This window comes from Microbacterium testaceum, assembly GCF_001476285.1.
Taxonomy (GTDB): domain Bacteria; phylum Actinomycetota; class Actinomycetes; order Actinomycetales; family Microbacteriaceae; genus Microbacterium; species Microbacterium testaceum_B.
The window spans coordinates 1-56,660 of record NZ_LDRU01000009.1 but is presented as its reverse complement, the minus strand read 5'-3'; the positions used below and the strand labels follow the sequence as shown (position 1 = coordinate 56,660).

53 protein-coding genes are annotated in these 56,660 nt (G+C 70.6%); 28 read left to right on the top strand and 25 right to left on the bottom strand.

What is annotated here, in order from left to right; all coding sequences use genetic code 11:
• The first annotated feature begins 132 nt into the window (after positions 1 to 132).
• On the top strand, positions 133 to 2,964 hold the full coding sequence (locus NS283_RS02415; protein WP_058595299.1) for an ATP-binding protein: 2,832 nt from the start codon (positions 133 to 135) through the stop codon (positions 2,962 to 2,964).
• Between the two features lie 11 nt (positions 2,965 to 2,975).
• Here the strand turns inward: NS283_RS02415 and NS283_RS02410 are convergent, their stop codons facing one another.
• The 4 genes from NS283_RS02410 to menC form a co-directional block, all read right to left on the bottom strand.
• Positions 2,976 to 3,779, bottom strand: a complete 804-nt coding sequence (locus tag NS283_RS02410; protein ID WP_058595288.1) for an ABC transporter permease — start codon at positions 3,777 to 3,779, stop codon at positions 2,976 to 2,978.
• The gene (locus NS283_RS02405) at positions 3,776 to 4,786 is read right to left on the bottom strand and encodes an ATP-binding cassette domain-containing protein (RefSeq protein ID WP_058595287.1); all 1,011 of its coding nucleotides are present in this window, start codon (positions 4,784 to 4,786) and stop codon (positions 3,776 to 3,778) included. Before NS283_RS02405 ends, NS283_RS02410 begins: the two co-directional genes overlap by 4 nt.
• A gap of 152 nt (positions 4,787 to 4,938) precedes the next feature.
• Positions 4,939 to 6,327 carry a glycine--tRNA ligase gene (locus NS283_RS02400; protein WP_058595286.1) on the bottom strand — a complete coding sequence of 463 codons (1,389 nt, stop codon included), beginning with the start codon at positions 6,325 to 6,327 and terminating at the stop codon, positions 4,939 to 4,941.
• A 136-nt stretch (positions 6,328 to 6,463) separates the two neighbouring features.
• Positions 6,464 to 7,597: an o-succinylbenzoate synthase gene (menC, locus tag NS283_RS02395; RefSeq protein WP_058595285.1), complete on the bottom strand. Its 1,134-nt coding sequence runs from the start codon at positions 7,595 to 7,597 to the stop codon at positions 6,464 to 6,466.
• A gap of 263 nt (positions 7,598 to 7,860) precedes the next feature.
• On the opposite strand from menC, the gene NS283_RS02390 reads away from it, so the two are divergent.
• Together NS283_RS02390 and NS283_RS02385 are read left to right on the top strand one after the other, a co-directional pair.
• Positions 7,861 to 8,673 (top strand): SDR family oxidoreductase, encoded by an 813-nt coding sequence (locus NS283_RS02390; RefSeq protein WP_058595284.1) that lies wholly within the window; start codon positions 7,861 to 7,863, stop codon positions 8,671 to 8,673.
• Between the two features lie 5 nt (positions 8,674 to 8,678).
• Complete coding sequence (locus NS283_RS02385; protein ID WP_058595283.1) at positions 8,679 to 8,888, top strand: hypothetical protein; 210 nt, start codon at positions 8,679 to 8,681, stop codon at positions 8,886 to 8,888.
• A gap of 3 nt (positions 8,889 to 8,891) precedes the next feature.
• On the opposite strand, the gene NS283_RS02380 is transcribed toward NS283_RS02385, so the two are convergent.
• On the bottom strand, positions 8,892 to 9,578 hold the full coding sequence (locus tag NS283_RS02380) for a GNAT family N-acetyltransferase (RefSeq protein ID WP_058595282.1): 687 nt from the start codon (positions 9,576 to 9,578) through the stop codon (positions 8,892 to 8,894).
• A gap of 256 nt (positions 9,579 to 9,834) precedes the next feature.
• Here NS283_RS02380 and NS283_RS02375 point away from each other — a divergent pair, with 256 nt between their 5' ends.
• Positions 9,835 to 10,239 carry a hypothetical protein gene (locus tag NS283_RS02375; RefSeq protein WP_058595281.1) on the top strand — a complete coding sequence of 135 codons (405 nt, stop codon included), beginning with the start codon at positions 9,835 to 9,837 and terminating at the stop codon, positions 10,237 to 10,239.
• Positions 10,240 to 10,243: 4 nt separating this feature from the next.
• On the opposite strand, the gene NS283_RS02370 is transcribed toward NS283_RS02375, so the two are convergent.
• On the bottom strand, positions 10,244 to 11,572 hold the full coding sequence (locus NS283_RS02370) for an MFS transporter (RefSeq protein WP_058595280.1): 1,329 nt from the start codon (positions 11,570 to 11,572) through the stop codon (positions 10,244 to 10,246).
• A 75-nt stretch (positions 11,573 to 11,647) separates the two neighbouring features.
• Positions 11,648 to 12,220 (bottom strand): TetR family transcriptional regulator, encoded by a 573-nt coding sequence (locus tag NS283_RS02365; RefSeq protein ID WP_058595279.1) that lies wholly within the window; start codon positions 12,218 to 12,220, stop codon positions 11,648 to 11,650.
• A gap of 81 nt (positions 12,221 to 12,301) precedes the next feature.
• On the opposite strand from NS283_RS02365, the gene NS283_RS02360 reads away from it, so the two are divergent.
• Both NS283_RS02360 and purU read left to right on the top strand, forming a co-directional pair.
• Positions 12,302 to 13,420: a zinc-binding alcohol dehydrogenase family protein gene (locus NS283_RS02360; protein WP_058595278.1), complete on the top strand. Its 1,119-nt coding sequence runs from the start codon at positions 12,302 to 12,304 to the stop codon at positions 13,418 to 13,420.
• A gap of 62 nt (positions 13,421 to 13,482) precedes the next feature.
• Complete coding sequence (gene purU, locus NS283_RS02355) at positions 13,483 to 14,364, top strand: formyltetrahydrofolate deformylase (RefSeq protein ID WP_058595298.1); 882 nt, start codon at positions 13,483 to 13,485, stop codon at positions 14,362 to 14,364.
• Positions 14,365 to 14,410: 46 nt separating this feature from the next.
• On the opposite strand, the gene NS283_RS02350 is transcribed toward purU, so the two are convergent.
• The 9 genes from NS283_RS02350 to NS283_RS02310 form a co-directional block, all read right to left on the bottom strand.
• Complete coding sequence (locus tag NS283_RS02350) at positions 14,411 to 15,292, bottom strand: FHA domain-containing protein (protein ID WP_058595277.1); 882 nt, start codon at positions 15,290 to 15,292, stop codon at positions 14,411 to 14,413.
• Positions 15,293 to 15,306: 14 nt separating this feature from the next.
• Positions 15,307 to 15,582 (bottom strand): hypothetical protein, encoded by a 276-nt coding sequence (locus NS283_RS02345; protein ID WP_058595276.1) that lies wholly within the window; start codon positions 15,580 to 15,582, stop codon positions 15,307 to 15,309.
• A gap of 97 nt (positions 15,583 to 15,679) precedes the next feature.
• Positions 15,680 to 16,435, bottom strand: a complete 756-nt coding sequence (locus tag NS283_RS02340) for a FadR/GntR family transcriptional regulator (protein ID WP_058595275.1) — start codon at positions 16,433 to 16,435, stop codon at positions 15,680 to 15,682.
• Positions 16,436 to 16,454: 19 nt separating this feature from the next.
• Positions 16,455 to 17,606: a mandelate racemase/muconate lactonizing enzyme family protein gene (locus tag NS283_RS02335; protein WP_058595274.1), complete on the bottom strand. Its 1,152-nt coding sequence runs from the start codon at positions 17,604 to 17,606 to the stop codon at positions 16,455 to 16,457.
• A gap of 31 nt (positions 17,607 to 17,637) precedes the next feature.
• A complete protein-coding gene (locus NS283_RS02330; RefSeq protein ID WP_241490352.1) occupies positions 17,638 to 18,591 on the bottom strand; it encodes a carbohydrate ABC transporter permease in 954 nt (317 codons plus the stop codon).
• Positions 18,578 to 19,453 carry a carbohydrate ABC transporter permease gene (locus tag NS283_RS02325; RefSeq protein WP_058595296.1) on the bottom strand — a complete coding sequence of 292 codons (876 nt, stop codon included), beginning with the start codon at positions 19,451 to 19,453 and terminating at the stop codon, positions 18,578 to 18,580. Before NS283_RS02325 ends, NS283_RS02330 begins: the two co-directional genes overlap by 14 nt.
• Before the next feature lie 76 nt (positions 19,454 to 19,529).
• The gene (locus tag NS283_RS02320; protein WP_058595273.1) at positions 19,530 to 20,903 is read right to left on the bottom strand and encodes an ABC transporter substrate-binding protein; all 1,374 of its coding nucleotides are present in this window, start codon (positions 20,901 to 20,903) and stop codon (positions 19,530 to 19,532) included.
• 241 nt (positions 20,904 to 21,144) lie between these two features.
• Positions 21,145 to 22,107, bottom strand: coding sequence for a serine hydrolase (locus NS283_RS02315; RefSeq protein ID WP_058595272.1), 963 nt, complete (start codon positions 22,105 to 22,107; stop codon positions 21,145 to 21,147).
• 48 nt (positions 22,108 to 22,155) lie between these two features.
• A complete protein-coding gene (locus NS283_RS02310; RefSeq protein ID WP_058595271.1) occupies positions 22,156 to 24,132 on the bottom strand; it encodes a M13 family metallopeptidase in 1,977 nt (658 codons plus the stop codon).
• A gap of 187 nt (positions 24,133 to 24,319) precedes the next feature.
• Here NS283_RS02310 and NS283_RS02305 point away from each other — a divergent pair, with 187 nt between their 5' ends.
• Entirely contained in the window at positions 24,320 to 25,648 is a 1,329-nt protein-coding gene (locus tag NS283_RS02305; protein WP_058595270.1) for an MATE family efflux transporter, read from the top strand.
• A gap of 130 nt (positions 25,649 to 25,778) precedes the next feature.
• Here the strand turns inward: NS283_RS02305 and NS283_RS02300 are convergent, their stop codons facing one another.
• Positions 25,779 to 27,023, bottom strand: coding sequence for an acyl-CoA dehydrogenase family protein (locus NS283_RS02300; protein WP_081317210.1), 1,245 nt, complete (start codon positions 27,021 to 27,023; stop codon positions 25,779 to 25,781).
• 208 nt (positions 27,024 to 27,231) lie between these two features.
• Entirely contained in the window at positions 27,232 to 27,855 is a 624-nt protein-coding gene (locus NS283_RS02295) for a TrmH family RNA methyltransferase (protein ID WP_058595294.1), read from the bottom strand.
• Positions 27,856 to 27,991: 136 nt separating this feature from the next.
• On the opposite strand from NS283_RS02295, the gene NS283_RS02290 reads away from it, so the two are divergent.
• The 3 genes from NS283_RS02290 to NS283_RS02280 all read left to right on the top strand — a co-directional run bounded on the left by NS283_RS02290 (position 27,992) and on the right by NS283_RS02280 (position 30,887).
• Positions 27,992 to 29,269 carry an Nramp family divalent metal transporter gene (locus NS283_RS02290; RefSeq protein ID WP_058595269.1) on the top strand — a complete coding sequence of 426 codons (1,278 nt, stop codon included), beginning with the start codon at positions 27,992 to 27,994 and terminating at the stop codon, positions 29,267 to 29,269.
• Positions 29,270 to 29,279: 10 nt separating this feature from the next.
• Positions 29,280 to 29,915: a metal-dependent transcriptional regulator gene (locus NS283_RS02285; RefSeq protein WP_058595268.1), complete on the top strand. Its 636-nt coding sequence runs from the start codon at positions 29,280 to 29,282 to the stop codon at positions 29,913 to 29,915.
• Between the two features lie 549 nt (positions 29,916 to 30,464).
• Positions 30,465 to 30,887 carry a hypothetical protein gene (locus NS283_RS02280; RefSeq protein WP_058595267.1) on the top strand — a complete coding sequence of 141 codons (423 nt, stop codon included), beginning with the start codon at positions 30,465 to 30,467 and terminating at the stop codon, positions 30,885 to 30,887.
• A gap of 48 nt (positions 30,888 to 30,935) precedes the next feature.
• Here NS283_RS02280 and NS283_RS02275 read toward each other — a convergent pair whose 3' ends face one another.
• The gene (locus NS283_RS02275; RefSeq protein ID WP_058595266.1) at positions 30,936 to 33,377 is read right to left on the bottom strand and encodes an HAD-IC family P-type ATPase; all 2,442 of its coding nucleotides are present in this window, start codon (positions 33,375 to 33,377) and stop codon (positions 30,936 to 30,938) included.
• A 52-nt stretch (positions 33,378 to 33,429) separates the two neighbouring features.
• Entirely contained in the window at positions 33,430 to 34,377 is a 948-nt protein-coding gene (locus NS283_RS02270) for an SDR family NAD(P)-dependent oxidoreductase (protein WP_058595265.1), read from the bottom strand.
• Positions 34,378 to 34,569: 192 nt separating this feature from the next.
• On the opposite strand from NS283_RS02270, the gene NS283_RS02265 reads away from it, so the two are divergent.
• From NS283_RS02265 to NS283_RS02240, 7 genes are all read left to right on the top strand, one after another.
• Positions 34,570 to 34,740, top strand: coding sequence for a CsbD family protein (locus tag NS283_RS02265; RefSeq protein ID WP_058595264.1), 171 nt, complete (start codon positions 34,570 to 34,572; stop codon positions 34,738 to 34,740).
• A 90-nt stretch (positions 34,741 to 34,830) separates the two neighbouring features.
• A complete protein-coding gene (locus NS283_RS02260) occupies positions 34,831 to 35,661 on the top strand; it encodes an HAD-IIA family hydrolase (protein ID WP_058595263.1) in 831 nt (276 codons plus the stop codon).
• 33 nt (positions 35,662 to 35,694) lie between these two features.
• Positions 35,695 to 35,850 carry a hypothetical protein gene (locus NS283_RS19155; protein ID WP_241490354.1) on the top strand — a complete coding sequence of 52 codons (156 nt, stop codon included), beginning with the start codon at positions 35,695 to 35,697 and terminating at the stop codon, positions 35,848 to 35,850.
• Positions 35,851 to 35,879: 29 nt separating this feature from the next.
• The gene (locus NS283_RS02255; protein ID WP_241492171.1) at positions 35,880 to 36,914 is read left to right on the top strand and encodes a LacI family DNA-binding transcriptional regulator; all 1,035 of its coding nucleotides are present in this window, start codon (positions 35,880 to 35,882) and stop codon (positions 36,912 to 36,914) included.
• 104 nt (positions 36,915 to 37,018) lie between these two features.
• On the top strand, positions 37,019 to 38,347 hold the full coding sequence (locus NS283_RS02250) for an MFS transporter (protein WP_058595261.1): 1,329 nt from the start codon (positions 37,019 to 37,021) through the stop codon (positions 38,345 to 38,347).
• Positions 38,348 to 38,362: 15 nt separating this feature from the next.
• Entirely contained in the window at positions 38,363 to 39,139 is a 777-nt protein-coding gene (locus NS283_RS02245; protein ID WP_058595260.1) for an alpha/beta hydrolase family protein, read from the top strand.
• A complete protein-coding gene (locus NS283_RS02240) occupies positions 39,136 to 40,320 on the top strand; it encodes a GDSL-type esterase/lipase family protein (RefSeq protein ID WP_058595259.1) in 1,185 nt (394 codons plus the stop codon). Before NS283_RS02245 ends, NS283_RS02240 begins: the two co-directional genes overlap by 4 nt.
• 4 nt (positions 40,321 to 40,324) lie before the next feature.
• Here NS283_RS02240 and pyrE read toward each other — a convergent pair whose 3' ends face one another.
• On the bottom strand, positions 40,325 to 40,903 hold the full coding sequence (pyrE, locus tag NS283_RS02235; RefSeq protein ID WP_058595258.1) for an orotate phosphoribosyltransferase: 579 nt from the start codon (positions 40,901 to 40,903) through the stop codon (positions 40,325 to 40,327).
• Between the two features lie 270 nt (positions 40,904 to 41,173).
• On the opposite strand from pyrE, the gene NS283_RS02225 reads away from it, so the two are divergent.
• The 3 genes from NS283_RS02225 (at position 41,174) to NS283_RS02215 (ending at position 44,095) form a co-directional block, all read left to right on the top strand.
• Entirely contained in the window at positions 41,174 to 42,019 is an 846-nt protein-coding gene (locus tag NS283_RS02225; RefSeq protein ID WP_058595256.1) for an exodeoxyribonuclease III, read from the top strand.
• A 409-nt stretch (positions 42,020 to 42,428) separates the two neighbouring features.
• Positions 42,429 to 42,857 (top strand): YciI family protein, encoded by a 429-nt coding sequence (locus NS283_RS02220; protein WP_058595255.1) that lies wholly within the window; start codon positions 42,429 to 42,431, stop codon positions 42,855 to 42,857.
• Positions 42,854 to 44,095 (top strand): RNA polymerase sigma factor, encoded by a 1,242-nt coding sequence (locus tag NS283_RS02215; RefSeq protein ID WP_058595254.1) that lies wholly within the window; start codon positions 42,854 to 42,856, stop codon positions 44,093 to 44,095. Before NS283_RS02220 ends, NS283_RS02215 begins: the two co-directional genes overlap by 4 nt.
• A 76-nt stretch (positions 44,096 to 44,171) precedes the next feature.
• Here NS283_RS02215 and NS283_RS02210 read toward each other — a convergent pair whose 3' ends face one another.
• Positions 44,172 to 44,744, bottom strand: coding sequence for an NADPH-dependent FMN reductase (locus NS283_RS02210; protein WP_058595253.1), 573 nt, complete (start codon positions 44,742 to 44,744; stop codon positions 44,172 to 44,174).
• A 142-nt stretch (positions 44,745 to 44,886) separates the two neighbouring features.
• Here NS283_RS02210 and NS283_RS02205 point away from each other — a divergent pair, with 142 nt between their 5' ends.
• The 5 genes from NS283_RS02205 to NS283_RS02185 all read left to right on the top strand — a co-directional run bounded on the left by NS283_RS02205 (position 44,887) and on the right by NS283_RS02185 (position 50,236).
• A complete protein-coding gene (locus tag NS283_RS02205) occupies positions 44,887 to 46,170 on the top strand; it encodes a sensor histidine kinase (protein WP_058595252.1) in 1,284 nt (427 codons plus the stop codon).
• Entirely contained in the window at positions 46,163 to 46,831 is a 669-nt protein-coding gene (locus NS283_RS02200; RefSeq protein ID WP_058595251.1) for a response regulator, read from the top strand. The genes NS283_RS02205 and NS283_RS02200 overlap by 8 nt, the downstream gene beginning before the upstream one ends.
• Positions 46,832 to 46,970: 139 nt before the next feature.
• Complete coding sequence (locus NS283_RS02195) at positions 46,971 to 47,855, top strand: ABC transporter ATP-binding protein (protein ID WP_058595293.1); 885 nt, start codon at positions 46,971 to 46,973, stop codon at positions 47,853 to 47,855.
• Positions 47,852 to 48,970: an ABC transporter permease gene (locus NS283_RS02190; protein ID WP_058595250.1), complete on the top strand. Its 1,119-nt coding sequence runs from the start codon at positions 47,852 to 47,854 to the stop codon at positions 48,968 to 48,970. Before NS283_RS02195 ends, NS283_RS02190 begins: the two co-directional genes overlap by 4 nt.
• A 108-nt stretch (positions 48,971 to 49,078) precedes the next feature.
• Positions 49,079 to 50,236: a hypothetical protein gene (locus tag NS283_RS02185; RefSeq protein ID WP_058595249.1), complete on the top strand. Its 1,158-nt coding sequence runs from the start codon at positions 49,079 to 49,081 to the stop codon at positions 50,234 to 50,236.
• Positions 50,237 to 50,243: 7 nt separating this feature from the next.
• On the opposite strand, the gene NS283_RS02180 is transcribed toward NS283_RS02185, so the two are convergent.
• From NS283_RS02180 to NS283_RS02170, 3 genes are all read right to left on the bottom strand, one after another.
• Positions 50,244 to 50,624 (bottom strand): VOC family protein, encoded by a 381-nt coding sequence (locus tag NS283_RS02180; protein ID WP_058595248.1) that lies wholly within the window; start codon positions 50,622 to 50,624, stop codon positions 50,244 to 50,246.
• Positions 50,625 to 50,638: 14 nt separating this feature from the next.
• Positions 50,639 to 51,316: a hypothetical protein gene (locus tag NS283_RS18550; RefSeq protein ID WP_058595247.1), complete on the bottom strand. Its 678-nt coding sequence runs from the start codon at positions 51,314 to 51,316 to the stop codon at positions 50,639 to 50,641.
• Between the two features lie 128 nt (positions 51,317 to 51,444).
• Positions 51,445 to 53,217 (bottom strand): glycoside hydrolase family 15 protein, encoded by a 1,773-nt coding sequence (locus tag NS283_RS02170; RefSeq protein ID WP_206542531.1) that lies wholly within the window; start codon positions 53,215 to 53,217, stop codon positions 51,445 to 51,447.
• A gap of 113 nt (positions 53,218 to 53,330) precedes the next feature.
• On the opposite strand from NS283_RS02170, the gene NS283_RS02165 reads away from it, so the two are divergent.
• The 3 genes from NS283_RS02165 to NS283_RS02155 all read left to right on the top strand — a co-directional run bounded on the left by NS283_RS02165 (position 53,331) and on the right by NS283_RS02155 (position 56,490).
• Positions 53,331 to 54,692 carry a glucose-6-phosphate dehydrogenase gene (locus tag NS283_RS02165; RefSeq protein ID WP_058595245.1) on the top strand — a complete coding sequence of 454 codons (1,362 nt, stop codon included), beginning with the start codon at positions 53,331 to 53,333 and terminating at the stop codon, positions 54,690 to 54,692.
• 387 nt (positions 54,693 to 55,079) lie between these two features.
• Positions 55,080 to 55,664, top strand: a complete 585-nt coding sequence (locus tag NS283_RS02160; RefSeq protein WP_058595244.1) for a nitroreductase family protein — start codon at positions 55,080 to 55,082, stop codon at positions 55,662 to 55,664.
• Between the two features lie 193 nt (positions 55,665 to 55,857).
• On the top strand, positions 55,858 to 56,490 hold the full coding sequence (locus tag NS283_RS02155) for a YdcF family protein (protein WP_153001400.1): 633 nt from the start codon (positions 55,858 to 55,860) through the stop codon (positions 56,488 to 56,490).
• Positions 56,491 to 56,660 lie beyond the last annotated feature (170 nt).

Sequence of the window (56,660 nt, the reverse complement as noted above, 5' to 3'; positions counted from 1 at the left end):
CGCCGGATTCGGACGGATGCATCGGATTCGGACCGAATGCCCCATTTCTTCCGAATCCGGTGACGGTCTCCGAATCCGCGGGGGCGCACGCGCTCGTGGGGCGACGCCGGGCGGCCACCTAGAGTGAATCCCGTGCGGGTGCGGTTCTTCGGCGGGTTGAGCGTTGCCACGGATGACGGGGATGCCGTCGTGCCCGGGCGCGGCCAGCAGTCGCTGCTCCTCCGCCTCGCGGTGGATGCCGGCACCACCGTGAGCGCCCGCGCCCTGGTCGAAGATCTCTGGCCCCTCGACGTCCCCGACGACCCCCGGGCGGCCCTGCAGTCGCTCGTGTCGCGCCTGCGCCGCGCGCTCCCCGCGGGCTCGGTGTCGTCCACGCCCGGCGGTTACCGCCTCGACGTGGACCGCCGCGACGTCGACATCACGCTCTTCCAGGACCTGGTGGCCGAGGCCCGTGAGACCGACGACGGCGCCCGCGCCCGCGAAGCGCTGGCACTGTGGACCGGCGACGTCTGGACACCGGGCGAGGGCTTCGACTGGCTCGTCCGCGACCTCCTCGAAGATCGCGCCCACGCCGAGCGCCTCGCCGCGGCGGCCCCCGCACCCGCGGCTCCGCCCGTGCTCCCCGCCCCGGTCACGACCCTGATCGGCCGCGGCGACGAGCTCGACGCCATCCGCGCACGTCTCACCACGGACCGGCTCGTCACGATCGTCGGCCCGGGCGGAGCGGGCAAGACCACGCTCGCCGTCGAGACCGCCCGCGGACTCGCCGGTGCGATCGTCGTCGAGCTCGCCCCGGCCGCGGCGGGAGAGGTCTGGACGGCGATCGCCGGTGCCGTCGGACGCGGCATGCGCGTGCGCGACACGACCGGCGCGACCTCGACCTCGGCCGAGCGTGTCGCCGAGGCGGTCGCCGGACGCGAGGTGCTGCTCGTGCTCGACAACTGCGAGCACGTGACGGGCGAAGCGGCGGACGCCGCGCTGACCCTCCTCGGAATGAGCGAGGGTGTGCGCGTCCTCGCGACGAGCCGTGAGCCCCTCGGCATCCCGGGCGAAGCCTTCGTCGACCTCGGCCCTCTGCCGCCCGCCGATGCGGACGCCCTGTTCGCCCGCCGCGTGCGATCCGCGCGCGGGAGCGAACCGACGCCGGACGAGCACGAGACCGCCGCCCGGATCGTGCGCCGCCTCGACGGGCTCCCCCTGGCCATCGAGCTCGCCGCCGCGCGCACGCGCACCCTCACCCTCGCCGAGATCGACGCGGGCCTCGACGACCGCTTCGCCCTGTTGTCGCGCGGACCGCGGCTCAGCTCGGAGCGACACCGCACCCTCCGGGCGCTCATCGACTGGAGCTGGGACACCCTCACCGACCCCGAGCGGGTCGCCCTGCGCGCCGCGGCCGTCTTCCCCGACGGCATCGGCGCCTCGGACGCCCGCGCCGTCGCCACGGCCTTCGGGGTGGATGCCGACACTCTCGACGCCCTCGTCGACCGCTCGCTCCTCACCCGGCGCGACGGACGATTCCGGATGCTCGAGACCGTGCGCGAGTACGGGCTCGACCGGCTGCGCACCGACGGCGAGGAGGAGCGGTACCGCCGCACCGCCGCCGACGTGCTCACGGTTCTCGCCGCGCGGTGGGAGCAGGACGTGCGTGGGCCGGGGCTCCCTGCTGCCCTCGCCTGGTTCGACGCGAACGACGAGAACCTGACCGCGGCGCTCCGCGCCGTCGCCCGGGCGGGAGACCGTCGAGCGGGAGCAAGACTGCTGCGCAGCCTGCTCTGGCCGTGGGCGATCCGCGAGCGCAGCGACGACCTGCGGCGCGCGGTCGCCGACGTCGCCGATCCCACGACCCCTCTCGACGACGAACCGACCATCGTGGTCGAGGCGGTCGCGCTGTTCTCGGCCACCTTCCCCGAACCCGGCGGCACGACCGGCCTGTCGCCCAAGGTCTTCCTGGCCCGCCGCCTCGAGCTCGAGGAAGCCGCTCACCGACACCCCTCGGAGGTCACGGCGCTGATCCCGCCGCTGCTGCGTCTCGCGGGCTCGGTGCTCGCCGTGGGGGACGGCGACGCCGCCCGCACCTGGCACGTCGACGTGACCGACGCCGAGCTGCACGCCGCACCGCCGTGGTCGCGGGCGATCCTGCACACGCTGCACGCCGGGGCCGCGCAGAACGCCGGAGACGCCGCCACGCTCGGCGTCGAGAGCGGCCGCGCGCTCGAGATGTTCACCGCGATCGGCGACCCGTGGGGCACCGGCTTCGCGAGTCAGCTGCGCGCGGAGTGGCTCATCCTCGAGGGCCGCCTCGACGAGGCGCTCCTCGTCACCGACCGCTCGAGCGACGCGATCCGCGGCCTCACCTCCGTCTCGGACTTCCTGCAGCAGCGCGCCCAAGCCGTCGGCATCCTGCTCCGTCTCGGACGGGACGACGAGGCGCGCGCCCGTGTGGAGGAGATCGAGCGGCTCGCCGACGCCGACGGCTCGGTGCGCTCCGTCGCCCAAGCGGCCATGACCGTGGCCCATGTCGCGGTCGCCGCCGGCGACGGAGCCGAAGCCCTTCGCGCGGTCGAACGCATCACGCTCGAACCCGGCTTCCCGGATCAATTCGTGGCGTGGCGCGACGCGCAACGCGCGCAGGCACTGCTGCTGCTCGATCGGCACGACGAGGCCCGCGACGCGCTCCGCTCAGCGCTCGAGCGCGCGATCAGGTCACGGGACTTCCCGATCGTCGCGACGGTCCTCCTCGCGATCGCCGGGTGGAACGCCGCGACGGGGCGTCGCTCCCGCGCCGAAGAGGCCCTCGCCCGCGCCGCCGCCGTGCGCGGGGCCGCCGACGTCCGCGACCCCTTCTTCGTGTGGACGCGGGAGCGCTTGGCCGAGCTGCCCGAGGCTCCCACGACGGAGGGCCCCGGCATCCGGACGCCCCTGTCGGACGTGGATGCCGAGGCCCTCGCGGCCCTGCTCGACTGAAGCCCGCTCGGCTAGGCCTTGCGCATGTAGGCGCGCACCGTGAGCGGAGCGAACACCGCGACGATGACCGCCGCACCGATGAGCGAGATGAGCGCGTCGGAGCCGACCGTGCCGCTGTTGACGAGGTCGCGCACCGCGGTCACGAGGTGCGACACGGGGTTGACGTTGACGAACCACTGCAGCCACGAGGGCATCGTGTCGGCGGGGACGAACGCGTTGGACAGGAATGTCAGGGGGAACAGGATGATCATCGAGATGCCCTGCACGCTCGAGGCGCTGCGGGCGATGACCCCGAAGAACGCGAAGATCCAGCTGATCGCCCACGAGCACGTGATGACGAGGAGTCCCGCCGCGACGACGGCCCACAGGCCCCCCTCGGGCCGGAAGCCCATGACGAACCCCATCGCGAACGTGAGCGTCGTCGCGATCGCGTAGCGGACCGTGTCGGCCAGCAGCGCCCCCGACAGGGGCGCGATGCGCGCGATCGGGAGGGAGCGGAACCGGTCGAACACGCCCTTGTCCATGTCTTCGCGCAGCTGCGTGCCGGTCACGACCGAGGTCGTGATGACCGTCTGCACGAGGATGCCGGGGATGATGATCGGCAGGTAGTTCTGCACGTCGCCCGCGATCGCGCCGCCGAAGATGTACGTGAACATCAGCGTGAAAAGGATCGGCTGCAGCGTCACGTCGATGAGCTGCTCGGGCGTCCGCCGGATCTTCAGCAGACCGCGGCCCGCCATGGTGAGGGTGTTCTGGACGGTCTGCGCGAGGCTCGCGGTGCGCGGGAGGTCGCGTTCGAGGGTGAGGGCGCTCATGAGCGGACTCCTTCCAGGGCGTCGGCGTTCTCGTGCGCCGGGCGGTCGTCGGTGGGCACGCCGGTGCCGGTGAGGGTGAGGAAGACCTCGTCGAGGGTGGGCTGCTGCACACTGAACTCGCTCAGGTGCACGCCCTCCTCGCGGAAGGCCACCAGCAGGTCGGTGACCTGATCGGGGTCGGACATCGGCACCGTGAGGCGCGCCGCCTCCGGGGAGACGATGGCCGTGGCATCCAGGACACGTCCGACCGTCGCGCGGGCGACGTCGAGATCGGAGCCGGGCTGCAGACGCAGCACGAGCGACGCCTGCCCGACCGAGGCCTTGAGCTCGAGCGCCGTGCCCTCGGCGACGACGCGTCCGCGGTCGATGACGGCGATGCGGTCGGCGAGCTGGTCGGCCTCGTCGAGGTACTGGGTGGTGAGCACGACGGTGGAGCCGGATGCCACGAGCCGGCGGATCGTGTCCCACATCTGTCCGCGGGTGCGGGGATCCAGGCCCGTGGTCGGCTCGTCGAGGAAGATGAGCGGCGGCTGGGCGATGAGGGATGCCGCGAGGTCGAGCCGGCGACGCATACCGCCGGAGAACTTCGCGAGGGGACGGGATGCCGCCTCGGTGAGGCCGAACTCCTCGAGGAGTTCGCTCGCCTTTCGACGGGCGTCGCCCCGGGAGAGGCCGAGGAGGCGCCCGAAGATCATGAGGTTCTCGGTGGCCGAGAGCTTCTCGTCGACCGAGGCGAACTGCCCGGTCAGGCCGATGAGCTGACGCACGACGTGCGGCTCTCGGGCGACGTCGTGGCCGAAGATCTCGGCCCGGCCGCCGTCGGGACGCAGCAGCGTGGTCAGCATGCTGATGGTGGTGGTCTTGCCGGCGCCGTTGGGGCCGAGCACACCGTAGACCGTGCCGGCTTCGACGACGAGATCGACGCCGTCGACGGCCCGGTTGGAGCCGAACGTCTTGACGAGCCCTTCGGCTCGGACCGCGGGAGAGCGGGTGGATGAAGTGGTCATGACGACAGGATGCGCCGGGCGCACTGTCGTGCTCCTGTCACCGCGACGGGGGCGCTGTCACGGCGCTGTCAGGCGGGGTCGCGCCCCCGTGAAACGACGAACCGGATGCCACGACCGCGAGGTCATGGCATCCGGTTGCTCGAGCGAGGGCGTCAGGCTCCGCGCAGCCGTTCGGCGAGGTAGCCGTGGAGCGCGTCGAGGCCGATGCGCTCCTGGCCCATCGTGTCGCGGTCGCGCACGGTCACGGCGTTGTCGTCGAGCGAGTCGAAGTCCACCGTGACGCAGTACGGGGTGCCGATCTCATCCTGGCGGCGGTAGCGGCGGCCGATGGCACCGGCGTCGTCGAAGTCGATGTTCCAGCCGGCCGCGCGCAGCGTGTCGGCGACCTCGCGGGCCAGCGGCGACAGGCGCTCGTTGCGCGAGAGCGGCAGCACGGCGACCTTGACGGGCGCGAGGCGCGGGTCGAGCTTCAGCACCGTGCGGGTGTCGGTGCCGCCCTTGGCGTTGGGCACCTCTTCTTCGCGGTACGCGTCGACGAGGAACGCCATCATCGCGCGCGTCAGACCGAACGAGGGCTCGATGACATAGGGCGTGTACTTCTCGCCCGAGGCCTGGTCGAAGAAGGTGAGCGACTGGCCCGACGCCTCGGAGTGGCTCTTGAGGTCGTAGTCGGTGCGGTTGGCGACGCCCATGAGCTCGCCCCACTCCTTGCCCGGGAAGCCGAAGCGGTACTCGACGTCGATGGTGCCGGCGGAGTAGTGCGCGCGGTCGTCTTCGGGCACGTCGAAGCGCTTCATGTTGTCGGCGTCGATACCGAGGTCGATGAACCAGTTCCAGCACGCCTCGACCCAGTGCTCGAACCACTCGTTCGCCTCGGCGGGCGGGGTGAAGTACTCGATCTCCATCTGCTCGAACTCGCGCGTGCGGAAGATGAAGTTCCCGGGCGTGATTTCGTTGCGGAACGCCTTGCCGACCTGGCCGACGCCGAACGGGGGCTTGCGACGGGATGCCGTGAGCACGTTCGAGAAGTTCACGAAGATGCCCTGCGCGGTCTCGGGACGCAGGAAGTACAGGCCCGACTCGTCGTCGACGACGCCGAGATACGTCTTGACCAGGCCCGAGAACGACTTCGGCTCGGTGTACTGGCCCTTCGTGCCGCAGTTCGGGCACGGGACGTCGGCGAGGCCGTTCTCGGCCTTACGGCCCTTGCGGGCCTCGAAGTCCTCGATGAGGTTGTCGGCGCGGAAGCGCTTGTGGCAGTGCAGGCACTCCACCAGCGGGTCGGTGAAGGTCGCGACGTGGCCGGACGCCTCCCACACCCGCTTGGGCAGGATGATGCTCGAGTCGAGGCCCACCATGTCGCCGCGCCCGCGGACGAACGTCTGCCACCACTGGCGACGGATGTTCTCTTTCAGCTCGGTGCCGAGGGGGCCGTAGTCCCACGCCGAGCGCGAACCGCCGTAGATCTCACCGGCCTGGAACACGAACCCGCGGTGGCGGGCGAGGGCGATGACCTTGTCGAGGCGGGACTGTTCGGCCACGGTGGCTCCAATGGTCGGGAAAGCTGTGGGATGCCGCGGATGACGCGGACCCCCAGTTTACCGAAGCGGCCCGTCGCCGCCGGGCTCGTGCGCCGGGTCCGTGCGCCGGGTCCGCGCCCCGGGTCCGTGCGGCGGTTCAGCGCGTGAGGCGCTCGCGTCGCACGGTCACGGCGTCGAGAGCTGCCCGGTCGATCTCGACGCCGAGGCCGGGTCCGGTGGGCACGCGAACGTGCCCGTCCTCGATCACGGCGGGTTCGGTGACGATGTCGCGTGTGTAGAAGCGGGCGGATGCCGAGATGTCACCCGGCAGCGTGAAGCCGGGCAGGGCGGCGAGGGCGGCGTTGGCCGCGCGGCCGATCCCCGTCTCGAGCATGCCGCCGCACCACACGGGGATCCCGGCCGCGCGGCACAGGTCGTGCACCGCCACGGCTTCGAGGTAGCCGCCCACGCGACCCGCCTTGATGTTGACGATCGCCGCGGACCCGAGCGTCAGGGCGTCGGCGGCCGCCTTCGCCGAGACGATCGACTCGTCGAGGCACACGGGCGTCCGCAGCTTCTTCGCGAGCTGCGCGTGGTCGACGAGGTCGTCTTCCTGCAGCGGCTGCTCGATGAGCAGGAGGTCGAAGCGGTCCAGTTCGGCGAGGGTGTCGGCATCCTGAAGCGTGTACGCCGAGTTGGCGTCGACCTGCAACGGGATGTCGGCGAAGGTCCCGCGGACGGCGGCGGTGTCGGCGATGTCGCGCCCGGGCTTGATCTTGATCTTGATGCGGACGTACCCCTCATCGAGGTATCCGCCCACGACGTCGACCAGCTCGGCGGGGTCGCTCTGGATGCCGACCGAGACTCCCGAGGGCACGCGGGTCTTCTCGGCCCCGAGGTACTGGCCGAGGCTCCGCCCCTCGGCGCGCAGCGCGGCGTCGATCACCGCGAGCTCGAGGCCCGCCTTGGCCATGCGGTGCCCGACGAAGGGCGCCAGGATGCCGGGAACCTCCTCGGGCGCGAACGTCCGGCGCTCGAGCAGCGCCGGCACGAGATAGCGGCTCAGCACGTCCCACGCGCCCGCGGTGTATTCACTGGAGTACAGCGGTTCGGCCATCGTCACGACCTCGCCCCAGCCCACGCCGTCCGCGGTCTCCGCTGCGACGACGATCACCTCGCGCACGGTCTCGGTGCCGAACGACGTCGTGAACGGCGAAACGAGGGGCAGGTGCAGCACGCGGAGCTCCACGGCATCCAGGGTCACGGGCGAGGCGGGGCGGGTGAGGGGCATGACGGCAGGCTAACCGTGCGGCCGCGCGGACCGGAGGCGCGCTCACGGCGTGCCGGTGGCGACGCGGCGGCTCACGGCGTGCCGGGCTCCGGAGAAGCCGGGCGACAGTCGTCGATCTTCGCGACGCGACACGGGCGAGGCGACGATTGTTCCGGAGCGCGGCACCGGGCATGCCCGATCGATGGCGTCGGCGACCGTAACGCCCCCGCCCGCACCTGGCAAGGCCGACGACCGCGCCGCCCCGCACGCGTACGGTCGGGCGCATGAGCGACGACTTCACCCCCCGCCACGCGATCGTCACCGGCTCCGACTCGGGGATCGGTGCGGCCACCGCCCTCGCCCTCGCCGACGCCGGGATCGACGTCGCCGTGACCTACCACTCCGACAAGGACGGCGCGGAAGAGACCGCCGCCGCCGTCCGCGCCCGCGGATCCCGCGCAATCGTCGCGCAGTTCGACGCGACAGATTTCGATGCGGTCCCGGATGCCGTGAACGCCATGGCCGACGAGCTCGGGGGCCTCGACGTCTTCGTCAACAACGCCGGCGGCGGGATCGGGGGCTCGTTCCTCGACCTCGACTTCGACACGTGGCGCACCGACATCTCGCTCAACCTCGACGGCGCGTTCCTCGCCCTGCACACGGCCGCACGCCGCATGGTGGAGGCGCGCAGGGGTGGCCGACTCATCGTGGTGTCGAGCGTGCACGAGCACCAGCCGCGCGTCGGCTCGGCCCCCTATGTCGCGGCCAAGCACGGTGTCGGCGGCCTCATCAAGACGATGGCCCTCGAGCTCGGACAGTACGGCATCACCGCGAACGCCGTCGCCCCGGGGGAGATCGCGACCCCCATCAACGACATGTCGTCGGAGGATGCCGAGCGCACCCACCGCCCCGGGATCCCGCTCGGCCGCCCGGGCAAGCCCGAGGAGATCGCCGACGTGATCCGCTTCCTGGCGTCTCCTTCGGGCTCGTACGTCACGGGCGCGAGCTGGGTCGTCGACGGCGGGATGCTGCAGATGGGCCCGCAGGCGGGCTCGCACATGGATTCGGACGCATGGCGTTCGGCCGGAGAGAAGTGAGAGCGATGAGCGACGACAAGAGCTTCGAAGAGAACCGTCACGATCAGCTGACGTCGGCTCCCAAGGCCACCGAAGAAGACGCGGCCCCGCGCTTCGACGTCACCGAGCACGACGGCGTCACACGCATCGACGTGCGCGACGATGCGGCCGTGCGACCGGGCCCGGGTCAGGGCGACCCCGCGGCCGAGAAGGACGAGCCGGTCTCCGGCGACTGAGGCTCAGACGATCAGGTAGCCGCGACGGTCGAAGCCGCCGATCCGGAGACCGGATGCCAGCTGCCCCCGCAGCTCGTCGCGAAGGCGCACGCGCCACGCGGCGGCCGCCGTCGGGTCGGTGCGGCGCAGGGTCTCGATGTCGTCGGGGATCTCGACGACCGCGCGGACGCTGTCGGCGTCCGGTGTCGGGGCGGGCGGTTCGGCGAGAGCCCACGACACCATGAGTCGATCGGACTCGTCCCCGCGGTTCACGTCGTCGGGCATCTCGCCGTACTGGTTGACCAAGTAGTCGGTTACGCGCGTGCCGAGCACGGCGAGGTTGAAGTGCGCGTTACGAGCGATGAGCGGGTCGAAAGTCCAGGTGATGTGCCCGATCCCCCGCCCCAGCGCCCACTCGCGCTGGTGGTTCTTCAGCTGCCGACCGAGGCCACGGCCCTGATAGCCGGGCAGGACCCCGGTGATGTGCGAGTGCATCGACCGCTCGGCGGGCGGACCGAAGAACGCCGCCGAGGCGCCGATCATGTGCTCGCCGTCGAAGAGCCCCACGACGTAGTTGCCGGAGTGCTCGAGCGCCCGCAGGATGTTCGCCGGCATCGTCGCCCGGTCTCCGACCCACACCGCATCGAACAGGCGCGAGGCCTCGTGGATGCCCTCGATCGTCTCGAGGGGACGGATGTCGATCTCGCTCATGCCCCGAGTCTGGCATCCGGCGACAGCACCTGCGACAGTGCCGGCGACAGCGCCCGCGCCGCTCACCCTCGTCCCACTTCTGACGCTTCGTGTCCCACATTTCGCCACTTCACGGCGCCTCGACCAGCGATAAGTGGGACAAGGGATGCCGCACAGGGTCTGGAGAGCCGGAACAGCCCGCCGCGTGACGAAAGACCGGGTCGACTCGTCACACCAGTGACGCCGCACCGCGCGGGCCCGACGGGAGGACGAGACGATGAGAGCCGGACGCATCACCACGGCCCGCCGCACGCGAGGGGTGTTCATCGCGACCGGGGTCGGCGCGGGGATCGTGGTCCTGATCGCTCTGGGGCTCTTCCTGCCGCTCCTCGGGTTCCTCGCCGGGGCCACCGCGTCGACCGCGGGTCTCATCCCCTTCCCCACGCTGAGCGTGACCCTCGTGACGCTGGTCGGCGTCGTCATCGTCGCGGGACTGCTCCTGCTCGCGCTCACCCGCCGACGCACGGGCGTCGCGATCGTGTGGGTCGTGCTCGCCGTTCTCGTCGCACTCGCCGTGACGGTGTTCCCGCTGGTGGCCATGGCATCCGGATCCGCGGAGCGGGCCTCCGACATCGCTCCGCTCATCGGCGAGCTGTGGGGCCGGCTGACCGGCGGCGCGTAAGCCGTCAGCGGGGCAGCTTGTCGATCCCGCCCACGTGGCGGATCGTGCGACCGCGCTCGACGGCGATCGCGATCCCGCCGACGAGCCAGAGGGGCACCTGCATGAGGAACGCCCAGCGGAAGGCGTCCAGGGAGTAGGTGTCGGGAGTCCCGGCACCCTGCACGTCCATCGCGATACCGATGAAGAGGATCGCGAGGAGCGCCGCGAGGAACCCGCCGCCGTTCACGATGCCCGTCGCGGTGCTGAGCCGGTGGCTCGGGGTGAACGTGCGGGCGTGGTCGAACGCGATCATCGACGCGGGACCACCGGTCGACAGCGCGAACATCAGCACGATCAGCAGCCACACGGGAGCGGGCCCGGGCCAGACGATGACGACGATCCACACCGCCGCCTGGAACACCACGGTCGGCAGGACGAGCCAGCGCGAGCGCCGCGTCGGGTGCCGGCTCGACAGCGCGCCGATCACCGGTCCGCACAGGATGCCGAAGAACACGAGCGTCGTCATGATGAGCGACGCGGTGGCCGGTGCGAGCCCCTCGCCCGCGGTGAGGAACGGGAACCCCCACAGCAGCATGAACGCGGTGCCCGCGAACGGCGTGGCGAAGTGCGACCAGAAGCCGAGGCGCGTGCCCGGGTGCGCCCACGACTCGCGGAACCCCTGACGCAGGTCGGCGGAGGATTTCACGACGCGGATCGCGCCCGTCTGCGTGTCGACGGACGTGTCGACCGGATCGGAGCGCCGTTCGGGCGGGCGGTTGCGGATGATCAGGTACGTCAGCACACCGAACAGCACGCCGAGCCCGGAGACGCTGCCGAACGCGACGCTCCAACTCGTGGCGTGCAGGAGGGCGGCGAGCGGCACGACGGCGATGATCTGCCCGAACTGGCCGATGATCCCGGTCAGCTGCACCAGCAGGGGTGCTCTCTGCGCGGGGAACCATGTGGCGATCACGCGCAGCACGCTGGGGAAGATCGCCGCGTCACCCGCGCCGATGAGCACGCGGGCCAGGATGCCGATCCCCACCGCATCGGCGAACGCCATGACGAGCTGGCCCGCCGCCATCAGCAGCATGCCGATCGCGATGATCGGGCGGGCGCCGAAGCGATCGAGGAGGAGGCCGACCGGGATCTGCATCGCGCCGTAGACGAAGAGCTGGATGACGGCGAACATCGACAGCGCCGAGGCGTCGGCGTGGAAGCGGGTCGCCGCGTCGACGCCCACCGCCGACAGCGAGGTGCGGTTCACGATCGACACGACGTAGGCGAGCAGCCCGATCCCCCACAGCAGCCACGTGCGCCACCCCGGGCGGTCGAGGCGCAGGGAGTCGGTCACGATTCCAGGCTATCCGCGCGCACCGACATCCGGTCGCGGGGTGGCGCGGCGGTGGCCACGGCGCCACCGAAGCGGTCAGGAGGCGAGATCGCCGAGCACGTCGGACATCCGCTGCCGGACCTCGTCGAGATGGCGGGTCAACGGCATCCGGTTCTCATCCGCCAGCCATCGCTCGAGAGCGGTCTGCAACAGGTCGACGGTGAGACCCGCCACGACACGGGACGTGAGCGGATCGGCGCCGCGCGCGGCGCACCCCGCGCGGATCGCCTCGCGCAGGTCGGCCTGCTTCTGCAGGTCGCGTTCACGGAGGGCAGGCTCGTCCTCGATGATGCGACGGGATGCCGCCATCTGATCGCGCCGCGGCTCGAACCTCTCCGCGGCGAGCGCGCGCAGCCCCGTCCACGCGATCGAGAACGGCGCCGCCCCGGCCGGAGCGGCGGCCAGCATCGCCGTCGCCAGGCCCGGGATCTCGTCGTCGCCGAAGAAGACCTCGCGCTTGTCGCTGAAGTGACGGAAGAACGTCCGCCGCGTGACTCCGGCGCGCTCGACGATGTCGGGCACGGTCGTCACGCCGAAACCGCGCTCCTCGAAGAGCTCCAGCGCGGCGACGCGGAGCCTCTCCCTGGTGTCCGGAGCCCATCTCGCCATGCCTCGAGCATAGGTGATGTCACTTGGCGTCATCAGGTCTATAGTGAAGACACTTCGTGTCATCACTGCGGAAAGGCCCCGATGTCCACCCACGCTGCGGCGATCATGCCGGCACCCCGCGCTCGCCTGACCGTGACGACCCTGCCCACCCCGACGCCCGCCCCCGACGAGGTCCTCGTCCGGGTGCGGGCCGTCGCGGTCAATCCCGTCGACTGGGTCATCCAGGGCACCAGCCGGGTCACCTACCGGTGGCTGCGCACCCCAGCCGTCCTCGGCTCCGACGTCGCCGGGGAAGTCCTCGCGACGGGCGCGAACGTCACGCGCTTCCGCGTGGGACAGCGGGTCTTCGGCCTCGCCACCGGAACCGACCGCGGGCGCGATCCGCTCCGCGAGGGCGCATTCCAGGATGCCACCGTGTTGAGCGAGCAGCTGACGACACCGACGCCGACATCGCTCTCCGACGAGGAGGCCGCGGTCCTCCCCCTGGCCGTCTCGACCGCGGCGTGTGCGCTGTTCCAGCCCGCCCATCTGGGGCTCCGCACCCCCTCCGCCGAGACCGCGGGAGGCGGTGCCGGCGTGGTGGTGGTCTGGGGCGGCTCGACCAGCGTCGGGATGAGCGCCGTCCAGCTCGCGCGCGCTGCCGGCTACGACGTCGTCAGCACCGCTTCGCCGCGCAATGCCGACCTCGTGCGATCGCTCGGAGCCGACGCCGTCGCCGACCACGGCTCTCGGACGGCCGTCGACGACCTCGTCGCCGCGATCGGCTCGCGCCCCGTCGTCGGCGCGGTCGCGCTCGGCGCCGGATCGGCGGACGCGTGCATCGACATCCTCGCGCGCACCGGCGGCACGCGACTGGCCCTCGCCAGCACCCCGTACTCGCTCGCCGGCCTCGTCGGCCGTCGCCGCCTGTTCCCGACGATGATCCCGGTCTTCTCGCGCATCGGGCTGGCGACCGTGCGATCGATGCTCCGCGCGCGACGCCGCGGCATCCGTGCTGCTTTCGTCTGGGGAAGCAGCCTGCGCGACGACGACCTCGGACCGCGCCTGTGGGGCGAGGTGTTGCCCCAGCTCCTGGCCGACGGGCGCCTGCGCGCCCTCCCCGAGCCGATGGTCGTCGGCACGGGACTCGCGTCGCTCCAAGACGCCCTCGACCAGCAGCGGGCGGGCGTCTCGGCGCGCAAGATCGTGGTCCGACTCTGATCACCGCCGAGTCGGGACGGGGCGTGGTCAGCGACGTCACCGGCGCACGGCAGAATGGTCCGATGGTCTCCGCGAGCCCCCACCTGCAGCCCGATCACGCGTGCCTCATCGTCCACGGCAGCGACACCCCCGGCATCATCGCCGCCGTGTCGGCGCTCATCGCCCGCCAGGGCGGCAACATCGTCGCCTTCGACCAGTACTCGGACGACCCGCGCGGGGGTGCGTACTTCCAGCGCGTCGTGTTCTTCCGTCCGAACCTCGCCGCCGCTTTCCCCGAGATCGAGGCAGACCTCGCCAAGACCCTCGGCGACGGCTTCGAGCTGGAATGGACGCTCACCGACCTCTCCACGCCGAAGCGCATGGCGATCCTGGCGTCGAAGCAGGACCACTGCCTGCTCGACCTGCTGTGGCGTCACCGCCGCGGCGATCTGCCCGTCAGCATCCCCATGGTCGTGTCGAACCACACCACCGCGGCCGAAGACGTGCGCTCGTTCGGCGTCCCGTTCTTCCACGTCCCCTCGACGCCCGGCCCGGACAAGTCGGCATCCGAGGCCCGCATTCTCGAGCTGCTGGTCGGCAACGTCGACTTCGTCGTGCTCGCGCGGTACATGCAGATCCTGTCTCCCGAGTTCCTCGAGAAGATCGGCGTGCCGGTGATCAACATCCACCACTCGTTCCTCCCGGCGTTCATCGGTGCCGAGCCGTACAAGAAGGCGAAGGAGCGCGGGGTCAAGCTCATCGGCGCCACCTCGCACTACGTGACGAGCGACCTCGACGAGGGTCCGATCATCGAGCAGGACACCGTCCGCGTCACGCACGCCGACTCGGCCGCCGAGCTCGCGCGCCGCGGCGCCGACGTCGAGCGCCAGGTGCTGTCGCGCGCGGTGCTGTGGCACGCCGAAGACCGCGTCATCCGCCACGGCAACCACACGATCGTCTTCTGACGCCCGAGCGTGATGCCGGCTCGCGGATGCCGCGACCTCGACCTCGTCAGTCCGGATCCGTCGCGCGGCTGAGCGGACCCGTTCCCCCGCGCGGGGGCTGCTTGCGCTGATCGGACAGTTCGCCGCCGACGCGCCCGCCGTACGGACGGCCGTGATCGGCGAACTCCGCACGGAAGTAGGCCAAACGCCAGTCGCCGAGTTCGATCCGCGCCCCCGTGCGCAGGATCCGCCCGTCGCCGCGGCGCCCCTCGACGGACGCTCCACCGCCCCCGACCGCGTCGAAGCCGTAGAGCACGTACTCGTCGTCGCCCTCGTGCCGGATCTCGGCATGCACGGGTGCCAGGCCCGGCAGGCGCAAGTCGGCCTCGTCGCCCGAGCCGATGACCGTGCGCTCGGGCAGGAGGTCGAACTCGCGCGGTGGCTTCCCGTCCCAGGTCGCCGACCCGACGGCGAAGATGAGACGCGGTCGCCCAGACCCCGGCGTGTAGTGCGTCGTCGTGATGCGGCGACGTACCGTGCGGTTGACGGTGGGCACGAGCGGCAGGGGCGTTCCGGGCGGCACCGGCACCGACGGACCCCGGTCGCGCCGGACGAGCAGCGGCGCGACCGCCGCGACCGACCCCAGCCGGATGTGCGGCGAGCCGGTGACCACTCGCTGCAGAACACTGCTGCGCACATCCCCGAGGTGCAGGATCGGCCCCTCCGGCCCCTCCACGCGCACTGAGATCCCGCGCGCGGCGAGCGCGTCGGCGACGGTCGCGAGTTCGGCGAGCGTGCGCCGGCCGTTGCCGGGCAGGCGCGACGGATCGTTGATCACGACGCGCACCTCCGACCCCGCGGCGGTGACGGTCCCCTCGAACGGCGGGGTGCCGGCATCCGCCCCTCCGACTTGCTCGGCGAAGGTCAGGTCGATGTCGAGGCGCACCATCTCGGCGCCGCCTCTCAGTTGCCGCGGTACGGGTCGGAACCCGCCGCGGTGTCATCGCTGGTGGTGACGCGCAGCGTGCCGTTGAGCTTCCACGTGGCGCGGGGAGCGTCGGGCCCGATGTCGCGCGGCACCTCGATCGTCATGTCGACGAACGAATAGTTCACGGCTGCGCCTCGGCCGGTCAGGTACGACCACATCTCGCGACCGAGGTCGGTCCAGTCGGTGATCGAGTGCCCCGACGGCCCCGCGGGGTCGGCGAACGGGTCGGTGGTGACGGTGGAGTCGGACATGACGGCATCCCTTCGGTCGGTGAGGGCCACCAGGCTCCCACCGGGGACGGAACGCGAAGAAGGGATTGCGCTTCGCGTCCTGCTGAGGCAGCGTCCGTCAGGGACTCAAGTGGTGCGCGCCGTCGGGCAGGCGACGACGGCGCCACGACCCGAGGATGTGCTCCTCCATCGCGACGCGCGCCGCGACCGCGTTGCGGGCCTCGATCGCCTCGAACACCCGCTCGTGCTCCGCGAGGGTGCGGGGCACCGCGTCGACGGGGTTGTTGCCGTCCCACCGGGCGCTCTGTCGCGGACGCACGAAGAACGAGCGCGCGATGGTCGCCGCGATCTGGTTCTTGGACGCCGACATGACCGAGAGATGGAACTGCATGTCGGCCTCGAGGAAGGCGGGATTGTCGTCCTGCAGACGACGCATGTCGTGCAGGTGACCCTGGATCTGCAACAGCGACTCGGCGCTCCCGGTCGCCGCGACCTCGCTCGCCATGACGCCCTCGAGCGCGGCCCGCACCACACTCACCTCGTCGAGCACACCGAGCGACTCGTCGTGACGCACGAGCGAGTCGAAGACGAGGGGGTCGAGCACGTTCCAGTCGTTGAAGGGACGCACGCGCGTGCCGCGCCCCTGGGCGACCTCGACGAGACCCTTCTCCTGGATGCGCTTGACGCACTCGCGGATCACGGTGCGGCTGACCCCGAACTCGTCGCACAGGGCCTGCTCCGGCGGAAGGTACTCCCCGATGGCGACGGCACCCGTGACGATCGACTCGACGAGATCCTCCAGAACCCGGGCGCCGATCCGATCGATCTGTCCCCGCTTCGGCACCCCGGCGCGAGGCTCGGCGGCGGGAAGCATGGAGAGCACTCTACTCCGCCTACCGCTCCACGCTCCGGCGGACGCCGAGTTCGAGACCGGTGCGACTGTCGCGCACGTGCGGGCCCTGCTCACCGCCCCACACGAACTCCGCCGCGCCCGCGTGGAGCGCCTCGTCGATCGCGATCCCTCCCCCGGGGAGATCGCCCAGCACGAGGCCGCCGTCGGCCACCTCGTAATCGACGGTGACACCGGTCGGCATCTGCGCGGTGGTGACCTCCGTCAGCAGGTGATTGGGGATCGCCGTGGCCACCGCCATCGTCGAGGGGTTCGAGGTCATCCCGATGGGGCTCACGGCCAGGTCGCGCGCGTGGGCCGCCACGGCCACCCGCAACGAGTGGGTCACGCCCCAGACCGCCGCCGCCTGGACGATGTCGACGGCCTCCGCATCGAAGAGCTGACGGTACTGCTCGAGCCCCGTGAGGTTCTCGCCCGTCGCGACGGCCGGGGAGATGGCATCCCGCAGCCGTCGCATACCGGCCGCATCCCAGCGACGGAGCGGCTCCTCGACCCACGCGATCTCGACGCTCTGTTCGAGGTGCTGGATGTAGCGGATGGCCTGCGGCAGGTTCCACGACTCGTTCGCGTCGAGCATGACCAGCGGCTCGTCGGTCGCTTCGCCGAGCACGTCGCGCACGAGCGCGAGCCGCTCGGCGTCGTGCCGGTAGTTGCGGCCTCCCTTGAGCTTGGCCGCGGTGAAGCCGCGGTCGCGCATCGAGGCGTAGAACTCGGAGAGTCCCGTGGCGTCCAGGGCGATGTCGAGCCCCGACGCATAGCCCGGGATGTACCGGTCGCGGCCCCCGAGCAGGCGCCACAGCGGCTCGCCCAGGGCTTTCGCCTTGATGTCCCAGAACGCGCTGTCGAGGGCACCGATGCCTCCGAAGACGGCACCGCCGTGCCCGTTCTTGAACATGCGCGCGATCATCCGGTCGTACAGCCACGACGTCGCGCGCGGGTCCTCGCCCTCGACGGCCTCGAAGAGCTGCGGGATGCCGTCGTGCATCCCCATCCCGACGCCCTCGATGCCCTCGTCGGTCTCGACGATGACGAGAGGCAGGGCCGTGACGCCGGAGGCGATGAACCCGTTGACGTCGCCGACGGGGCGCCCCCAGTCGAGCGTGGTGTTGATCAGGCGGTAGCCGGTGATCTTCATGACTGAACCTCTTCTCCCCGGGTGACCGGGGTCATTCCTTCGTCCCGCCCGCCGTCATCCCCTCGACGAGGAATCGCTGCGAGAACAGGAACACGATGAGGATCGGCGCGATCGACACGATCGTGGCCAGAGCCATCACCGGCAGGTCGAGAGTGACGGATGCCGAGGACGTGGGGTTGAACAGCGGCACGTTCGACAGCAGCTCGGCGAGTCCCACCTGGATCGGGGCCTTCCGACCGGGCTCCATCACGAACGGCAGGAAGTAGTTGTTCCAGTTGCCGACGAGGTTGAAGAAGCCCACGAGGGCGATCACGGGAGTGGCGAGGGGTAGGGCCACCGAGCGGAAGACCCGCAGCTCGCTCGCGCCGTCGATGCGCGCCGCGTTCAAGAGGTCCTGCGACACGCTCGTCGTGAAGTAGATGTACGTGAGGTACACCCCGAACGGGAAGAACGAGAACGGCAGGATGACGGCCCACGGCGTGCCGACCAGCTTGAGCGCGCTCATCTCCAGGAACACCGGCAGGACGAGCGCGGTGTTGGGGATGAGCATGACGACGAGCGTGAGGATCAGCAGGACCCCGCGGAAGCGGAACTTCGTCATCGCGAGCGCGTAGCCGGCGGGGATCGTGACGATGAGGGTGATCACCAGCGCCACGCCGGTGTAGAGCGCGGCGTTGCCCGTCCACTGCCAGATGATGCCGTTCTGGAACTCGCTCAGCCGCGACCAGTTGTCGGCGATCGTCGCGAACGAGCCGAACGAGAACGGCGGCTGGCCGGTCAGCTCGGTGGAGGATTTGGTGGGCGCGAGCAGGAGCCAGACGATCGGCATCCCGAAGACGAAGACGAAGACCAGGATGACGACGGTGACGAGAGCCTTCCCGAGGAAGGCGGCGGGGGTCAGGGTGCGCCGTGTCGCGCGTGCTCCCGACTCGCTCGCGCGCGAGTCCGCTGCGCGCGAGGTCGTTCGTGTTTCAGTCGCGTTCAAAGAGTCCTCCTCGGAAGACGAAGAAGGCCGCGAGGCCGGCGGCGACGACGAGCAGCATCAGCGAGATGGCCGCGGAGCCGTTGAAGTCGTTCTGACGGAAGGCGTAGAGGTAGGCGACCTGGTTGAGGGAGTAGTCCAGGCCCACGACGCCCTTGCTCGCCTGGGACAGCACGCGCGGCTCGACGAAGAGCTGCGTACCGGCGGCGAGCGACATGACGGCCATGTACGCGATCCACTTCCGCAGCAGCGGGATCTGGATGTACCAGGCGGTGGCGATCGGGCCTGCTCCGTCGATGCGGGCGGCTTCCATGACCTCGACGTTGATGTTGTTCAGGGCGCCGTACATGATGACGATCCACCCACCGGCGCCCGCCCAGAAGGCGATGACCGTGAAGACCACCGGGAGGTTGCCCTCGTTGCCGACGACGTCGACGAAGGTGTTGAAACCCAGCGCACGGAGGAGGCCGCTGACCGGGCTGACGGTCGGATCGAGCATGAAGAGCCAGAGCAGCACGCTCGACGCCCCGGCCAGGGCGCCCGGGATGTAGAAGATGAAGCGCGATGCCGACGACAGCCAGCGGACGCGGATCGCGTGGACGATCACCGCGAGGATCACGACGATGACGATGAGGCTCGTCAGCCAGATGGCGATGAACGCGGCGACATGGCCGACGGCGGGGAGGAAGCGGTAGTCCTGCACCGCCTTCAGGAAGTTGTCGAAGCCGACGAAGGCTCCGTCCTTGGTGAACGCCAGGTAGGCGGCGTAGAGGGTCGGCAGGATGCCGAACGCCAGGAGCAGGACGACGTATCCGCTGACCATCAGGTAGCCGAACGTCGACTGGGCTCGACGCAGAGAGAGCATGCTCACGTCCGTTCTCAGGGGAAGGGGCTGGCCGCATCCGCTCGTGAATGCGGCCAGCCCTGAGGAGGTGCGGGGGTTATTTCTCGACGTCGTAACCCTGGACCTGCGCCTGGTTGTCCATCTCGGTCTGCCACGCCTGGGTGGCGTCCGAGAGGGGCTTACCGGCGCTGATCACCGGGAGGGCGACCTTCGAGAACGCCGCCTCGATGCTGAAGCTCGGGTAGCCCCAGCCCTGCCAGACGGAGCTGGCCGCGGTCGAGATGCTGGACTGCAGATCGCCGGTGAAGAAGCCCTGGGCGGCCTGCTCCTTGAGCCACGCGTCGGCCGCGGACTGGTAGGCGGGCAGACCGGAGGCGAGCTTCACGGAGTCGTCGGAGCTCGTGACGTACGTGAGGAAGGTCTTCACGGCCTCGAGGTTCTTCGAGTGGCTCGAGGCGTACCAGACGCCGCCACCGACGTTGCCGGTCACCTTGTCGCCGTCCGACCACGTGAGCGGAGCACCGGCGCCGATGGTGCCGGCGGTGTAGTTCAGGCTCTTCTCGTTGTCGAACAGCGCGCCCGCGTACCAGGCCGGGCCGGGGATGCCGACGAGCTTGTCCTTGTACTTCGACACGAAGTCGGCGCCGAAGACGCTGTCGGTCACGAGCGTGCCGTTGGCCAGCATGTGGTCGATCAGATCGGTCGCCTTCTTCGAGTTCGGGTCGGAGAAGTTCGAGGTGAAGGTGTTGCCGTCGACCTGGAAGATCGGGGCCTCGGCACCCCAGTAGTACACGTAGGGGGCCTGGAACGAGTCGCCGACCGAGCCGAGGATGTAGCCGGGGTGCTCGGCGGCGATCTTGTCGCTGAGCGCCTCGTAGTCCTCCCACGTCGTGGGGACGGAGTATCCGAACTGGTCGAGCAGCGGCTTGTTGTACCAGAACAGCACCGGCGCGAGGTCGTTGCGGAGGCCGTAGACGGTGTCGTCGACGGTCATGGGGCCGAGGGCGCCCTTGGTGAAGCCGTCGAGGAAGCTCTGGTCGAAGAAGCCCTTGTTCAGCGGGGCGGCGAACGCCTGCTGTCCGTTGTTCTCCTTCGACGCCCATGAGGTGTCGTTCTGCTGCGTCGAGAACACGACGTCGGGCCAGCCTTCGCCGGACTGGTCAAACAGAGCGACCTTCTGCTGGAACGATCCGGATCCGCCGGAGCCGCCGTCGTAGGTCTCGATGTTGATCTTGACGTCGGGGTTGGCCTTTTCGAACGCCTGTGCGATCGGCTCGCGCGACGAGTCCACCCAGACGGTGATGGTGCTGGACGGGTCCTGCTCGGCGGCGGTGAAGCCGTACTGGCTGTCGGACTCGTTGCCGCCGGTCCCGGTGCTCGGGCTGCACGCGGTGAGGGCGAGGGTGGACGCCACGGCGACTCCGCCCACGAGGGCGAGGCGACGGCGAGCGCGGGAAACATGCTGCGTCATTGCGGAAGCTCCTGTCTTCTTCGACGAGGTCGGGTGACCGGATGCCAGCATAGGGCATACGTCATATGTTTGCGCAACAGGCGAAATGAATCCGTGATCGAAGCGCGCGTCAGCCGCGTGATTCCGGGGAAGTCGTCCGACCTCTGCGGGAACTGCCGCTTAAGCCGCGACGGTCATCGTCGTCGCGACCACCATCGCGGCGTGCTCGCGCAGCGTCTGGAGCATCCGCGCCGCCTGAGGGTCAGTACACGTACTCCATCAGCTCGACGCCGAGCACGCGGAACGCGTCGTGTGCGCGCAGCCGGTGCGAGATCGAGAGGTCGTCGAAGTTGACGATGAGCGCGTACGCGACTCCCGCGCGGGGGCCGCCGAGCACTCCCGCCTCGGCCCGCACCCCGGCCGCCCGACCCGTCTTGTTGATGAACAGCAGCCCGTGCTGGTCGTTCTCGTGCGCGAACGGATCGAGACCGGTGGCGGATGCCACGAGCGAGAGGTCGTGGTTCAGGCTCAACCACTCCGCGACCTGGGCGCTGACGCCGGGCGAGACCACCGTCGAGTTCACGAGACCGGCGAACAGCTCCGCCATCTCACGGGCGGTCGAGAGCGCGACGTGCGGAGCGTCGTCCGGGCCGCGGTCGTCGCGGAAGCGATCGAGGAGCGCCGTCCGGCGCATCCCCAGCTGCTCCGACCGCGCGCGCACGGCCTGCAGGCCCACGCGCTGCAGGAGGGCGTTGACCGCGAGCGCGTCGCCGGCCGAGGCGGCGAGCACCGCGACGTCGGCGATCGGCAGCGCGGGGGCCTTGAGATGCTGCCACATGCCGCCGACCGCGGCGCCGTGCACGGTCGAGCGGTCGATGATCTCGAGCGCGTCGATCGTGCCCGCCTCGATGGATGCCGCGACCTCGATGAGGAGCGGGACGACGCCGAGCCCCCCGACCGGGAGGGTCAGGAAATCGTCGCCCCCGAGCACCTGCGCCCCGCCGTCCAGCTCGTCGATGCGCACCGAGACGCGCGCACCCGACGCGGCGAGCTCGTCGAGCGCGCGCAGCGTCGCCGTGAACGAGCGTCGCCCGGCCGCGGCGCGGCGCGGAAGACGCTTCGGCCCCTTCCGCCCAGCCCCCCGGAGAGCGGGCGCGTCGCGTCGCGACGACTCGACGGCACCGCCGAGGGGCTCGGGGGTGGCGGGTTCGGGAACCGGGGGCATGCCCACGAGCGTGGCTCCTTCCGGGTCAGAAGAGCAACAAACTCCGCCTCACCAAATGGTGACGCGCTGGTCTGCGTCGAGCCAGAGAGCGTCGCCCTCGGTCACCTCGAACGCCTCGTAGAAAGCATCGATGTTACGCACGATCTGATTGCAGCGGAACTCGTTGGGCGAGTGCGGATCGATCGTGAGGAGGCGGATGGTCTCGGCATCCCGGCCCTTCTGCTGCCACACCTGCGCCCAGCTGAGAAGAAGACGCTGGATGCCACTGAGCCCGTCCACGACCGGACCTTCGGGGTCCTGCCCCTCGGCTTCGAGCGAGAGGCGGTAGGCCGAGATCGCGATACCGAGTCCGCCCAGGTCGCCGATGTTCTCACCGATCGTGAGGGCGCCGTTGACGTGGTGCTCCTCGGACAGCCCCTCGGGGACGAGCGCGTCGTACTGGGCGATCAGGGCCTTGGTCCGCTCCTCGAACGCCGCGCGGTCGGCATCCGTCCACCAGTCGCGCAGCGACCCGTCGCCGTCGAACCGGCTGCCCTGGTCGTCGAAGCCGTGCCCGATCTCGTGGCCGATCACGGCACCGATCCCGCCGAAGTTGGCGGCGGAGTCGCGGTCGGCGTCGAAGAACGGGTACTGCAGGATCGCCGCGGGGAAGACGATCTCGTTCATGAGCGGGTTGTAGTACGCGTTCACCGTCTGCGGGGTCATGTGCCACTCGTCGCGGTCGATCGGCTGACCGACCTTGGCGAGCTGACGGTCGTGCTCCCAGACGTTGGCCCGGCGGACGTTGCCGATGAGGTCGTCGGCGGTGATCTCGAGGTCGCCGTAGTCCTTCCAACGCACGGGGTAGCCGATCTTCGGCGTGAAGGCGTCGAGCTTCGCGAGCGCGCGCTCGCGCGTTTCGGCGGTCATCCACTCGAGCGAGCGGATCGAGCGGCGGTAGGCCTCGATGAGGTGCGCGACGAGACCGTCCATGGCCTCTTTGGCTGCCGGCGGGAAGTGCCGCTCGACGTAAACCTTGCCGATCGCCTCGCCCAGAGCGGCCTCCGCGAGGCTCACGCCGCGCTTCCACCGCTCGCGGTTCACGGGAACACCCGTGAGCTGGGTGCCGTAGAACGAGAAGTTCTCGGCGACGAAGGCGTCGGGCAGGAACGCCGCCGCGGAATGCACGACCTTGAAGCGCAGCCAGGCCTTCCAGTCGTCGAGGCGCTCCGCGACGAGCAGTTCGCCGAGGGACTCGACGAAGCTCGGCTGGTAGACGACGACCTCGGCGAGCGCGTCCTCGTGACCGGGGGCGACGCCCGCCCGCCACGCGGCGAGGTCGACGCCGGCGAGAGCGACGGTGTCGTCCCACGACTTCAGGTTGTAGGTCTTGACCGCGTCGCGGCTGTCTTCGCGCGACCAGTGGTGGGTCGCGATCTCGGTCTCGAGGGCGAGGACCCGCGCGGCGTCGTCGGCCGCATCGGCCACGCCCGCGAGGTCGAGGATGCGCTCGATGTGCGCGCGGTAGGCGTCGCGCGTATCGGCGAAGTTGTCGAGGCGGTAGTAGCTCTCGTCGGGCATCGAGAGGCCGCCCTGGTAGAGGACGGGGACGTACCGCGTCGGGTCGCCCGGGTCTGGCTCGACGAAGAGGGCGATCAGACCGCTCATGCCCTCGCGCTCGAACTCGCCCGTGAGCCGCAGGAGCCCGGCGACGTCGTGCACCTCGTCGACCCGTCGCAGCTGCTCCTCGATCGGCGTCCGGCCGAGCTCGTCGATGCGGGCGGTGTCCATGAAGCTCGCGAACAGGTCGCCGATCTTGCGGGCCTCGCTGCCCGGTTCGGCCTGCTGCGACTCCTCCACGATCGCGCGGACGTCCTTCTCGGCCTGCTCGGCGATGAGGTGGAAGGCGCCCCAGCGCGCCTTGTCCTCGGGGATCTCGGTGCGCTCGAGCCAGCGGCCGTTGACGTGGCGGAACAGGTCGTCCTGCGGGCGGATCTCGTCGCTCAGTTCGTCGAGCGCGAGGCCGGAACGGGGGGTCTCGGTCATTCAGCCAGGATAAATCCCCGTTGTTCGGTGCGGGCTGGGGACGGCGACATCGCCTCCCTCGCGGTGCTTGTCGCGGGGTGCCCGGGCACCTACTCGCTTCGGCTCCCCCCTCGCGACGCCGTCACATATGAAGCCCGCGCTCGCGCCCGCCCCACGCGATGTCGGCGGGTCGCCATAGGCTCGACGCGTGACCACGCGACCGCCCGAGACGCTCAACCGGTCGATCCTCCGCCTGGCCATCCCGGCGCTCGGTGCGCTCATCGCCGAGCCGCTGTTCCTCATCGTCGACGCAGCCATGGTCGGGCACCTCGGCGTCGCCCCGCTCGCGGGGCTCGGGATCGCGGGGGCGGTCCTGCACACCATCGTCGGCCTCATGGTGTTCCTCGCCTACTCCACCACTCCCGCCGTGGCGCGACGATTCGGCGCGGGCGAGGTCGGGCGCGCGGTCTCGGTCGGGATCGACGGCATGTGGCTCGCGCTCACCCTGGGCGCCGTCCTGGCTCTCGCCGGCGTGTGGTCCACCCCGGCGGTCGTCGACGCGTTCGGCGCGGCTCCCGACGTCGCCGAGAACGCCCGCGTCTACCTGTCGATCTCGATGTGGGGTCTTCCCGCCATGCTCATCGTCTTCGCGGCGACGGGCCTGTTGCGCGGGTTGCAGAACACCGTGACCCCGCTGTGGATCGCGGGCGTGGGATTCGCCGCCAACGCGGCTCTCAACGCCGTCTTCATCTACGGATTCGGCTGGGGGATCGCAGGGTCGGCGGTGGGCACCGTCATCGCGCAGTGGGCGGTGGTCGGCGCCTACGTGGTCGTGGTGGGCCGGCTCGCGCGGCGGCACACGGCATCCCTCCGTCCGGAGCGCGCCGGCCTCGGGGGCACCGCCCGCTCGGGCGGGTGGCTGTTCCTGCGGACGCTGAGCCTGCGCGCGGCGTTCCTCGCCACGGTCGCCGTCGCCACGCAACTGGGGTCGGCGGAGCTCGCGGGGTGGCAGATCGCGTTCACGATCTTCTCCACGGCGGCTTTCGCGCTCGACGCCCTGGCGATCGCCGCTCAAGCCCTGATCGGCGCGGGTCTCGGGGCCGGTGATCTCGCGGCCGTGCGCCGCGTCCTGCAGCGCACAGTCGCCTGGGGGGTGTGGTTCGGTGTCGCGGTCGGCATCGTCATCGCCGCTGCGTCCGGCGTCGTCGGGATCGTCTTCACCGGCGACCCCGCGGTCGCCGCGCTCATCCAACCGGCGCTGCTCGTGCTCGCCGTCGCTCAACCGCTCGCGGCGGTCGTGTTCGTGCTCGACGGCGTGCTCATCGGCGCCGGAGACGCGCGGTACCTGGCACTCGCGGGCGTGCTCAACCTCGTCCCGTACGCTCCTGCCCTCGCGGCGGTCGCCCTCTGGGCAGGCGGAGGCGCGGCTGGTCTCGCGTGGCTGTCGGCCGCGTTCTTCGGCGTGTACCTGCTCGCCCGGGTCGTCACACTGGGCCTGCGCGTGCGCGGTCAGCGATGGCTGATGGCGGTCGCCTGAACCCGCGATCTCCGCGAGAGGGTACGGCGCCAGCGCGATGCGGCGCGAGCACCGCGGCGAAAACCGAAGCTCGTAACTCCGCGGGACGACAGACGGGGCGGGCACCGAGCCGGACGCCCGCCCCGCCTGCTCACGTGTACCAGGTGGGAACCGGCACCTGACCCCGCAACACATACTCGCCGACCTCGCGCTTCTTGTACGCGATGGGGTCGTGCAGGCTGTGCGTGCGGAGGTTCCGCCAGAAGATGTCGAGGCCGACCGCGTTCGACGTCGCCCGCGCTCCCGTGAGCTCGTAGATCTTCGAGGCGACCTCGAGCCCGTCGTCGACGATGCGGAGCTTTCCCGCGGCGATCCGCACCGCGATCTCGCCGCGTCGGCGCTCGGTCAGCTCCTCGCGCGGTGCGTGCAGCACGGCGCTGATCTCGGCACCCACGGCGTCGAGCAGCGCCTCGTCGGCCCAGAGCTTCGACTGCAGCGTGCCGTACCCCTCGAGCAGATACCACTCCTCGGTCGCCCGCTGCTTGTCGTCCCCGCCGTACGGCCACGGGCGCGTGCGCTCACGCGTGTACGACGACGCGGTCTCCAGGGCACCCTGCGCGATACCGAGGTAGAAGTTCGCGAAGACGAGCTGGATCGCCGGGACGTTGAGGGTGTTGTAGACGAGCGGCTGGAACTGCTTGTCGACGAAGCCCGCGGCATCCGTCCACGGCACCCGCACGTCGCGGATCTCGACGGATCCCGACTCGGTGAGGCGCTGACCGAGGTTGTCCCAGTCGCCGGCGAAGACGATCCCCTCCTGCGCGGTGGGGACGATCGCGAAGATGTGCGTCTCGGTACCCTCGAGCACGCCTTCGAGGACCGTCAGGTCGGAGACGCGCCCGCCGGTGGAGAACGACTTGCGACCCGAGAAGATGAGGTGATCGCCGTCTTCACGGATCACCAGATCGGAGTCGCGGGGGTTGACCGCCCCGCCGAACAGGAACGCGTTCGAGGTGTAGAGCTCCTCGACGGCAGCGATCTGGGTGTCGGTGGCGACCAGGCGCGCCGCCCATGCCCAGAGATAGTGGTATCCGAGCAGTTGACCGATCGAGCCGTCGCCACGGGCCACCGCACGAATGACCTTGTACGCCGTGTCCCACGATTCACCGGCGCCGCCGTGCTCGTGGGGACCGAGGAGAGTCACCAGGCCCGACTCCTTGAGCAGATCGACCTCTGTGAAGGGGGCTCGATTCGCCCGATCGCGCTCGACCGCGTCGACGGCGAGGATGTCGGCGACCTCGCCGGCGCGCTCGATCCAGCCGGCGCTAGTGTGTGGAGGGGCTGCGTCCCGCCAACGGTCGGCCAGACCCTTCGTCGCTGAATCCGTGATCGTCATGATCATTCCTTCCCAGGTGTGTGATTCGGTGTCGCGCCCTTCACCGGCTGCCACCGGAGAAGGGCCGGCTGCTCGACTCGCGGCGGGGCGCATCCTCGCCCCGCGTCTAGCAACCGCGTGCGGCCAGTAAACCTCCGAGCTCGCCTCGGCGGCCGCGTGTTACCGACAAAGACCGCGTATGTCGAGAATCGACGTCACGCTCCGGGAATCACGCCCAGCGACGACACCACTCGTACATGACGACGGCGGCGGCCGAAGCCGCGTTGATCGATCGAGTCGACCCGTACTGGGTGATCTCGACGACAGCGGATGCCGCGGCGAGCGCCTCGGGAGAGAGCCCCGGCCCCTCCTGCCCGAAGAGCAGCACGCACGCCTCGGGGAGGTCGGCGCGGTCGACCGGCACCGACCCGTCGACGTTGTCGATCGCGATCACGGGGAGTCCGGCGTCCCGCGCCCACGCGGTGAACGCGTCGACGTCCTCGTGGTGGCGCACGTGTTGGTAGCGGTCGGTCACCATCGCGCCGCGACGGTTCCAGCGGCGCTTGCCGATGATGTGGACCTCGGCCGCGAGGAAGGCATTCGCGCTGCGGACGATCGAACCGATGTTGAGGTCGTGCTGCCAGTTCTCGATCGCGACGTGGAACGGATGCCGCTTCGCGTCGAGGTCCGCGACGATCGCCTCCATCGTCCAGTAGCGGTACTCGTCGACGACGTTGCGGCGGTCGCCCTCGGCGAGGAGCTCCGGGTCGTAGCGCGGATCGTCGGGCCACTCCCCCGACCAGGGACCGACGCCGTGGGTGGGAGCGTCCGCCGACTCGGGCGCGGAGCGCATGGCATCCGTCGGCTTGGTCTCGGCCGCGCCTTCCGGCGCCGGCGCGGGCTCGTCGGCATCCGTCACCGCCTCAGGCTACCCGGGCTGGATGATCGGCTCTCTTTTCGGCTGTCCGAAAAATGGGTAATATTTCGGGATGCCGAAAACTACCGAGGTGATCGACCGCCGACGCGCACCGGGGCGGGCCGCATGGCTCCTCGGACCCGCCATGGTCGCCGGCGTGGCCTACCTCGACCCCGGCAACGTCGCGAGCAACATGACCGCGGGCGCGAGCTTCGGGTACCTGCTCGTGTGGGTGGTCGTGCTGGGCAACGTGATGGCCTGGCTCATCCAGTACCTGTCGGCCAAGCTCGGCATCGTCACGGGCGAGAGCCTCCCGCAGATCCTGGGGCGCCGCCTCCGAGGCCGCGGGGCGCGCCGCGCTTACTGGCTCCAGGCGGAGCTCGTCGCGATGGCCACGGATGTCGCCGAGGTCATCGGCGGTGCCGTGGCGCTGCACCTGCTGTTCGGCATCCCCCTCGTCTGGGGCGGGGCGATCACGGGCGTCGTCTCGATGCTCCTGCTCCTCGTGCAGTCGCGCCGCGGCGCGCGGGCGTTCGAGACTGTGCTGATCGGCCTGCTGCTGATCATCTCGATCGGCTTCACCTTCGGCCTCTTCTTCGCTCCTCCCGACGCGAGCGGCGTCGTCGCCGGTCTGATGCCGCGGTTCGAGGGGACGAACTCGGTACTGCTGGCCGCGTCGATCCTCGGCGCGACGATCATGCCGCATGCGATCTACGCGCACTCGGCGCTCAGCCGGGACCGCTTCGCACCGGACGCACCGACCGAGGCTGCGGGCCTCGAGGATGCCCGCGGCATCTCGACCCGGCGCCTGCTTCGTGCCACGCGATGGGACGTCACGATCGCCCTGGCCGTCGCGGGGACCGTGAACCTCGCGATCCTGCTGCTGGCCGCGGCGAACCTCGCCGGGGTGGAGGGCACCGACAGTCTCGAGGGCGCGTACGCGGCGCTCCGCGACGGGCTCGGTCCGCTGGTGGCGACGATGTTCGCGGTCGGGCTCCTCGCCAGCGGGCTGGCGTCGACCTCGGTCGGCGCTTACGCGGGAGCGGAGATCATGCACGGCCTCCTGCGCGTCCGCGTCCCGCTGCTCGCGCGCCGTCTCGTGACGCTCGTCCCGGCCCTGGCGATCCTCGCGGTCGGCGTCGACCCGACGCTCGCGCTGGTGCTGAGCCAGGTGGTGTTGTCGTTCGGCATCCCGTTCGCCCTCGTTCCGCTCGTCGCCCTGACTTCCCGACGCGACCTCCTCGGCGACTATCGCAACCGCGCGATCACGACCGTGGCCGGGATCGTCGCCGCCGTCTTCCTCATCGCCTTGAATGCCGTCCTCCTGTGGCTCGTCCTCACCGGCGGATAGGCTTGCCCGCGTGGAATCGCCCGTAGCCGACGACTATCTCAAGGCGATCTACCACCACACCGAGTGGCAGAACGACCCCATCACCCCCTCACAGCTCGCCGCCGTCCTCGGACTCGCGCCCTCGAGCGTGACCGAGATGGTGAAGAAGCTCGCCGCGCAGGGACTCGTCACGCACCGCCCCTACGGCCCGGTCTCGCTCACCGCCGCGGGGCAGCGCCGCGCCGCGGGCGTCATCCGTCGACACCGCCTCATCGAGACGTGGCTCGTCCGCGAGTTCGGCTACGCCTGGGACGAGGTGCACGACGAGGCCGAGATCCTCGAGCACGCCCTGAGCGACCGCCTGCTCGAGGGCATCGACGCCCGCCTCGGTCGACCCCGCTTCGACCCCCACGGCGATGCGATCCCGGATGCCACCGGCTCGGTCGACCGCGAACCCTTCGTGCTGCTTTCGGCGGCCGCCCCCGGGCACGCGGGCCGCGTGCTACGCGTCAGCGACCGCGACCCCGAGCTGCTCCGGGCGCTCGTCGAGCGCGGGATCGACGTGGGACACGAGCTCGAGGTCGTCTCCAAAGAGACGGTGCGTGCCGACGGCGTCAACGTCGAGCTGCCCCCGGGCGCGGGCGAGTCGGTCTGGCTGACGCGCTGAGGCCCCTGCCGCGGTTTCGCAACCGCGGTGTGCCGTCGTGCGGAGTGCTGAGCGGGTGCCCCGGGCCACCGCGCCGTCACACGGAGTCCGTGGCGACACGCCGGATGGCGGGCACCCCGGAACGGCGTGTCGCCCACGAACTCCGCCGGGCGGCACAGCACCCGGCGCCCGACGCCACCGTGCCGTCAAGCGGATTCCGTGACGACACGCCGACCCACAACCACCCCGCACCGGCGTGTCGCCCACGAACTCCGCCGCACGGCACGCCGAGCGGCAGCCGACCACCGCGCGCCGTTACGCGGAGTCCGCGGCGACATACCGACCCACAACCACCCGGCACCGGCGTGTCGCCCACGAACTCCGCCGCACGGCACAGCACACGAGCACCCCGAGGCGGGCACCGGCACGAACTCCGCCGCACGGCACACACGCCCGCCGTCACCGACACCACACGAACGGATGCCGAGGACCCGAGGCCCGCGCGCGGGATCCGCGACCGCTACGCTGACCCACACCGGCACCCGGCCGGCCCGGTGAACGCGAGGACCCATGACCCCTCCTGCGCAGGTGCGCCGCCCCGTCGCGGTGACCGTGGCGATCGTGCTGGTGTACATCGGCGGTCTGCTGAACACCGCTCTCGGCGTGCTCGTGCTGCTGTCGCGCTACGAGGTGAGCGCCGATCTCGTCCTGCCGGTGTCGCTGGTCGGGGCGGCAACAATCCTGCTCGGCCTCCTCACGGTCGCGGGCGGCTCGGCCCTCTCGCGCGGCAGCCGGCTGGCGCGCATCCTTCTCACGGCGTATCTCTCGGTGCTCGTCGTGCTGCAGGCGGTGGCCATGGCGTTGACGGAGCTCGACCCGATCCTCACCGTGGCGCTCATCGCCGCCCTCGCGGTGATCGCGGCCCTGTGGATCCCGCGCGCCGCCCGCCGCTACTTCACCCGCACGGCCGTCGAAGCCACCACCATCGTCTGACCCGGCACGAGCCCGGGCAGATCCTCCGACCCCGAGGCCTCGCGAACGCTACGCCGCGACCGCGTCGGCGGGCACTCGTCGAGCGAGCAGGCGACGCACGAAGCGGCGGTGCGCGAAGCGCACGGCCTCGATCGCGGCGAGCGCGGTGACGACGACCGCGGTGATCAACCACGCGCCGTCTTCGCCCGGGTCTTGCAACTGGAAGAACTCACCCAGCGCCGGAATCGTGAAGATCGCGGTGAGCGCGATGAACATCGCCCCGACCACGAGAACCTTCACGCGTGTGATGGGGCGCGACAGCACCGTGAGCACCCAGATCGCGACGATCGCGAGGATGATCGTCGCCCCGGTGCGCAGCTGCGCGACCGACAGACCGAGGTCCATCGCAAGCCGCGTGTAGACGGTCAGCGACACCGCGATCACGATGCCGGCCGGGATCGCGAAACTCAACGAGCGTTTCAGGAACCCCGGCACGTACCGTTGCGCGTTGGGGAGGAGCGCGAGGAAGAACGCGGGGATGCCGATGGTGAGGCCGTCGGTGATCGACAGCTGCCGCGGCAGGAACGGGAACTCCATGACCAGCACGCCGAAGAGGACGGCGAGCCCCGTCGCGTACACGGTCTTGGTGAGGAAGAGCATCGAGACGCGCTCGATGTTGGCGATCACCTGACGTCCCTCGGCCACGACCGACGGCAGGTGCGAGAAGCGCCCATCGAGCAGGACGAGACGCGCCACGGCCTTCGTCGCCGCCGCGCCCGAGTTCATCGCGATGCCGATGTCGGCGGTCTTGATCGCGAGCGCGTCGTTGACACCGTCACCGGTCATCGCCACGACGTGCCCTCGCGCCTGCAGCGCCGTCACGATCCGCTTCTTCTGATCGGGAGTCACCCGGCCGAACACCGTGTGCTCCTCGAGGACGCGTCCGAGCTCATCGTCGTCCTCGGGCAGTCGGCGCGCGTCGTACCCCTCCGCGACGTCGAGCCCGACTTCGCGCGCGATCGCGGCGACCGTGCGGGGGTTGTCGCCCGAGATCACCCGGACCGCGACGCCCTGTTCGCGGAAGAACGCCAACGCCCCGGCGGCATCCGGACGGACGGCCTCGATGAAGGTCAGCACCGCCACCGGGACGGGCTCGCCGCGGAACCGCTCCATCGACACATCGTCATCGTCGAGCGGCGATGGCGTGTGCGCGAGCACGAGGGTGCGCCGACCCGACGACGCGAGCCGGGTCACGGCGGCACCGAGCTCGGAGTCGGCATCGGCCGCCCGGTCGCCGAAGACCATCTCGGGAGCGCCGAGGACCCACGTGCCCGCCGCACGCTCGGCGAACGACACCGCGCTCCACTTGCGCGCCGACGAGAAGGGGATGCGGCGCGCGGGCTTGAGCGGGGAATCCACGGGGAAGGGGTCGCGCAGGCACCGCGCGGTCGCATTGGCGTCGTCGGCCTCGCCGTACCACCCGAGGGTCTCGCGCCAGCCGTCGCGCTCCGCGAGGGTCAGCGCATCGTCGAAACGGATCTCGCCCGCGGTCAGCGTTCCCGTCTTGTCGAGGCAGATCACGTCGACGCGAGCGAGTCCCTCGACCGCGGGCAGCTCGTTCACGAGCACCTTCTTGCCGGCGAGACGGGCCGCGCCGACCGCGAACGCGATCGAGGTCATGAGCACGAGGCCGAGCGGGATCATCGCCGTGAGCGAGGCGATCGTGTTGACCACCGCTTGCGACCACGTGCCCTGCCGGAAGGCCTCGGCCCACCCGCCGGCGACCATCATCTGCGCGTTCAGCACGAGCAGCCCCACGGGACCGATCCCCCACCCCACCCACTTCAGGACGCGGTCGATCGAGGTGCGCAGCTCGCTCGACACGAGCTGGAATTTCTTCGCCTCACTCGCGAAAGTGTTGGCGTACGACGCCGCTCCGACACGGGTCGCCCGCGCGGTGCCCTCTCCACCGACGACGATCGAGCCCGACAGTGCCTCGTCGCCGGGGCGCTTGTCGACGGCATCCGACTCGCCCGTCAGCATCGATTCGTCGATCTGCAGCCCCTGTGAGGCGACCACGCTCGCGTCGGCGGGGACCTGGTCGCCCGCGCGCAGCACCAGCAGGTCGTCGCGGACGACGTCGCCGGGCGCGATCTCGGCGTCGGCGCCGTCTCGCCGCACGCGGGCGCGCGGCGCGTTCAGCAGGGCGAGACGGTCCAGCGCGGCCTTCGCGCGGAACTCCTGCACGCAGCCGATCACCGCGTTCGAGAGCGCGGCGATGCCGAACAGGGCGTCCTGCCACCGCCCGAGCAGGAGCAGCACGAGGAAGCACGCGGCGACGATCCCGTTGAACAGCGTGAAGACGTTGGCGCGGACGATGTTCCACGCACTGCGACTCGTGTCGGCGGCGTACGCGTTGGTCTGCCCGGCGGCGACCCGTTCGGCGACGGCGGCGGCGGTCAGACCGCGGACGTCGTCGGCGTCGATGCTCTCGGCGGTCGCCTGGTCCATTCGATCACTGTAGGGGTAGCCCCCGACACGGACACGTCGGATCCCGACGGATTCAGGATGCCGCGCGTCGCGCCCGGTCGAAGGGCCACCGCACGTGGGTCGCCGTCTCGCAGTGCTGCCAGAGGTCTGCACCGAGATCGGCCCCCCGCGACCGTCGCGACGGCGTCGCGGGGCGGGGCAGCCCGCGCGCAACGAGCGTGGGACCGTACATGGTGCCGCCCTCGGCCGTCGGATCGACCAGCGCACGCACCAGCGACCACGCGCCCTGCTCTTTCGACTGGGTGATGGGTGCCTGGAGATTGTCGACGAAACGCGACAGTCGGCTGGGTTCGTTGACACCCCGGATGCCACGCGTCCGGCCGCTCGTGGAGTAGCCGGGGTGGGCGATGAGACTCTCCACCGGCACACTGTGCGCGCGCAGGCGACGGTCGGCCTCGAGCCCGAGCGCGGTCGTCGCCGCCTTGGACTGCACGTACGCGCGCCACGGCGAGTATCCCTCGACGAGTTCGGGATCGGTCGGCACGTGGTTCCACAGCGAGGTCGACATGCTCCCCACCCACACCATCCGACCGCGCGCCGCGGCGAGCGGCTTGAGCATCTCGCCGGCGAGGGCGAAGTGTCCGAGCACGTTCGTGGCGAAGACCAGTTCGTGGCCACCGGCGGTCTCGCGCGTCTTCGGCGGGTGCACGATGCCCGCGTTCAGCAACAGGCCGTCGAGGCGCCCCCGAGCGCGCGCGGTCGCCGCGGCCGCCCGTACCGATCCGAGGTTGCTCGTGTCGAGCAGAAGCGTCTCGATCGAGGCATCCGGGTTCGTCCTCTTCACCGCCTCTTTCGCGGTCTGGAGCTTGTGCGGGCTGCGCCCGGTGAGCAGCACGTGCGCGCCGGCCGCGGCGATCTGCTCGCACGCGAAGAAGCCGAGCCCGCGCGTGGCGCCGGTGACGAGATAGGTCCGGCCCGAGAGGTCGGGCAGGTTCCGAGGGTCCCAGTCCGCGCGCGTCACCCTCCGACCCTAACGAGAGAAGTCGGCGGCGTCACGGGTGCATTCCCGATTCGGCATACCGGTGCGCGAGAAAAAGTTCGATGCGGGACGTGACGAATCCGTCGCTCGTTCCGTCTTCACTGTGAGCACACCCGCTCCGCCGCGAGAACGCAGGGTTCCGCGACGCCGACACACCCCGAGAGGAAATCGATCATGGGACTCGACGACAAGATCAAGAACGCCGCCCAGGACATCGTGGGCAAGGCGAAGGAAGCCATCGGCAACGCGACCGACAACGACCGGCTCGCGGCCGAGGGCAAGCTCGAGCAGACCGAGGCGCACGCCAAGAAGGCCGGCGAGGACGTCAAGGACGCGTTCAAGTAAGCCATGCGACCGACGGGAGGGCGCGGTGGCGGCCGGGCCCTCCCGTCGCCTGCCGGTGGCGCTGTCGGACGTCGCGGCTAGGCTGACCCCATGCGAACCCGTGCCGAGATCGAGTGCTGGCTCACCGACATGGACGGGGTCCTCGTCCATGAGAACACCCCCGTTCCCGGAGCAGCCGAGCTCCTGGCGCAGTGGCGTGCCGAGGGCACGCCGTTCCTCGTCCTCACGAACAACTCGATCTTCACACCGCGCGACCTGAGCGCGCGGTTGCGGGCGTCGGGACTCGTCGTCCCCGAGTCGTCGATCTGGACCTCCGCCCTCGCGACGGCCGACTTCCTGAAGTCGCAGATGCCCGGCGGCTCGGCTTTCGTCATCGGCGAGGCGGGCCTGACGACCGCGCTGCACGAGGCCGGTTTCATTATGACCGAGACGGCGCCCGACTACGTCGTGGTCGGCGAGACGCGCAACTACTCGTTCGAGGCGATCACCAAAGCGATCCGCTTCATCCGCGGCGGCTCGCGTTTCATCGCGACGAACCCGGATGCCACGGGCCCCTCGACCGAGGGCGTGCTGCCCGCGACCGGGGCGATCGCCGCGCTCATCACCAAGGCGACCGGACGCGAGCCGTACATCGTCGGCAAGCCGAACCCGATGATGTTCCGGTCGGCGCTGAACCGGATCGGTGCGCACAGCGAGAACACCGGCATGATCGGCGACCGCATGGACACCGACATCGTCGCGGGCATCGAGGCCGGACTCCACACCGTGCTGGTGATGACGGGAATCAGCGACGAGAGCGAGATCGAGCGGTACCCGTTCCGCCCCGATGAGATCCTCGGCTCCGTCGCCGAGCTCGTCCGCGACGAACCGATCGAGAGCGACCTCGCCGACGGCGAGGACGGGCTCGCCGAGGGCCTCTGACCCACCCCACGCCCGCTCCGTCAGGATGGACGCATGGACGACCGCACCCTCTGGCTGATCACGGCCCTCATCATTACGGCGGGCAGCCTGGTCGCCCTCCTCGTTCAATGGCGACGCTCACGCCGTGGCGGTGGTCGGCGCGACCCGTTCGACGGACCGGGCGACGGCCACGGCGGCGGGCCGGCGTGACAGATTCGCGCCCGTCCGGCACTCGACGGGTGACGCTCTCGCAGGTCGCGGAACGGGCGGGCGTCTCGCGGTCGGCGGTGTCGTTCGTGATGAACGGCCGGACCGACCAGAGACTGTCGGCCGACGTGTTCGAGCGAGTGCGTCGCGCGGCGGAAGAGCTCGGCTACCGCCCCAACCAGACGGCGAAGACCCTGCGTACCGGCCGGTCGGGGACCATCGCGCTCGTGTCGGACTTCGTCAGCAGCACGTCGTACGCCAACGCGATGGTGCGCGGTGCCATGCGGGCTCTGCGCGAGCGCGACATCCTGCTCTTCACCGTCGACACCGAGGGCGACCCCCAGGTCGAGGAGCGCCTGCTTCACAGCCTGTTCGGGCGGGACATCGACGGCGTCATCTACACCTCGATGTTCACGCGAATCGTCGACCCGCCGCCGCTCCTCGCGTCGACCCGCACCGTGCTGCTCAACTGCCGCGCGCGCGGCGGAGACGACGTGGCCGTCGTGCCCGACGAAGTCGAGGCCGGCCGCGAGGCAGCGCGCCTGCTCGTCGCGGCCGGGCACACCGACGGCATCTGGTTCGTGGGCGACCTGCCACCCGGACGGCGGGGAGGCCTGCTCTGGAACGAGTGGGGCCCACTGGCCCTTCCGGAGCGCCTCGAGGGGATCGAACGCGAACTCGCGTCGTCGGGCCTCTCGCTCGCGGGGCACGCGGCCGTCGAGGACGACTGGGATGCCCCGAACGGGCAGCGCGCCGTGGAACGACTGCTGGAGGACGGAGCGCGGCCCTCCGCCCTCATCTGCGTGAACGACGCGGTCGCCGCGGGCGCCTATCGGGCCCTGCACGCGGCCGAATGGCGGATTCCCGACGACGTCTCGGTCATCGGATTCGACGGCAGCCCCCTCGCCGGAATGCTGGAACCCTCGCTCACCTCGATCTCGCTCCCCCACGAGGATCTCGGCCGCCGGGCCGCGACCCTCCTCCTGTCGGACGACGCGACGCCGCGCGTCGAGCGCGTCCGCATGCCCGTGCACCTCGGTGCGTCGGTCGGCTCCCCCACGCGCTGAACCCTCGACGATTCTGTGCTTTACTCCTGCTGCTATATCGGTATAGCATCCCTCTGTCGGCCACAGAGGGTCGGCCGCTGGCGTCATCGACAAAGGAGTGCGACATGACCCACACCCCCTCCCGTCTCTCGCGGGCTCCCCACGCCTGGTGGGTCGGCTTCGTCTGCGGAATGGCGACCTTCGTCGACACCGCGGCGACCACCGGCATCGCCGTCGCGCTCGTGCTGTTCCAATCCATGGCGCCCGGGGCACCCGGACTCACGCCGGATCAGATCGGGCTGCTCACCGGCGTGCTGACCGCGGGCGTCGCGGTGGGTTCGCTCGTCGGCGGCCGACTGGGCGACCGCCTCGGCCGACGCCGCGTATTCCTCGTGACCATGGCGCTCATCGTCGTCGGCTCGCTCACCCCGTTCTTCGGGGTCTCGTTCGAGATCCTCCTCCCCGGCATCGCGCTCATCGGCCTCGGAGTCGGCGCCGATCTGCCGGTCGCCCTCGCGACGATCTCCGAAGCGGCAACCGATCGAAACCGCGGGAAGATCCTGGTCTTCTCGAACCTCCTCGGGGGTTTCGGCATCCTGATGGCCGTTCTGATCGGCATCTTCTACGGCTCGCTGGGCCCCGTCGGCGGACAGATCATGTTCGGCGCCTTCGGCGGGATCGGACTCGTCGTGCTGGCACTTCGTCTGACCATCCCGGAGTCGGCGATCTGGCTCGCCGCCCGCGACGAGCGTCGCGCGGGAGTGCAGACAGTCCGGGCCGAGCGCACGCGCCTGCGGGACTTCGGTCGCACGCCCTACCGCCGCCCCTTCGTGACGCTGCTCGTCTACTACACGCTCGCCTCGCTCGCGATCAGCGTCGCGGGAAGCTTCGGCACCTTCGTCGCGGTCAACGTGGCCGGCATCCCGGTCAACGAGTACCAGGGCTGGACCCTGCTCGCGATGCCCGCCGCGATCGTCGGCGCCGTCTGGTTCATGAGCGTGGCCGACACCCGGTTCCGCATGAACTGGTTCGTGATCGGCGCCGTGGGCGTCGTCGTGGCCAACCTCGTTCCGGTCGTGTTCGGGTTCACGCTGCCCGCGCTGATCGTCTCGGTCGTCGGGTCGACGTTCGCCGGCGCGTTCTGCTTCGAGACGATCATGAAGGTGTGGACGCAGGAATCGTTCCCCACGATGATGCGCTCCACCGCGCAGGGCACGATCTACGCGGTCGCACGCTTCGCGACCGCCGGACTCAACGTCGTGACCCCCGCCCTGCTCGCCCTGAACCCGTCGGGCGTGTACGTCGGCGTCTCGATCATCGCGGCCCTCGGCTTCCTGATCGGGTGGATCGGATTCCGGCGCGCCACGCGATCGTCCTTCGACGTCGAGAGTGAACTCGTCGCCGACGCGTCCGCGACCGACCGCCCCGCGCCCGCCACGCCGGCGACCGCCTGAACCCGAAAGACCCCGATGATCCTGCAGCCCTTCGACGTCTCCGTCCGTGGTCTTGCTCTGCGCGGCGTGCACTACCGACCCGATCGCGACGGCGACGCGCCCACCGTCGTGCTGTTCCACGGCTTCGGAGGCTCGCGGGTCGAGACGACCGGAGTGTTCGTCACCCTGGCCCGCGCCCTCACCGCGCGCGGGCTCGGGGTGATCGCCTACGATCGCGCCGGGCACGGCGAGAGCGACGGCGACTTCTTCGACACGACCGTCTCGGGCGACATCGCCGACGCCCACCTCGTGCTCGAGGCCGTGCGTCGGAGGGAAGGAGTGGATGCCGAGAACCTCCACCTCGTCGGAATGAGCCTCGGCTCGGTCGTGGCATCCGTCGTCGCCTCCGAGAACGAGCACGCCTTCCGCTCTCTCACGATGTGGTCCACCGCGGCGCTGTTCGTCGACGAGATCAGCGGCGGCACCCTGCAGGGACGCTCGCTCGAGGGCCTCGCCCGCGACGGCTTCTTCGACTTCCTGGGGATGCGACTGGGGCCGGCGCTGCGCGACGACGCCGTGACCTTCGACGTCTACGGTCGTGCGGCGGGCTACGACGGTCCGGTCCTGCTGCTGCACGGGACGGACGACTTCATCCCCGTCTCGTACGCCGAGCGCTACCTCGCGGCCGACGTCTTCGGCGATCGCGGCCAACTCGTCGTCGTCGACGGCGCCGATCACGGGTGGGCGCAGCTTCCGCAGCGCGACGACCTGATCGCGCGCACCGTCGCCTTCATCACGGCGAACGCCCGATGACCCCCCGGGGCGAGGTCGTCGCTCTCGACGGCGGCCGCGTGCGGATCGTCGGGCACCTCGACACGCTGCGCGACCGCGGCATCCGTCCGGTGCGCATCCCCGTCGCGGCCTGGCCGCATTTCCCGCCCGCCGGCGAGAACCTGCGCGCGGTGTCGATGCAGGCGAGCGGCGTGCGGATCGCGCTGGTCACCGCGGCGACCCGTGTCGAGCTGGACGTGGTGTGCACGCGCTTCCAGGTGCAGGACTTCCTCGGCGCGCGCAACGCGTTCGTCGCCGAGATCGACGGGAAGCCGCACGCGCATGTCGAGTCGCCGGTGAACGGCATCCTCCACGTGCCGCTCAGCGCCGACGCGCAGCGCACCGAGGAGTTCTCGCCGTCGTCGGTCGTCGTGTTCGACGATCTCCCCAAGGGCGAGAAGACCGTGACGGTGTGGCTTCCCCAGGGCATGATCGTCGATCTCCTCGACGTGCGGGCGAATCGGCCGATCGAGGCTCCGGAGCCCTCGACGCGTCCGGTGTGGGTGCACCACGGCAGCTCGATCAGCCACGGAGTCGAGACGCCGCTGCCCACCGGCACCTGGCCCGTCGTCGCCGCCCGCACAGCCGACCTCGACGTGATCAACCTCGGCTTCGGGGGCCAGTGCATGCTCGACCCCTTCGTCGCCGACGCCATCGCGGCGACCCCGGCGGACGTCATCTCCCTCAAGGTGGGCGTGAACATCGTGGGCGCCCGGTCCATGGATCAGCGCACCTTCGCGCCGGCGCTGCACGGGTTCCTCGACCGGGTGCGGCGGGGGCATCCCGAGACCCCGATCGTCGTGGCATCCTCGATCCTCTGGCCCGAGAGCGACGAACGTCCCGGCCCCTCCGACGTGGAGTTCCTCGATGACGGCATCCGATGCTTCACCGCGGGAGACCCGGCCGACATCGCGAAGGGCGCGCTCACGCTCGCGGAGTCGCGGCGTCACATCGCGGGAGTCGTCCGCACCCGCGCGACCGCGGGCGAGGCGATCCACTACCTCGACGGGCTGGCGCTCTACGGCCCGGACGACGTCGCCCGCTTCCCGCTCCCCGACGGGCTGCACCCCGACGAGGCGCTGTACCGCGAGATGGGCGCGCGCTTCGCGGCCCTGGCGTTCGGCCCCGACGGGCTCGTCCCGCGCGAGAGCCTCGGCGACTGAGCCGTTACTGCGGCTGGAGGCCCAGGTCGTCGAGATCGATGGATGCCAGCCACCGCAGGCCCTCCGCCTCGATCGCCGCCTGAGCGCCCGTCTTGCGGTCGACGATCACGGCGACGGCGACGACCTCGGCGCCCTCGCGGCGCAGGGCTTCGACGGCCTTGAGCGCGGACTGGCCGGTGGTGGAGGTGTCTTCGACCACGACGACGCGCTTGCCCTTGACGTCGGCGCCCTCGATCTGGCGGCCGCGGCCGTGGTCCTTGGGCTCCTTGCGCACGACGAACGCGTCGAGCGGGTGGCCGGCGTGCACCGACTCGTGCATGACGGCGTTCGCGATCGGGTCGGCGCCGAGGGTCAGTCCGCCGACGGCGACGACGCCGTCGAGGTCCTTCACGAGATCGAGCACGAGGCGGCCGATCGCGGGGGCAGCGCGGTGGTCGAGCGTGAGCTTGCGCATGTCGACGTAGTACGTCGCCTTCTTGCCGCTCGAGAGGGTGAAGTCGCCGTGGAACACCGCCTCGGCTTTGATGAGGCCGATGAGGGCCTGGCGGTCGGCTTCGAGCTCGGGCGTTGAGGCGGCGGTCACGCGATCGATTCTATTGGCCGATGTCGGCGCGGCCGAGGGATGTCACCGCGCGGAGCTTCGGCATCCGTCCGGCCGGGGATGTCGCGGCGCGGAGCTTCGGCATCCGTCCGGCGGAGTTCGTCGGCGACACGCCGCGGCCGCGCCGCCTCGAGCGGCGTGTCGGGCACGAACTCCGCGCGACGGCACGGGCCCGACGCGACGGCACGACAGCCCACCCGACCCACCTCCACGAGACCGACGATGTCCCCGCCCGAAAGTAGGCTGGATGCCATGCGCCTGGCCACCTGGAACGTCAACTCCATCCGCGCCCGCGTCACCCGCACCGTCGAGTTCTGCGTGCGCGAGCACATCGACGTGCTGGCGATGCAGGAGATCAAGTGCAAGACCGAGCAGTTCCCCTATGCGGCGTTCGAAGAGGCCGGGTACCACGTCGCCGCGCACGGACTGAACCAGTGGAACGGTGTCGCGATCGCGAGCCGCGAGCCGCTCGAAGACGTCGAGATCGGCTTTCCCGGCATGCCCGGTTTCGAGAAGGGCAAAGAGGGGCCCGACCTCCCGCAGGAGGCGCGCGCGATCGGCGCCACCGTCGACGGCGTGCGGGTGTGGAGCCTGTACGTTCCGAACGGTCGCGGACTCGACGACCCGCACTACACCTACAAGCTCGACTGGCTCGAGAAGCTCCGCCAGTACACGGCCGAGACGCTCGCAGAGAACCCCGACCTGCCGCTCGCGCTGACCGGCGATTTCAACATCGCCCCGACGGATGCCGACAACGGCGACCCCACGGTCGTCGAGGGCGCGACCACCCACGTCTCGCCACCCGAGCGTGCCGCCTTCGCCGCCTTCGAGACGGCCGGGCTGACCGACGTCGTCCGTCCGCTCATCCCCACCGGCTACACGTATTGGGACTACAAGCAGCTGCGCTTCCCCCGCAACGAGGGGCTGCGCATCGACTTCATCCTCGGGTCGCGCGCGTTCGCCGACGCGGTTCAGGGCGCCGAGATCCACCGCAACGAGCGGAAAGGCGAGGTCCCGAGCGACCACGTCCCGGTCGTCGCCGACCTCGACCTGACGGATGCCGGAGACGACGACGATCTGCCGATGATCTTCGGCTGAGCCCCGGGGTGTGGCATCCGACTGACGGCACGCCGCGCCGACGCGCGCGCTCCGACCAGGGCACCGGAATCGGACCGGCGCGACAGAATCGGACGGATGCCGCCACGGCATCCGAATCCGATGTTCCCCTCCGATTCTGGTGAGGCGCCCGCAAGCAGCACGGCCCCCGGTAGGGCGCCCGCGCCTGCCGCGCGCGCTCCGACCAGGGCACCGGAATCGGACCGGCGCCACAGAATCGGACGCACACCCCCATGAGATCCGAATCCGTTGCATCCCTCCGACTCTGCCGAACCGCCCGCACACGGGCCCCGGAACTTTTTCCCGGGGCCTGTCGATTCCGCCCGTCGCCGTTCGACGCGATAGTAGGGGCAGGCATCCGCAGCCCTCGAAGCAGAGGAGAGAACCCACCATGACGAAGTACATGCTGATCATGCGCGGCACCGACGAGGCATACGCGGCGTACAAGAAGATCCCGTTCGAGCAGATCATCAACGACATGGGCGCGTACAACGAGTCCATGATCAACGCGGGCGTGCTCGTCGCCGGCGACGGCCTGGCCGAGGACATGAGCCAGAACTTCGTCGTCGAGTTCGGTGGCGAGGAGCCGGTGGTCACCGACGGCCCCTACGGCGAGACGCACGAGCTGTTCAACGGCTTCTGGATCATCGAGGTGTCCTCGCGCGACGAAGCGATCGAGTGGGCGCGCCGAGCACCCCTCATCGCCGGCAACAAGCTCGAGGTGCGCCGCGTGACCGACGAGACCGACTTCGCGGCGTTCGCCGACAACGAGTACATCCAGAAGGAGGAGGGCTGGCGCGAGGAGCAGGCCTCGCGGTGAGCTCCGACCCCGACCTCTCGCGCCGCGTCGCGGCGATCTGGCGCATCGAAGGTGCCCGGATCGTCGCGGCGCTTGCCCGCGTGGTCGGCGATCTCGCGACGGCCGAGGATCTGGCTCAGGATGCCGTGGCCGAAGCGCTCGTGCAGTGGCCGCGGGACGGCATCCCGAACAATCCGGGGGCGTGGCTCACCGCGGTCGCCAAGCGCCGGGCGATCGACGGGTGGCGACGGCAGCGGAACCTCGACGAGAAGTACCGGCTCATGGGTGCCGATCTCGACGAGATCTCGGATGCCGAGTGGCAGCCGATCGACGACGACGTGCTGCGGCTCGTGTTCGCGGCGTGCCACCCCGTCTTGTCACGCGAGGCACAGGTCGCACTGACCCTGAAGGTCGTCGGCGGTCTCGACACGGAGGCGATCGCACGACTCTTCCTCGTTCCGGTGCCGACGATGCAGCAGCGGATCGTCCGGGCGAAGAAGGCGCTGACGGCCGCACGCGTGCCTTTCGCGGTCCCCGAGCCGGCGGAGTGGCCCGCGCGACGGGGCGCGGTGCTCAGCGTGATCTACCTGATCTTCACCGAGGGGTACGCCGCGAGCGGCGGCGACGCCGTGCTGCGCACCGAGCTCGCGCACGAAGCCGTGCGACTCGGACGCGTGGTCAACCGGCTGATGCCCCGCGAGCCCGAGGCACTGGGGCTGTCGGCGCTCATGGAGCTGCAGGCCTCACGCTTCGCGGCCCGCGTCGACGCGAACGGGGATGCCGTGCTCCTCGCCGACCAGGACCGGCGGCGTTGGGATCACTCGGCGATCACGCGCGGGCGGGCGCTCCTCGATCGCGCGGACGCGATGGGGAAAGGCCGAGGGCCGTACCAGCTGCAGGCGGCGATCGCGCTGTGTCACGCCGAGGCGTCGAGCGTGGAGGCGACGGACTGGGACCGCGTCGTCCTGCTGTACGAGATGCTCGGCCGCGTGGCACCGAGTCCCGTGGTCGAGCTCAATCGCGCGGTCGCCGTGTCGATGGCATCCGGACCGCTCGAGGGACTCTCGATCGTCGACGACCTCGCCGACGCCGGGGTGCTGAAAGGGTCGCACCTCATCCCGTCGGTGCGCGGAGAACTGTTGGCGCGGCTAGGGCGCCACGACGAGGCGCGGGCGCAGCTGCTCGAGGCCGCCGATCGCACCCGGAACGAGCGCGCCGCAGCGCTCCTACGGCGCAAGGCCGAGGCTCTGGGGCGCTGAACCGAAGGACGCGGGGGCGGCTGAGCGCGACGACGGCGAGGCCGAGGCGAACCCCGACCCCGCCGTTGCGCGGGCGTCAGACCGCGGGGACCTCGGCGGGAGCCGTGCGCTGGATGAGCGTGACGAGCGCCTCGATGATCGAGCGGAGGAACGCGGCGGTGCCCTCGTCGGTCACGGTGCCGTCCTCCTCGAAGAGGCCGGGGGTCGACTGGATGTAGCCCTCGGGCTGGCCCAGGACGAGGGCGTTGTAGTGCAGGAGCACGGAGCGGAGGTGCTGCTGGCCCGCAGCGGTGGCGATGCCGCCCTGCGAGGTCCCGATCACGGCGGTCGGCTTGTCGTTGAACGACGCCTCGCCGTAGGGACGCGCCGACCAGTCGAGCGCGTTCTTGAGCACGCCGGGAATCGAACGGCTGTACTCGGGGGTCACCACGAAGACGCCGTCGGCATCCTCGATCGCCTTCTTGAACTCCTTGGCGACCTCGGGGAAGTTCCCGTCGTAGTCGGGCGAGTAGAAGGGGAGGTCCTTGATCGGGATCTCCTTGAGCGTCACGCCCTCGGGCGCGACCTTCTCGAGGGCCTTCGCCAGGCGGCGGTTGATCGAGGTGCTGGAGATGCTTCCGACGATGTAGCCGATCGTGTAGTCGGTCACGGTGATCCTCTCTGGGGACGGAGGGCGGCGCGCGCCCGGGTACATTCACCTGCAAGCATCGACGGTGAACCTGTATTCCCCCTCCCCTTGACTCCGTCCCGAGGGGGATGCAGCTGGCTGAGGTCCCCCGTAGCGTGAGGGGATGCCACCGCTCACCCGCACGTTCACCCGTGAGCTCACCCCCACTCAGCGACGCAACGACATCGTGCTCGCGATCATGCTGCTGCTCGGCGGGTTGCTCAGCGCCGTGCTGTCGGCGGTCTCGGGCCTCTACGGCGACAAACAGGCGTCGCTCGCCCTCGCCGTCGGATATGTCTTCGTGCTCGCCCTGCCCATCGCGGTGCGGCGGCGATGGCCGTCGGTCACCGCCGTCGTCGTGTCGGTCGCGTACTTCCTCGCGGTGACCCTGCGGATCCCCGAGATCTACGCCGGCAACATCGCGATGTTCATCGCGCTGTACACCGTGGGCGCGTGGGAGCAGAACCGGCGGCGCGCGACGATCGTGCGGATCGCGATCATCGTCGGCATGTTCACGTGGTTGTTCGTCGTGATGTTCCAAGACGCGACCCAGCCCGTCGATCCCTCCGTCGAGGGGGCGTTCTCACGCGCGGGAGCCTTCTCGCCGTTCGTCGCCTACCAGTTGCTCATGATCGGCGTGAACGCGCTGTTCTTCGGCGGGGCGTACTACTTCGGGAACCGCTCCCACCAGCAGATGAGCGAGCGCGCCGCGCTCGAGGAGCGCACCGCGGAACTCGAAGCCGAACGCGAGGTCACCGCGGCGCAGGCGGTCGCGCTCGACCGTGTGCGCATCGCGCGCGAGCTGCACGACGTCGTCGCGCACCACGTATCGCTCATGGGCGTGCAGGCGGGCGTTGCTCGAGCGCTGTCGACCAAGGACCCCGACCGAGCGCGCGAGGTGCTCGCGGGCATCGAGGACTCCGCGCGGACGTCGCTCCACGAGCTGCGCCAGCTGCTCGAGACGCTCCGCGCCCCCGGTAGCGAGTCCGACCCCGACACCGCGCCGACCACGCACGGTCTGACCTCGATCGCGGCGCTCGTCGACGAAGCGACGGCCGCGGGCCTTCCCACCACCTTCACCGCGATCGGCGAACCCGCGCACGATCCGCCCCCGCTCGTGCAGGTGAACCTGTACCGCATCGCGCAAGAGGCTCTCACCAACGCGCGCCGGCACGCCGGCCCCCATGCCACCGCCGACGTCCGCCTGCGATTCGATCCGGATGCCATCGAGCTCGAGGTCTCGAACACGGGCCGCGCGGGCTCGAGAACGCCGGGGCTCGGTCAGCTGGGCATGCGCGAACGCGCGGCCGTCTCGGGCGGCACGATCGAGATCGGACCGCGCTCCCGCGGCGGCTACCTCGTTCGCGTGCGCGTCCCGGCCGTGCAGAACGAGGTGGCCCATGTCTGAGCTGCGGGTCCTCCTGGTCGACGACCACGCGATGATGCGCGCGGGCTTCCGCACGATCCTCTCGCTCGAAGACGACATCACGGTCGTCGGCGAGGCCACGACCGGCCGCGAGGCCATCACCGCGGCGGCGGAGCTGCGTCCCGACGTCATCTGCATGGACGTGCAGATGCCCGACATGGACGGCCTCGAGGCCACGCGACTCCTCACCGCCGACCCCGCCTCGGACGCCGCGATCCTCATCGTCACGACGTTCGACCGTGACGACTACCTCTTCGCCGCGCTGTCGGCCGGAGCGAGTGGATTCCTGCTGAAGAACGCCGGCCCGGAAGAGCTCGTCTCGGCCGTGCGCGTCGTCGGCGCCGGAGACGCTCTGCTCGCGCCCGAGGTCACCCGCCGCGTCATCGAGCGCTTCGCCTCGGGACGCTCGCCCGAGCCCGCGGCATCCGTCCCTCCCCCGCTCACGCTCGCGGAACCGCTGACCGAGCGCGAGTCGGAGGTTCTGAGACTCGTCGCCGAGGCCCTGAGCAACGCCGAGATCGCCGCGCGACTGTTCATCGGCGAGGCGACGGTGAAGACGCACGTGTCGAACGTGCTGCAGAAGCTCGGCGCGCGCGACCGGGTGCAGGCCGTGGTGTTCGCGCACCGGCACGGCCTGGCCTGACGGCGCCCGGTCCCTCGACGAGCTCAGGGACCTCCGGCTGCCCTCCCCCGAGAGGCGGAGGCGACGACCCCACCCGCGGCGGAGGTGCCGTGGCATCCGGATCCCTAGCGTGGGAAGCATCGAGAAGAAGGGATGCACCGTGCTCCAGTTGGACGGCATCACCAAGAGCTACGGCGGTCGCCGCGTGCTCGACGACGTGAGCTTCACCGTCGCCCCCGGGCGGCTGACGGGGTTCGTCGGCGGCAACGGCGCCGGCAAGACCACGACCATGCGCATCGCCCTCGGCGTGCTCGGAAAGGACGCCGGTTCGGTCGTGCTGAACGGCTCACCCGTCACCACGTCCGACCGCCGCCGCTTCGGCTACATGCCCGAGGAGCGCGGGCTGTACCCGAAGATGAAGGTCGCCGAGCACATCGCCTACCTCGCGCGGCTGCACGGCTTCGGCAAGGCCGAGGCCACCGCCAAGGCGACGGCCCTTCTCGAGCGCCTCGGACTCGGCGAGCGCCTCGGCGACCTCGTCGAGACGCTCTCGCTGGGCAACCAGCAGCGCGCGCAGATCGCGGCATCCCTCGTCCACGAGCCCGACGTGCTCATCCTCGACGAGCCGTTCTCGGGCCTCGACCCGCTCGCCGTCGACGTCGTCGCCGGGGTGCTGCAGGAGAAGGCGGCCGCGGGCGCCGCGGTGCTGTTCTCGTCGCATCAGCTCGACGTCGTCGAGCGGCTGTGCGACGACCTCGTCATCATCGCCGGCGGCACGATCCGCGCGGCCGGGACCCGCGAGGGCCTCCGGGCCGAGCACGCCACGCACCGCTACGAACTGGTGTCGCGCGGCGACGCCGGGTGGCTGCGCGACGAGCCGGGGGTGACGGTCCTCGACTTCGACGGGGGCTACGCCCTGTTCGACGCCGCCGACGACGCCTCGGCCCAGCGCGTTCTGCAGGGGGCCGTCTCGCGCGGCGACGTCGTGAGCTTCGCTCCGCAGAGACCTACCCTCGCCGAGATCTTCAAGGAGGTCATCCAGTGAGCACCACGACCCCGACCACGCACCGCGCCCCCAGCGACCTGCAGAGCATCTGGCTCGTCGCCGAACGCGAGATCGGCTCGAAGCTGCGCAGCAAGGCGTTCGTCATCTCGACGATCATCCTCGTGCTCGCCGCCCTCGCCTCGGTCGTCTGGGGCGGTTTCGCCGCGAACAACCTCTCGGGAAGCGGCATCCCGGTCGCCGTCACGGCGCAGACGCAGGCGGCGGTCGAGGGACTCGACGGACTCGAGGTCACCGTCGCCGACAGCGACGACGCGGCCACGGCCCTCGTCGAGGACGGGACGGTGGATGCCGCCCTGGTGTCGGGTTCGTCGGACGCCTCGTTCGACTACACCGTCGTCGTGAAGGACTCGGTGCCCTCGACCCTTCTGCAGATGCTCAGCGAGACGCCCCCCGTTCAGGAGCTCGAGCCGGGAGCTGGCGCGGCGAGCGCGCTGCGCTACTTCATCGCCCTCGCGTTCGGGCTCGTGTTCCTCATCGCGGCGTCGACCTTCGGCGGCACGATCGCGCAGAGCGTCGTGGAAGAGAAGCAGACACGGGTGGTCGAGATCCTCATCTCGGCGATCCCCGTGCGCGCACTGCTCGCCGGCAAGGTGCTCGGCAACACGGTGCTCGCGATGGCGCAGATCGTGCTCCTCGCCGCGGTCGCGGTGATCGGCCTCGCCGTGACGGATCAGGCCGGGGTGCTCAGCGCCCTGGGCGCCCCGATCGCCTGGTTCGCGATCTTCTTCCTCTTCGGGTTCGTGCTGCTGGCGTCGCTGTTCGCCGCCGCCGCCGCGATGGTCTCGCGTCAGGAGGACATCGGGGCCACCACGACCCCGATCACGATGCTGATCATGGCGCCGTACTTCCTCGTGATCTTCTTCAACGACAACCCGGTCGTGCTGACGATCATGTCGTACGTGCCGTTCTCGGCGCCGGTGGGGATGCCGCTGCGCATGTACCTCGGTGACGCGCAGTGGTGGGAGCCGGTGCTGTCGCTGCTCGTCCTCATCGCGTCGTGCGTCGCGGCGATCGCCATCGGCGCGCGGATCTACCAGAACTCCCTCCTGCGGATGGGGGCGCGCGTGAAGCTCGCGGAGGCGCTGAAGGGCTGAGGTCGGCGCGCCGCGGCGAGGAAGGGGGAGGGATGCCAGGGCTTCGGCATCCCTCCCCTCTTCCCTCCCCTCCTCGCCGTGTTCTCACGGGGCGATTAGGCTCTTTCGGTGCTCCGCCTTCTTGCTTTCGCCGCGCTGGGGGCAGCGATCGGCGGTCTCGTCGTCTCGCTTCTGGGGAATCCGGACCCGGGGATGCTCATCTTCGGCATCGCCATCGGGGTCTGTATCGCCGCGACCACCGTCTCGCGGCTGGGCGGGGGGCTCGCTGCTGCGCTCCCCTCCCCTGCCGCCGTGCAGGAAGCCCGCGATGCCCGGCGTCTCGGACGCGCGCGCATCGACGCGGTGCGCCAGACCGGCACGTTCGTCAACGAGCAGCCCGTGTGCGACATCGACGTCACGGCGGTCTCGCTCACGGGGGACGCGTGGGCGACGACCATCCGCAGGCTCGTGCCCCTGACCGAGCTGCCCGCCTACCAGGCCGGCCTCGAGCGCGACGTCGCGATCCTCCTCGAGGGCGGGCCCGAGATCGCCTTCGCCGACGGGGAGCTCTCGCCCGCCGAGATCGCGCGCCTCGTCGTCCCGCCCCGTTCCGAGGTCGACGTCCGCCCGATTCCCCCCGGGACGCGCATCGACAAGGGTCGCCGCCGCGGACCGCTGATCGGCATCGGCCGCCGTGGACGGCCCCTGCGCCTGGCGGTGTTCACGCTCGTCGCCGTGCTCGCGGGTGCCGTCGTGGTGCTGCCCTTCCGCGAGGCGGTCGGGCTGACCCTCGACGCCTGGTCGGACGGCCGGTGGAGCGTCGACATGCGGCACCCCGACGCGCTCAAGACCGCCGAAGGGGCGCTCCAGGACGCGATCGGGCACGACCGGGTCGTGTCGATCACGGTGATCCCGGATGCCGTCATCGTCGACGCCCCGATCCGCGTCGGGGCCGTCGAGACCGACGAGTGGACCTACCGCGGCGGCGTCGTGAGCCACGACGGGGCGGCTCACAGTCAGCCCGAGCTCGCGGAGGAGCAGTTCTCGTGGTCGGACGTCGCCCTCGACCGGCTCTGGCCCGCGATGGAGCAGGCGTCCGCCCAGAGCGGGCTTCCCACCGACGGTGCGTCGGCTCGCATCGAGCGCGCGACCGACGACGATGTCCAGAGCCCGACGTTCATCCGCAACGTCGGCGCGCCGGAGATGTCCTTCGGGCTACGCGACGACTACCGCGACGCGTTCTTCCGCCTCGACGCCACCGGCACCGACCTGCAGCCGGCCGGCTGACGCGGCGTCACTCCTCGAGGACCGCGAGCACGTTGCCCGCCGGGTCGCGGAACCACGCGATCAGCGGTCCGCCCTCGCGCATGATCCCGCGCGAGTCGGTGGGGAAGTCCGCATCGTCGTAGATCTTCGTCTCGACGCCGCGCGCCCGCAGGTCGTCGACGGCCGCCTCGACATCCGCGACGGGGAAGTTCAGCACCGTGAACGACGCGGGCGTGTGGTTCGGCTTGCCGTAGACGAGCACGCTCCCGCCCGAGGCGAGCTGGAGCGACAGGAAGCCCGAGCCGGCCAGAACCTCCACGGTGAGGCCGAGCGTGTCCGCGTAGAACCGATGGGCGGCGTCGAGGTCGTCGACGGCGAAGCCCGGGAAGGCACCGGCAGGGTCGAACATGGGGTCTCCTTCGTTCAGCGCGCCACGAATGCCGTGACGCTGTCGGACAGACGGATCGGGATGCCATCGACCCCCGACGAGACGGGCTCGCCGATCGCGACGGTGAGTCGGTCGTCGATGCCGAAGACAGCGGCCCCGACCTGCGCTCCGCTCGCGCATCCGGCCGACCAGGGACGGTTCTCGGTGGAGGTGAAGGTCGCGATGCAGCGCCCATCGCCGTCGTCCGGCCGGGCGAGGTAGATGCGGAAGTCGCTCACGGTCGCGATGTAGCGCGTACTCGCCGGGTCGATGCCGCTGTCGCTCAGGATCTCGGCCGAGATGACGTCTTCGGCCGTCTGCGGGAAGGTGAGCTCGGGCAGGCTCGCCTCGGCGGGATCGGCGGTGGCCGCGGTCGACGGCGGGGCCGCGAACGTGGAGCCGATCGCGACGCCGAGCCCGACGAGGGCGACGGCGGCGACCGCGCCGAGCGCCCACCGGAGGGCCGGACGACGGGCGGCCGGTTCGGCGACCTCTGCCACGGGGGCCGGGGGCTCGGCATCCGGTGTCTCGGCGGGAGGATCTTCCGCGACCGTCGGACGTCGCGTGCTCTCCTCGAGCTCGGCGAGCCGGGCGATCATCGCCGGCGTGGCGGCGGCACCGTCGACGCCGTAGACCTGCTCGCGCAGGCGGCGCAGCTCGACGTCGTCGTCCATGCGATGACTCTAGGGCCGCGCGGTGGGGGCGAGGGCGGTCTCACCCGCCCCGTGCGCGAGGTCCTTGAGCCCGTCGAAGGGACCGGAGGCCTCGACAGGCGCAGTCACCCGCGGCGGGGGGGGCGGGCTCAGCGCGGAGCCGTGGCATCCAGGGCGTCGGCCGCGCCCACGAGCGCGAGATGCGACAGGGCCTGGGGGGTGTTGCCGGCCTGCCGCTTCGTCGTGGGGTCGTACTCCTCCGACAGCAGACCGAGGTCGTTCGCGACCGCCGTGAGGCGCTTCATCAACCCCACGGCCTCGTCGCGCCGCCCGCTGTGCGCGTACTGCCCGACCAGCCAGAACGAGCACGCGAGGAAGGGATGCTCGTCGCCGCTGAGCCCGTCGACACCGGTGGTGCGGTAGCGCAGGAGCCACCCGTCGGGCATGAGCGTCTCTTCCATGCGCGCGACCGTGGCGAGCATGCGCGGATCGTCGTAGGCGCAGAAGCCCACCTGCGGCAGCACGAGCAGCGAGGCGTCGACCTCGTCGGTGTCGAAGTGCTGCGTGAACCAGCCGCCTTCGTGCACACCGCGGGCATCGATGTCGGCGCGCACACTGTCGCGCAGCGCGCGCCACGTGTCGACCTCGCCCTCACGACCGCCCTCTTCGACGGCCCGGATGCCACGGTCGAACGCCGCCCACACCATCGCCCGGGAGTGGGTGAAGTAGTGCGGCTCACCGCGCATCTCCCAGATGCCGAGGTCGGGCTTGTCGACCTCGCCCGCGAGCTGGTTCAGCAGGGCGCGCTGGAGCGACCACGAGAAGGTCGTCTCTTCGACGCCGGCGTTCCGCGCGGCCTCGAGGGCCACCATGACCTCGCCGATGACATCGGCCTGGTACTGCGTGACCGCCCCGTTGCCGATCCGCACGGGCGCGGCCCCGCCGTACCCCGGAAGACTCGCGATCTCGCGCTCGGGCAGATCGCGCTCCCCCGCGATGCCGTACATGATCTGCACGTCGGCGGGATCGCCCGCGATCGCCCGGAGCAGCCACGTGCGCCAGTGCTGGGCGGCATCCAGGTATCCGTGGTCGATGTAGGCGCTCAGCGTGAGCGCGGCGTCGCGCAGCCACACGTAGCGGTAGTCCCAGTTGCGGGAGCCGCCGAAGGCCTCGGGGAGCGACGTGGTCGCGGCCGCGACGATGCCGCCGGTCTCGGAGTGCGTGAGGGCGCGCAGCACCATGAGCGAGCGGGTGACGAGCGCCGCGTGCGTGCCGGCGGACTGCACGCGGTCGGCCCACGCGGCCCACCATTCGCGCGTGCGTTCGAGGGCCGCCTCGACGTTGAACGCCGCGGGGGCGGCCTGCCACGACGGGCCCCACGAGAGCACGGAATCGACGCTCTTCCCGGCCGCCGTCGTCCACCGGCCGCGATGTGCGGTGTCGACGGCGATCAGGCGCGGACCCCGGATGACGACGGCATCGGGACCCGCGACGGCGAGGATCGCGTGTTCGCCGCCCTGTCCGATCTGCTGGACCCACGGGACGGCGCGCGCGTAGTCGAAGCGCAGACGGACCTCGCTGACGAAGTCGACCTCGCCCGACACCCCGACCACGCGGCGGATCACCGCTTCGACGCCCTCGTCTACCGGCATCGCGTCGTAGACGTCGGCGACACCGGTCGTTGTCTCCCAGCGCGTCACGAGGACGAAGGTGTCGCCGTCGTAGCGCCGGGTCGCCCGGGCCTCGGGATCGGCGGGGCGCAGCGACCACCGCCCGTGCGACTCGTCGCCGAGGAGGGCACCGAGCATCGACCCGCTGTCGTACCGCGGCAGGCAGAGCCAGTCGATGCTCCCGTCGCGGGAGACCAGGGCTGCGGAGCGGCAGTTGCTGAGGACCGCGTAGTCCTCGATCGGAGTGGTCACCCTCGGATCATGGCAGGTGCCGCCGACATCGTGGCAGAACATCTCGATAGTGGCATCCATGCGCGCGCTGCAAGCATCCCGAGGATGTCGGAGCCGAGCGCTACGGTTGCCCCATGGCGGCGGACACGACCCTGATCATCCTGGGCGCCTCGGGCGACCTCACCTCTCGACTGCTCCTCCCGGCCCTCGGCCAGTTGCTCGCGCGCGAGCCGAAGCGCTCCATCCGCCTGCACGGCGCCGGCATGGACGACTGGACCGACGAGCACTGGCGCGAGGTCGTGAAGAAGGCCTTCCAGACGATGGATGCCGAGGCCGCCTTCGACCAGGTCTCGGCGACGACCTACTCGCGAGCCGACATCACCAAGGCCGCCGACCTGCAGACGCTCCTGGACGACGCCGAAGGACGCCCGGCGCTGTACTTCGCCGTCCCCCCGGCCGTGACCGAGAAGTCGTGCCTCGCCCTCGCCGACGTCACGATCCCCGCGGGCACGATCCTCGCGCTCGAGAAGCCCTTCGGCACCGACGAAGCCAGCGCCCACAAGCTCAACCAGCAGCTCGCGACCCTCGTCCCCGAAGACCAGGTCTTCCGCATCGACCACTTCCTCGGTCGATCCACGGTGCTCAATCTGCTGGGCGTGCGCTTCGCCAACCGTCTCATCGAGAGCGTGTGGTCGGCCGACGACATCGCGACCATCACGGTCGACTTCCCCGAGAAGCTCGGCCTCGAGGGCCGCGCCGGGTACTACGACTCCGCGGGAGCCCTGGTCGACATGATCCAGAGCCACCTGCTGCAGGTCATGGCGTTCGTCACGATGGAGCCGCCGTCATCTCTCGACCAGCTCGACCTGCGCGACGCGACGTCGGCCGTGCTGCGCGCAACGCACGTGCTCGACGACGACCCGGTCAAGAACTCCCGCCGCGCCCGCTACACCGCGGGCGAGGTGGGCGAGCGGCACTTCGTCTCGTACGTCGACGAGCCCGGCGTCGACCCGTCGCGCAACACCGAGACGCTCGCCGAGATGACCGTCGAGGTGCGCACCGCGCGCTGGCAGGGTGTGCCCATCACGCTCCGATCGGGCAAGGCTCTGGATGCCGGAGACCCGGCCGTCACCGTCACCTTCAAGCCCGTGCGGCACCTTCCGGGCGGATTCGTCGGCGAGAGCGACCCGTCGAAGCTCGTGTTCTCGCTCGGCCCCGACACGATGAGCCTCGAGCTCAACGTCAACGGCGCCGACGACCCGCTCGAGCTCGAGCGCGTGACCCTCGACGCCGACCTCGGCGAGGGCGCGCTCAAGGCGTACGGCGAAGTGCTCTCGGGCATCCTCGACGGCGACGCGATGCTCGCCGTCCGCGGCGATGCGGCCGAGCAGTGCTGGCGCATCGTGCAGCCGGTGATCGACGCGTGGCGCCAGAACGAGGTGCCGCTCGACGAGTACGCGGCGGGGAGCGCCGGCCCGGCTTCCTGGAGGGACTGAGGGTCGAGCCGGTGGCCGGGTGTCGAGCCGGTGACCCTGTGTTGATCGGATGACCAAGGGAGGGCCTGGGACGAACGGAGGACCCTCGGGCCCGAGGCATCCTCCTCTCGTCCCTCACCCTCCGCTCGTCACGGACGCGTGCGTGACAGACGCGGCCACGGGGCCGGGGTCGGGGCGGCAGCGTCAGCGCGCTCGTCCTCCGCGGGTGGCACGGTTGCGGCACGGTGCCGAGCCGTCGATCATCGACGCGCGCGGGGCGCGGCATCCTGAAATCTCTCTATGAGGGCGCGACGCACGACGTCACATGGGAACATCTCGTGCGCGCGTGGCGTTCACTGGTTCGGGTCAACGGCGTCCCGGCTCAGTTTTCTTTCCACAGGAGGACCCATGTCTCTCGTTCTCGATCGCACCGCCCCCACTGACGCTCCCATCCTCGACGTGCTCGCCGAGCGCTGGAGCACCCGCGTCTTCGACCCCGAGACGCCCATCGACGAAGCCGCGCTGCGTTCAGCCCTGGAAGCCGCCCGCTGGGCACCGTCGGGCATGAACCACCAGCCGTGGCGCCTCATCGTCGCCCGTCGCGGCGGCGACGCGCACGCCCGCGTCGTGTCGGCCCTGATGGGCTTCAACCAGGCATGGGCTCCGGCCGCCGGCGCGCTGATCGTCGTCCTCGCCGAGACCGAGACCGCCGAGGGCGAGGCACGCCCCTGGGCACTGTACGACGCCGGTCAGGCCGCCGCGCACTTCACCGTGCAGGCGCACACCGAGGGTCTCGCGACGCACCAGATGGGCGGCTTCGAGGTCGATGCCCTCCGCGCGGCCTTCGACATCGAGCCCCGCTTCGTGCCGGTGACCGTCATCGCCGTGGGAGCCCTCGGCGACGTCGACGCGGCCGAAGAGGGCCTGCGCCAGCGCGAGCTCGCGCCGCGCGAGCGCCGCACGATCGCGGAGTCGCTGCTCGTCGACGCCTGACCACGACACCCGCCGACACTCGTTCGCCCCTGCACCCGAAACCGCGGTGCCGGGGCGAACGTGCTCGGCCCGATGAGCAGGGAGAGTCGACGCGGACTCGGCATCCCGAGGCGATCGCGCGGGGTCGGTGGCGGGCCGCGCTCACCTGTCGTCGGCAATCTGGCGTTCACAAGGGCGACTTACCATCGCCTACGTGACGACCTCTTCGCCCACCGAAGCCGGTGCACCGGAATCACAGCCCATCGCGATCGCGCAGGCTCAGCGCGGACGCGTACGGTGGCGACGCGTACGTCGGGTCAGCGTGGCACTCGCCGTCGTTTTCGCCGCGATCGTCGTGGCGGGGCTCCCCCTCTACGTCTTCCCCCCGCAGGGCGATCCCACCGATGCGAGCCTCGTGTACGTCATCGGACCGCCCCAGCAGCAGCGAATCGATCTCGGTGAGACCCTTCGCGACGCCGATAGCAACCTGCCGATGTTGATCTCCGTGTCGGGTTCCGCAAAGGGGCATGGGGACCGCGCCTTCGACGCCTCTCAGATCGACGCGTGTGGCGAGCCCGAGGTCACCTGCAAGCGGCCGGACCCGTTCACCACCGCCGGCGAGGCCAAACTCCTCACCGACTACGTTGCGAGCCATCCCAGCGACAAGACGGTCGTGATCACCTTCACCCCGCATGTCGCCCGCACGCGGTACATCTTCGAGAAGTGCTACGGGGGCGACGTCACCGTGATGGGTGTCGACACGAACATGTCGCTGTACGACTGGGCGTTCCAGTACGCGTACCAGACCGCGGCGTTCGTGAAGGCCTGGCTCACGCCCTGCCCGTGACGAAACGGGGCGACTGATGCAGGAGCCGCCGGGACGGCCGCACCCCATAAACGCGATCCGCTCACAGAAACGCGAGCACACCGCGTTTACGTGAGTGGATCGCGTTTATGCGCGGGGGCGCGCACACGGAAGGGGGATGCCACGCACACCGCGTGGCATCCCCCTTCCGT

What these genes read in the sequence shown, in the direction of transcription:
- NS283_RS02410 (WP_058595288.1), bottom strand. Translation starts at nt 3,779, where the DNA reads ATGAGCGCCCTCACCCTCGAACGCGACCTCCCGCGCACCGCGAGCCTC.
- NS283_RS02405 (WP_058595287.1), bottom strand. Translation starts at nt 4,786, where the DNA reads ATGACCACTTCATCCACCCGCTCTCCCGCGGTCCGAGCCGAAGGGCTC.
- menC (WP_058595285.1), bottom strand. Translation starts at nt 7,597, where the DNA reads ATGCCCCTCACCCGCCCCGCCTCGCCCGTGACCCTGGATGCCGTGGAG.
- NS283_RS02390 (WP_058595284.1), top strand. Translation starts at nt 7,861, where the DNA reads ATGAGCGACGACTTCACCCCCCGCCACGCGATCGTCACCGGCTCCGAC.
- NS283_RS02385 (WP_058595283.1), top strand. Translation starts at nt 8,679, where the DNA reads ATGAGCGACGACAAGAGCTTCGAAGAGAACCGTCACGATCAGCTGACG.
- NS283_RS02380 (WP_058595282.1), bottom strand. Translation starts at nt 9,578, where the DNA reads ATGAGCGAGATCGACATCCGTCCCCTCGAGACGATCGAGGGCATCCAC.
- NS283_RS02375 (WP_058595281.1), top strand. Translation starts at nt 9,835, where the DNA reads ATGAGAGCCGGACGCATCACCACGGCCCGCCGCACGCGAGGGGTGTTC.
- NS283_RS02365 (WP_058595279.1), bottom strand. Translation starts at nt 12,220, where the DNA reads ATGGCGAGATGGGCTCCGGACACCAGGGAGAGGCTCCGCGTCGCCGCG.
- NS283_RS02360 (WP_058595278.1), top strand. Translation starts at nt 12,302, where the DNA reads ATGTCCACCCACGCTGCGGCGATCATGCCGGCACCCCGCGCTCGCCTG.
- purU (WP_058595298.1), top strand. Translation starts at nt 13,483, where the DNA reads ATGGTCTCCGCGAGCCCCCACCTGCAGCCCGATCACGCGTGCCTCATC.
- NS283_RS02350 (WP_058595277.1), bottom strand. Translation starts at nt 15,292, where the DNA reads ATGGTGCGCCTCGACATCGACCTGACCTTCGCCGAGCAAGTCGGAGGG.
- NS283_RS02345 (WP_058595276.1), bottom strand. Translation starts at nt 15,582, where the DNA reads ATGTCCGACTCCACCGTCACCACCGACCCGTTCGCCGACCCCGCGGGG.
- NS283_RS02340 (WP_058595275.1), bottom strand. Translation starts at nt 16,435, where the DNA reads ATGCTTCCCGCCGCCGAGCCTCGCGCCGGGGTGCCGAAGCGGGGACAG.
- NS283_RS02335 (WP_058595274.1), bottom strand. Translation starts at nt 17,606, where the DNA reads ATGAAGATCACCGGCTACCGCCTGATCAACACCACGCTCGACTGGGGG.
- NS283_RS02325 (WP_058595296.1), bottom strand. Translation starts at nt 19,453, where the DNA reads ATGCTCTCTCTGCGTCGAGCCCAGTCGACGTTCGGCTACCTGATGGTC.
- NS283_RS02320 (WP_058595273.1), bottom strand. Translation starts at nt 20,903, where the DNA reads ATGACGCAGCATGTTTCCCGCGCTCGCCGTCGCCTCGCCCTCGTGGGC.
- NS283_RS02315 (WP_058595272.1), bottom strand. Translation starts at nt 22,107, where the DNA reads ATGCCCCCGGTTCCCGAACCCGCCACCCCCGAGCCCCTCGGCGGTGCC.
- NS283_RS02310 (WP_058595271.1), bottom strand. Translation starts at nt 24,132, where the DNA reads ATGACCGAGACCCCCCGTTCCGGCCTCGCGCTCGACGAACTGAGCGAC.
- NS283_RS02300 (WP_081317210.1), bottom strand. Translation starts at nt 27,023, where the DNA reads ATGACGATCACGGATTCAGCGACGAAGGGTCTGGCCGACCGTTGGCGG.
- NS283_RS02295 (WP_058595294.1), bottom strand. Translation starts at nt 27,855, where the DNA reads ATGCGCTCCGCGCCCGAGTCGGCGGACGCTCCCACCCACGGCGTCGGT.
- NS283_RS02290 (WP_058595269.1), top strand. Translation starts at nt 27,992, where the DNA reads ATGCCGAAAACTACCGAGGTGATCGACCGCCGACGCGCACCGGGGCGG.
- NS283_RS02280 (WP_058595267.1), top strand. Translation starts at nt 30,465, where the DNA reads ATGACCCCTCCTGCGCAGGTGCGCCGCCCCGTCGCGGTGACCGTGGCG.
- NS283_RS02275 (WP_058595266.1), bottom strand. Translation starts at nt 33,377, where the DNA reads ATGGACCAGGCGACCGCCGAGAGCATCGACGCCGACGACGTCCGCGGT.
- NS283_RS02265 (WP_058595264.1), top strand. Translation starts at nt 34,570, where the DNA reads ATGGGACTCGACGACAAGATCAAGAACGCCGCCCAGGACATCGTGGGC.
- NS283_RS02260 (WP_058595263.1), top strand. Translation starts at nt 34,831, where the DNA reads ATGCGAACCCGTGCCGAGATCGAGTGCTGGCTCACCGACATGGACGGG.
- NS283_RS19155 (WP_241490354.1), top strand. Translation starts at nt 35,695, where the DNA reads ATGGACGACCGCACCCTCTGGCTGATCACGGCCCTCATCATTACGGCG.
- NS283_RS02250 (WP_058595261.1), top strand. Translation starts at nt 37,019, where the DNA reads ATGACCCACACCCCCTCCCGTCTCTCGCGGGCTCCCCACGCCTGGTGG.
- NS283_RS02245 (WP_058595260.1), top strand. Translation starts at nt 38,363, where the DNA reads ATGATCCTGCAGCCCTTCGACGTCTCCGTCCGTGGTCTTGCTCTGCGC.
- NS283_RS02240 (WP_058595259.1), top strand. Translation starts at nt 39,136, where the DNA reads ATGACCCCCCGGGGCGAGGTCGTCGCTCTCGACGGCGGCCGCGTGCGG.
- NS283_RS02225 (WP_058595256.1), top strand. Translation starts at nt 41,174, where the DNA reads ATGCGCCTGGCCACCTGGAACGTCAACTCCATCCGCGCCCGCGTCACC.
- NS283_RS02220 (WP_058595255.1), top strand. Translation starts at nt 42,429, where the DNA reads ATGACGAAGTACATGCTGATCATGCGCGGCACCGACGAGGCATACGCG.
- NS283_RS02205 (WP_058595252.1), top strand. Translation starts at nt 44,887, where the DNA reads ATGCCACCGCTCACCCGCACGTTCACCCGTGAGCTCACCCCCACTCAG.
- NS283_RS02200 (WP_058595251.1), top strand. Translation starts at nt 46,163, where the DNA reads ATGTCTGAGCTGCGGGTCCTCCTGGTCGACGACCACGCGATGATGCGC.
- NS283_RS02180 (WP_058595248.1), bottom strand. Translation starts at nt 50,624, where the DNA reads ATGTTCGACCCTGCCGGTGCCTTCCCGGGCTTCGCCGTCGACGACCTC.
- NS283_RS18550 (WP_058595247.1), bottom strand. Translation starts at nt 51,316, where the DNA reads ATGGACGACGACGTCGAGCTGCGCCGCCTGCGCGAGCAGGTCTACGGC.
- NS283_RS02165 (WP_058595245.1), top strand. Translation starts at nt 53,331, where the DNA reads ATGGCGGCGGACACGACCCTGATCATCCTGGGCGCCTCGGGCGACCTC.
- NS283_RS02160 (WP_058595244.1), top strand. Translation starts at nt 55,080, where the DNA reads ATGTCTCTCGTTCTCGATCGCACCGCCCCCACTGACGCTCCCATCCTC.